The organism is Arthrobacter sp. NPDC057259 (assembly GCF_042668995.1).
GTDB lineage: Bacteria > Actinomycetota > Actinomycetes > Actinomycetales > Micrococcaceae > Arthrobacter.
On the sequence record NZ_JBHUYA010000002.1, the window covers coordinates 187,918 to 244,824 of the forward strand.

The window sequence follows — 56,907 nt, forward strand, 5'->3', positions numbered from 1 at the left end:
GGGTACGGCGCTGCAGAAGCAGGAAGGCATCCACCGCCCACGTTCAGCTCGAAGAGGGCTAGAAAGCGACATCGGGGGGATATAAGCAGCCCTCTCCATAGTCATCATCATCCGGTGAACCCGCAACCCGGTCTGACGTCAGGACATGGACGCCCGGGCCCGGCACGCAGCCGACGGGGCGCACCCAGACTCCAAGGCCCCTCGGGCGTGCGCCAAGCACCACACCGCGCCGCCGCACGCCCACAAGAAAGCCTCGGTTTGGGTGGCCTCATCGACCCAACCCGGAAGGAAAACCAGGATCACCCAAGCTACTGCGTGCGCGTAGGCCGGTACGTAGGATTTCTTGAACCGGCTATGCCAACCGACATGCCGTTGCTGCCACCAGGCTCGTACTTTCACTACCGGTGACACTGGTGGGTACGAACGAGGGATTCGCACCCAGTGTGGACGTCATGACCACCCATAGCCACGAACAATCAGACCAACCAGCCGGCGATGGACGCACAAAAGAGGGCCCGTTTCACACGAAACGGACCCTCTCAAAGATGAATGAAAGCTCTAGGTCGGATTACCCGGTGTCAGAACATCCATGATGCGGTTCAGGTCTTCCACGCTGGCGAACTCGATACTGACGCGTCCCTTGCGCGCACCGAGGGAGATCTTCACGTTGGTGTCCAGACGGTCCGAGAGCGACGATGCCAGGTAGTCCAAGCGCTCGTGCCGTGCACCGGGGCGGGGGATGTTGTTCTTGGCCGGGGCAGCGGGGCTCTGGTAGAGAGTGACGGCCTCCTCAGTGGCCCGGACAGACATGCCCTCGGCAACAATCTTCTGGGCCAGCCGTTCCATCGCGGCGGCGTCCGGAAGTGCCAGCAGGGCGCGGGCATGCCCGGCCGACAGCACACCGGCTCCAACACGGCGCTGCACCAACGGCGGGAGCTTCAGCAGACGCAGGGTGTTGGACACCTGCGGACGGGACCGGCCGATGCGGTCCGCCAACTGCTCGTGAGTGGTACCGAAGTCTTCCAGCAGCTGCTGGTATGCAGCGGCCTCTTCCAGCGGGTTGAGCTGGCTGCGGTGAAGGTTTTCAAGCAGTGCGTCCCGAAGGAGGTCATCATCGGTGGTGTCACGGACGATGGCGGGGATGGTTTCGAGGCCGGCGGCCTGTACTGCCCTCCACCGGCGTTCACCCATGACCAGCTCGTAGGGTTCTCCACCTTCTTCGGTTGAAGTTCGGACCACAATTGGCTGGAGGACGCCGATTTCACGAACGGAGTGAACGAGCTCCGCCATGTCGTCCTCATCAAAGACAGATCGCGGCTGTTTGCGGTTGGGGTGGATATCGCCGACCGGGATTTCAGCGAAGCGGACGCCAGGGACCGCAACCAGATCCACGCCGTTATCGGCAGACGGAAGATCGAGCTCAGTCTCTTCAAGCGCAGGAGCCTCGGCTACCACCTTGGAGGCCGCTGCACGATTCGGCGAGGATGTGCCCGGACCAGCCGGGGCGGCAGACTTACCCTTCGCCGCGGCGGCAGGCTTCCGGGTGGCTGCCTTAGTGGTCGTGTCCGACGCAGCCGAGCGGGACGTCGTCGTCTCCTCCGGCCCAGCAGATGTGGATGCAGCAGACTCGGGGGCAGCAGCATCAGGGGTTGCCTCTACCGGGGCTTCCTCGACAGCCGGCGCCTCGCCGGAGCGCTTGCTGGCCGGCGGGAAAAACAGATCCACGGGCCGGGACGGGGCCGCACCGTTTCCGGAGGCGTTAGCCGAGGCGGAACTTGGAATCAGTGCGCCAAGTCCGCGGCCCAGGCCGCGTCGCTTATCGCTCATGGATAAATCCCTCCATTGGAAGAGCGCGGCATGCTCCGGCTCTGGCTAGTGCAATTGTTGAGAAGATTCTAACGTTCGGCGATTTCAGCGGCGGCTTCCAAGTAGGACAGCGCGCCGCTGGACGACGGGTCATAGGTCATGACCGTCTGCTGGTAACTGGGTGCCTCCGAAATGCGCACGGAGCGGGGAACCACGGCACTCAGGACCTGCTCGGGGAAGTGCTCACGAACCTCGGCGGCCACCTGGGCGGCGAGGTTGGTACGGCCGTCATACATGGTCAGCAGAATGGTCGAGACCACCAGGTCGGCATTGAGGTGCTTCTGGATCATCTCAATGTTCTTCAGCAGCTGGCTCAGTCCTTCCAATGCGTAGTACTCGCACTGGATGGGAATGAGGACTTCACTGGCGGCGCAGAAAGCATTGACCGTCAGGAGACCAAGGCTCGGTGGGCAGTCAATGAAGATGTAGTCCAGCCGCTCCTCGCCGTTCTTGGCGCGTTCCTTGGCGTATACATCGATCGCCCGGCGGAGCCGCTGCTCCCGTGCCACCAGGCTGACGAGCTCGATCTCGGCTCCGGCCAGGTGGATGGTGGCCGGTGCACAGATCAGCTTGGCGATGTCCGGACACGGTGCAACAACGTCCTGCAACGGAACATCGTTGATAAGCACGTCGTAGATGCTGTCGACATCGGCATGGTGTTCGATGCCAAGGGCGGTGGAGGCGTTGCCCTGCGGGTCGATGTCGATGACCAGCACGTTGAGCCCGGCCGCGGCCAGCGCTGCGGCGATGTTCACCGTGGTGGTGGTCTTGCCGACGCCGCCCTTCTGGTTGGACACGGTGAAGATGCGGGTCTTCTCCGGCTTTGGCAGCTGCCGGCCCAGGAGGCGCTCCCGGCGTTTGTTTTCGTGGGCGAGTTCCCGTGCAATCGGGCTGGAGTCATCAATCGAATCCAGTACATTGCCGGTAGACATCGTCGAGGTTTCACGTGAAACCGACGACGAAGATGCACTGCTTGCAACCGAAGAAGGTTTGCTTATGGCGGAGGAATGAGAGGCAGCAGGCGCCATGAACGATCGTGCAGACCCCAGGGACACAAACGGCGGAATCCGTTGCGCGGAGGCTTCGCTACTGCTCACTTGACACTCTCACTCTCGCTCGGCGTTGACTGCCGGTAACTAGCCTAACCTCTTACCCCTCAACACAGCGGGCGCCGGGCGGACGCTACGCCTTCTTTAGGGGCTTATTCACTACGATGCGGACCACGGTGGTGGGCTCCTCAAGGAGATCCTCCCCGACAACCACGACGGACGTGTCCACGCCCCCCAGTTTGCGGATGGTCTTTGCGGCTTTTTCGATCTCTTCACCGGCGCTGCGGCCCTTGATGGCCACGACTTCACCCTTGCCCTGGAGCAGCGGGATAGTAAGCCCGGCCAAGTTGGTCAGGGCAGATACCGCGCGCGCGGTGACCACGTCGGCGTCGACCTGTCCCACGGCCAGCTCGGCGCGGGTGCGCATCACCGTGACGTTGTCCAGACCGAGGTCATCGACCACTTCCTGCAACCAGATCACGCGCCGCTCCAGCGGCTCGATGAGTGTCAGTTCAAGGTCCGGACGGGCGATGGCCAGGCATAGCCCCGGGAGCCCGGCTCCGCTGCCGACGTCGGCCACGTGTTTGCCGGGCGCAATCTCACGTTCGATCACGGCACAGTTCAGCACGTGCCGGCTCCACAGTCGGGGCACCTCACGTGGGCCGATCAGGCCGCGTTCGGTACCGGACGTGGCGAGGTGCTCCACATAGCGCCGGGCCAGGTCCAGCCGGTCACCAAAAATCGCTTCGGCGGCCATGAGTTCGGCCGCGGTAATCTCCACCATCATGCTGCTCTGCGGAGTCACTCTGCGGAGACAACGATGTGCCGCTGGGCACCCTCGCCCTCGGACTCGCTGACGAAGCCTAGGTCCGCGACGGCGTCATGCACGATTTTGCGCTCGTAAGCGCTCATCGGCTTCAGCGCCACCGGACCACCGCTCTCCTTGACGGAAGCGATGGCATCCTCGGCAATCTGCTGCAGGTCGCCGGCACGGTCCGTGCGGTACCCGTTGATGTCCAGGACCAGCCGGGAGCGGTTCTCCGTGGCGGCGAGGACGGCCAGACGGGTCAGTTCCTGCAGGGCCTCCAGCACCTCACCGTCGCGTCCCACGAGGTTCTCCAGGCCGGAGTTGTCCTCCTCGGCCACGATCGAGATGTAGGTCCGGCCGTTACGCACCTCGATGTCGATATCGCCGTCGATATCCGCGATGTCCAGGAGTTCCTCGAGGTAGTCGGCGGCGACGTCGCCTTCCTCCTCCAAGCGGCTGGCGGTGTTGCTCTTGCCCGCGGGCTGGCCGGCTTCGGTATCCGTGGCCTCCGGGGGTTCAGCGTCGTTGCTGGGCGCGGCCTCGTCGCGGACGTCTTCCTGGGACAGCGGCTCGGCGGCAATGGCGTGGTCGGTGCTCTCGGCAGGCATTACTTCCTCTTCCTGTTCTTGCGCTGGGGCTGGACGCGCTGGCTCTTGGCGACGGCGGCGCTGGCAGCGGCTTCCGCTTCTGCCTCGGCGTCGGCCTTCTTCGCACCCAGCAGGGGCAGGTTGGGCAGGCCCTTGGCGGCACGGCGCTCGGCCAGGGCCTTGGCGGCGGGGGAACCGGGGGTGGGCATGCGACGGATCACGAAGAACTGCTGGCCCATGGTCCACAGGTTGGTGGTGGTCCAGTAGATGAGGACACCGATGGGGAAGTTGATGCCGCCGACGCCGAAGACCAGCGGCAGGATGTAGAGCATCATCTTCTGCTGACGCATGAAGGGGCTGGCCATGGCGTCTTCAGACATGTTCTTGGCCATGATCTGCTTCTGCGTGATGAACTGCGAGGCGGTCATCGCCAGGATCATGACGATCGAGAGGATCCAGACTGCCACGTCGTTGCCGCCTGCTCCGCCGTGCAACAGCGAGGCGGACAGCGGAGCACCGAAGATGCTGGATTCGTCGAACTGCCGGACCTGGTCGATGTTCATCGCACCGATGCCCGTGCCTCCGGCCTTGGCGGAGCTGATGCCGGAGAGCACCTGAAAGAGGGCGAAGAAGAACGGCATCTGGATCAGCATGGGGAGGCACGCGGAGAACGGGTTGGTTCCGTGCTTCTTGTACATCGCCATCTGTTCCTGCGCCATGGCCTGGCGGGAAAGCTGGTCGGTCTTGCCCTTGTACTTGTCCTGGAGCTTCTTCAGGTCCGGCTGCAGGAGCTGCATGCCGCGCTGGGCCTTGATCTGCTTGACGAAGACGGGGATCAGCGCGGCGCGGATGACCAGCACCAGGCCGATAATGGACAGGGTCCAGGTCCAGCCGTTGGCTGCAGGCAGGCCAATGAAGCTCAGTCCGTCGTGGAAGCCGATCATGATGGCCGATACCAGCCACTTGAACGGGGCCAGAATTGCTCCAAAGATGTCCATACGTTATTCCTCTTCGTCAGGCCGCGGGGCGGCCTTCTCCATCAGACTGTGCCGCCAGGTACTTGTCCGGGTTGTTCAGCACGACAATTCGGGGGGTGTGGCCGGCGGGCCACTCCCGGTGACCGGCGGGGACATGGTCCACACCGCCGGAATTCCATGGGTGGCAACGCAACAGCCGGCGTGCCGCCAGCCAGGTGCCCTTGACCGCCCCATGGACCGTCACCGCTTCCAGCGCATAGGCGGAGCAGCTCGGAAAGAATCGGCAGACCTGGCCGTACAGCGGAGACACAACCTTGCGGTAGGCCATCAACAGCAGAATGATCAGGTTGCGGGGCAGGTGCCACAGCGCGCGGCCCAACCAGGCGGCGGCCGCGGACACACGCGGTGCAGGACCGGGGACGACGGCGGCATCTCGATTACGCACGCGGTGTCCCTTCCTGTGGTGTCTCACTCGAAACCTTGGCAACGTCCTGCGGCGCGCGGCCGGCCAGCCGCTTGAGGGTTGCTTCCAAGGCGGCATCGTAGTCATTACGCAGGGTCTCCCAGCCGGCGGACGCCGACGCGGGCAGGGCCCTGACGACGATCGCAAATCCGACGGGATAAGTGCGCAGCGACAACGCACCGGCTTCTCTCAGTCTCCTCTTAACGAGGTTCCTGACAACAGCGTTCCCGACACTCTTGGAAACGATGAAGCCGATGCGGCTATGTTCGCCGTCAGGTAAAGCGGCCGTATATAACACTAAGTTCCGGCGTCCATTGCGGACGCCGGAACGTACAGTTGTTGAAAAATCGGTAGAGGTCCTCAGACGGTTCCGGGTGGCTAGCACCGCTCAACTCGCAAAAGGGTGATGACCGATAAGTCAGTATTTACGCCGACAGTTCGGTGCGGCCCTTGCCACGACGGGCTGCCAGGATGGCGCGGCCGGCACGGGTACGCATACGAAGGCGGAAGCCGTGCTTCTTGGCTCGACGGCGGTTATTCGGCTGAAAAGTCCGCTTGCTCACGTTAGTTACTCCAGTGGATCAAAGGTGCGCCCACCCGATCAAAAAAGGGGAAGAACTGGCCGACGCTAAGTTTTGTATGTGCCGCTACCCCGCTCCCGGTGACGCAGGCGTCTGGGAGAGCTTCAATGAAGCGAAAAGCGGACACAAAGGACTTCACAACGTTAGGGGAAAAACGGCTGCAGAGTCAAACCGGAGGGGTCGCCGGCGATCATCCCCAGCTGTGGCTAACCTGCCCCCGGGCCTGTGGATGAAGCACATCACAGGCCCCCGGAGAGAACCACAACGGTGTAATTATCCACAGGTCAGTTCCCAGCTATCTTCTGGGCTTTTCATCCCCTAGAGTGTCCCAGTAGCCCATTATCCACTGTCTGTGTACAACCCTGTGGATTACGCCGGGACCACACATCGAGTCCCGGGCGGTGCGGCTGCGGAAACGCCAGCAAGCAAGGTTTGAGGAATTCATTGATGACGGTAGACGAAGCCGACCACGCCAACACCGTCGGGAGCTCCTGGCGCCGGGTGGTCAGCCTCCTGGAAAACGACCACCGGGTTACCCCCAGGCAGCGCGGTTTTGTCATTCTCGCCCAGGCGCAGGGCCTCATCGGCTCCACACTGCTGGTGGCCGTTCCCAATGAACTCACCCGAGAGGTGCTCCAGACCCAGGTCAAGGAAGCCCTCGACGACGCACTGCGGGACGTCTTCTCCGACGAGATCCGCTGCGCGATTGACGTCGACACCGAACTGGTGCCCCTGCACGTCGAACCCGAAGCGGCACCGGAGCTGACCCGCACGGCCGATCCCGCCGTCGAGCTCAAGCCGCAGCCCATGCTGCCGAGCACCTCGCACGAATTCGGCCGGCTGAACCCGAAGTACGTCTTCGACACATTCGTGATCGGTTCCTCCAACCGGTTCGCGCACGCGGCCGCCGTCGCCGTTGCCGAAGCCCCGGCCAAGGCCTACAACCCGCTGTTCATCTACGGTGACTCGGGACTGGGCAAGACCCACCTGCTCCACGCGATCGGCCACTACGCCCGCCGCCTCTACAGCGGGATCCGCGTGCGCTACGTCAACTCCGAAGAGTTCACCAACGACTTCATCAACTCGATCCGCGACGACGAGGGCACCAGCTTCAAGACCACCTACCGGAACGTCGACGTCCTGCTGATCGACGACATCCAGTTCCTGGCCGGCAAGGACCGCACGCTCGAAGAGTTCTTCCACACGTTCAACGCCCTGCACAACAACAACAAGCAGGTGGTCATCACCTCGGACCAGCCGCCGAAACTGCTGGCCGGCTTCGAAGACCGGATGAAGTCCCGCTTCGAGTGGGGCCTGCTGACCGACATCCAGCCGCCGGAACTGGAAACCCGCATCGCGATCCTCCGCAAGAAGGCGCTCAGCGAAGGCCTCTCCGCCCCGGACGATGCCCTCGAGTACATCGCCTCCAAGATCTCCAGCAACATCCGCGAACTCGAAGGCGCCCTGATCCGGGTGACCGCCTTCGCCAGCCTGAACCGGCAGCCGGTCGATGTGGCCCTCGCGGAGATGGTCCTCAAGGACCTGATCACCGACGACGGCGCCCAGGAGATCACCTCGGCGCAGATCCTGACCCAGACCGCGGACTACTTCAAGCTCACCATGGAGGAGCTCTGCAGCAAGTCCCGGACCCGGACCCTGGTCACCGCGCGCCAGATCGCCATGTATCTCTGCCGGGAGCTGACCGACATGTCGCTGCCCAAGATCGGCCAGGAGCTCGGCGGCCGGGACCACACCACGGTGATCCACGCGGACCGCAAGATCCGCGAACTGATGGCCGAACGCCGGGTGATCTACAACCAGGTCACCGAACTGACCAACCGGATCAAGCAGCAGCAGCGGAATTCCTAGCCCCGCATCCGCGTACTCATACCTTATTAACAGGGGGCTGTGGACAAGCCTGTGGATAGTTAAGGGGACAACGGCGGTTAATGGGCTTAAAACCCTTAAGCCGCCTGTGGATCGACGAAACGGCCGAAAATCTTGTCCCCATCCACACCCTGTTTAAAACCGGACGGACCCACAGCTCATGAACAGGGCTTAACCGCGGATCGGCGGGCCGGGACCGGGTTATCCACAGTTTCCACAGCAGTTATTAACACTACTAATCCCAAGAAAATGAAATTCCCTCAAACAACAATCTCCCTCCACCCCACCGCGATCCGGCCCAGGCCGAACTGAGGGCCCGGCAGAAACCACAGCGATGTAAGCCGGGGATGGGAGAACCCGGATCTTGGGGCTAAGCTGTCTGCTGTGCGTCCGTCCCCGGTCCCACCGTGTCCCTGCGCCGTCCCGGCGCATCCGGGACACGTCGTCCGGGGAACCGCATGACCACCACAGACCAGCTCCGGCGGCGCCTTCGGCACCCGCCGGCCGGTCCGTTCCAGCGATGTCAGCAGCAATGAAAGGCGGCACCCTTCCGTGAAGTTCAGAGTCGAGCGGGATGTCCTGGCCGAGGCAGTGACCTGGACCGCCCGGTCCTTGTCTCCGCGGCCGCCTGTTCCGGTACTGTCCGGCCTGCTGCTCAAGGCCGAGGCGGGCACCGTGAGCCTCTCAAGCTTCGATTACGAAACCTCCGCCCGGCTGGAAATCCCGGCCGACATCAGCACCGAGGGCACCATCCTGGTTTCCGGCCGCCTGCTCGCCGACATCTGCCGCAGCCTGCCGTCCGCACCGGTTGACATCGAAACCGACGGCAACAAGGTGACGCTCTCCTGCCGCCGAAGCAGCTTCCACCTGGCCACCATGCCGGAAACCGAATACCCGCCGCTGCCGGCACTGCCCCCGATCAGCGGCACCGTCCCCGGCGACGCCTTCGCCCAGGCGGTGTCCCAGGTCATCATCGCGGCCAGCAAGGACGACACCCTGCCGATCCTGACCGGTGTCCGGATGGAGATCGAGGATGACCTGATCACCCTCCTGGCAACCGACCGCTACCGCCTCGCCATGCGCGAGGTTCCGTGGAAGCCCGCCACCCCGGGCATCTCCACCAGCGCACTCGTCAAGGCCAAGACCCTCAACGAGGTGGCCAAGACCCTTGGTGGCAGCGGCGACATCCACCTGGCCCTGGCCGACGACGACAGCCGGCTGATTGGTTTCGAAAGCGGCGGCCGCACCACCACCTCGCTGCTGGTCGACGGCGACTACCCGAAGATCCGTTCGCTGTTCCCGGACTCCACCCCGATTCACGCCACCGTCCAGACCCAGGAGCTGGTCGAGGCCGTGCGGCGTGTCTCCCTCGTGGCCGAGCGCAACACCCCGGTCCGCCTCGCGTTCACCCAGGGCCAGCTGCACCTCGACGCAGGTACCGGCGAGGACGCCCAGGCGTCCGAGGAACTCGAATCCCAGCTCACCGGTGAGGACATCACCGTGGCCTTCAACCCGCACTACCTGATCGAAGGCCTCAGCGTCATCGAGACGAAGTTCGTGCGTTTCTCCTTCACCACGGCACCGAAGCCGGCGATGATCACGGCCCAGAAAGACGCCGACGGCGAGGACCAGGACGACTATCGCTACCTGGTCATGCCCGTCCGCCTGCCGAACTGAGCCTCCCAGCTTTACCCGTACCACCGCGCAGAAAAGAGATCCCCGTGCACATTGGATTGATCGGCCTTGGAAAAATGGGCTTCAACATGCGCGAAAGGCTGCGGAACGGCGGCATTGAGGTCACCGGTTTCGACCGCAACCCCGAGGTCACCGACGCAGCCACCATCGACGAACTGATCGCCGCGCTTCCGGCTCCCCGGCTGATCTGGGTCATGGTCCCCGCCGGAGACATCACCGACGCCGTCATCACCGAACTCGGCGACAAGCTCGAGGCCGGTGACCTGGTCATCGACGGCGGAAACTCCCGCTTCACCGAAGACCAGAAGCACGCGGCCGCGCTGGCCGCCAAGGGTGTCCACTTCGCCGACTGCGGCGTCTCCGGCGGTGTCTGGGGCCTGCAGAACGGCTACGGCCTGATGGCCGGCGGCGACGCCGCCGACATCGAGCGCGCCCTGCCGGTCTTCGATGCACTCCGTCCTGAAGGTGACCGGGCGGACAGCTTCGTCCACGTCGGCGGTGTCGGCGCCGGCCACTACGCGAAGATGGTCCACAACGGCATCGAGTACGGCCTGATGCAGGCTTACGCCGAGGGCTACGAACTCCTGGCCGCCAAGGACATCGTCACCGATCTGCCCGGCACTTTCCGCGCCTGGCAGAAGGGCACCGTAGTGCGCTCCTGGCTGCTCGACCTCATGGTCAAGGCCCTCGACGAGGACCCGGGGCTGGAGTCGATTTCCGATTACGTCGAGGATTCCGGTGAGGGCCGGTGGACCGTCGAAGAGGCCATCGCCAACGCCGTTCCCGCCCCCGCCATCACCGCCGCGCTGTTCGCCCGGTTCTCCTCCCGCGAGGACAGCTCCCCGGCGATGAAGATGGTCTCCGCGCTGCGGCACCAGTTCGGCGGACACGCCACCCGGCCCGCCAAGTAATTTCAGGGACCCTGACCCCGGCGTGTACCTAGAGAAGCTTTCGCTGACGGATTTCCGCAGCTACGCCCAGGTTGACCTGAGCCTCGAGCCCGGGGTCACGGTCCTTGTGGGGTCCAACGGCATCGGTAAGACCAACCTGATGGAAGCCATCGGGTACCTCGCCACGTTGAGCTCGCACCGGGTCAGTTCGGACGGCCCGCTGCTGCGCTTCGGCTCCGAACGGGCCATGATCCGGGCCCGCCTGGTCCGCGGCGAGCAGTCGACGGTGCTGGAGCTGGAGCTCAACGCCGGGCGGGCCAACCGTGCCCGGATCAACCGCAGCAACCCGGTCCGGGCCCGCGACATCCTGGGGATCTGCCAGACGGTGCTGTTCGCGCCCGAGGACCTGGCCCTGGTCAAGGGCGACCCGTCCAACCGGCGCCGCTTCCTCGACGAACTGCTGGTCAGCCTCATGCCGCGGCACGCCGCCACCCGCAGCGATTACGACCGGGTCCTGAAGCAGCGCAACGCGCTCCTCAAATCCGGCCGGGCGGGCAAGTTCACCGCCGGGCACGAGGCAACCCTGGATGTCTGGGACCAGCACATGGCCCGGGCCGGGGCCGAGCTGCTGCATGCGCGCCTGGAGCTGGTGGAACTGCTGCTGCCGCACCTGAAAAGTGCCTACGCCCAGCTCACGGACGGGTCCAAGGAAGCCGGCGCGGTGTACCGCTCCACGCTGGACGGAATCTTCGACGGCGACGGCGACGGCTACGATTCCGTGGCATCCGCTGTGGCCGCCGCACCGGCGGAACAGGACGAGGACCTGCGCCGCTTGACCGTGGAGGAACTCACCGAACGGTACATTCGCGCCTTTTCGGCGTCCCGCCGTCGTGAACTCGAACGGGGCATCTCCCTGGTGGGCCCGCACCGCGATGACCTGGACCTGACCCTCGGGCAGGCCCCCGCCAAGGGCTACGCCTCGCACGGCGAAACCTGGTCCATGTGCCTCTCGCTGCGGCTTGCCTCCTACTACGTCATGCTCGACGACGCCCGGACCGGCGGGTCGGCCCCCATCCTGATCCTCGACGACGTGTTTGCCGAACTCGACGTGCAGCGCCGGCGTAAACTGGCCGCTATAGTCTCCGGCGCGGAACAGGTCCTGGTGACCGCCGCCGTCGAAGGCGACATCCCGGCGGAACTCGCCGGCCGGCGGGTAAAGGTCATTCCGGGAGGCATCGATGAGCCGGACAAGCCACGAGTGACAGGCGATGAATAAGGACACCGACGGCGCGCTGCAGCCCGGCCGCGACCCCGACGACATCGACGCCGCCCAGGCGGCGCTCAATCGCATGCGTGACGCCGCGGCCGCGCGGGGCGAGATCCGGCGCAAGGCGCCGCCTAAGCCCGGAAGTACCCAGAAACCCGCCCGCGGCGCCGGCACCCGGGGCTTCAGCCAGTTCCATGGCAGCGGCCGGGACCCCCTGGGCCTGGGTAAGGTGGTGGGCCGGCTGGTCGCCGAACGCGGTTGGACCTCCCCGGTGGCAGTCGGCTCGGTCATGGCACAGTGGCCGGCGCTGGTCGGACCGGAAATTTCGGCACACTGCACCCCCGAGAGCTTCACCGACACCACCCTGCATGTCCGCTGCGACTCCACCGCCTGGGCCACCCAGCTGCGCCTGCTCAGCCTGAGCCTGCTGGAGAAATTCCGCGTGGAACTCGGCGACGGCGTCGTCACCAGCATCCAGGTCCTCGGCCCCGCTGCCCCCAGCTGGCGGAAGGGTGCCCGCACCGTCAACGGCCGCGGTCCCCGGGATACCTACGGCTAGGCCGCACGCCGCGCCATACCCCTACGCGGTCCACCGGCACCGCCGCCCGAAGGTATGAAGCAGTTGTTCCAAAACCATTGAAAAATCCACAAACGGCGTGTAGGGCGCTCAGACGCCCCTGTTCGGTATAGGAACCCATCCGGAACACCCCGAGAGCATTCCAGGCGGGGCCAGTGGCCTCTCAACGGCAATTACACCCGCGTTTACCCCGCCAGAATGCGGGATTCGGCCCTATAACACGGTAGAATCAGGGAAGATAACTGGGCGCCGATGCAACGTCGACTGAGTCCGTTTCCGACGCGGTTTCTCCTGCGTGGAATCGGTCCCGGCCAGCCATGCCGCCGGCGCCGTCAGTGACGTGCCCGTTGGCAGTGGCTGTTTCCTTGGAGACGGCCGCGGCCGGCCTTCAACGAACATAGAGGAGTCGAAAGCGCCTGTGGCTAACGACAATGCAGAAATCCCGGCAGCGGACACCGCGGACGGAACCGGCCAGGCGGCCGCGCCCGCCGAAACGGTCACTCCCCGCGAGTACGGGGCCAGCGACATCACCGTTCTTGAGGGCCTGGAGGCGGTCCGGAAGCGTCCGGGCATGTACATCGGCTCCACCGGACCCCGCGGCCTGCACCACCTGGTGTACGAAGTGGTGGACAACTCGGTCGATGAGGCGCTGGCCGGTTACTGCACCCACATCGAGATCGTGCTGCAGGCCGACGGCGGCGTCAAGGTGGTCGACAACGGCCGCGGCATCCCCGTGGACATGCACCCCACCGAACACAAGCCCACGGTCGAGGTCGTCATGACCATCCTGCACGCCGGCGGCAAGTTCGGCGGCGGTGGATACGCGGTCTCGGGTGGCCTGCACGGCGTCGGCATCTCCGTGGTCAACGCTCTCTCCAGCCGCGTCAACACCGAGGTCCGCCGGCAGGGCCACGTCTGGCGGATGTCCTTCGCCGACGGCGGCAAGCCCCAGGGTGAGCTGGTCAAGGGCGAAGAGACCTCCGAGACCGGCACCACGCAGACGTTCTACCCGGACGGCAGCATCTTCGAGACCACGGAATTCGACTTCGAAACCCTCCGGGCCCGGTTCCAGCAGATGGCCTTCCTGAACAAGGGCCTACGCATTACGCTGACCGATGAGCGCCGCGCCGCATCGGAGACCTCCAATGATGAGGACCTGAACCTCGACGCCGTCGAGACCGAGGGCGAGGTTCCGGCCGAATTCCACACCGTGGTCTACCAGTACGACGACGGCCTGCTGGACTACGTCAAGCACCTCAACTCCGGCAAGAAGGTCGACGTCGTCCACGAGGACGTCATCGCCTTCGAAACCGAGGACACCGAGCGGCACATCGCCCTGGAAATGGCGATGCAGTGGACTAACGCCTACTCCGAAAGCGTCCACACCTACGCCAACACCATCAACACCCACGAGGGTGGCACCCACGAAGAGGGTTTCCGCGCCGCGATGACCTCCCTGATCAACCGCTACGCGCGCGAAAAGGGAATTATCAAGGAAAAGGACGACAACCTCACCGGCGACGACATCCGTGAAGGCCTGACCGCCGTGATCTCGGTCAAGCTCTCCGAACCGCAGTTCGAGGGCCAGACCAAGACCAAGCTGGGCAACTCCGAGGTCAGGGGCTTCGTCCAGCGCGTGGTCACCGACGGGCTCGGCGACTGGCTGGAGCGCAACCCCGGCCCGGCCCGTGACGTCATCCGCAAAGCCATCTCCGCGGCCCAGGCCCGCATGGCTGCCCGCAAGGCCCGTGACAACGCCCGCCGCAAGAGCCCGCTGGAATCCTTCGGCATGCCCGGCAAACTCTCCGACTGCTCGTCGAAGGATCCGCAGAAGTGCGAGGTCTACATCGTGGAGGGTGACTCGGCAGGCGGCTCCGCCAAGCGCGGCCGGAACCCCGAGACGCAGGCCATCCTGCCGCTGCGCGGCAAGATCCTGAACGTGGAACGGGCCCGCCTGGACAAGGCCCTCGGCAACGCCGAAGTCCAGTCCATGATTACCGCCTTCGGCACCGGCATCGGCGAGGATTTCGACCTGGCCAAGCTGCGGTACCACAAGATCGTGCTGATGGCCGATGCCGATGTCGACGGCCAGCACATCACCACGCTGCTGATGACCTTGCTGTTCCGCTACATGCGCCCGCTGATCGAGAACGGCTATGTCTACCTCGCCCAGCCCCCGCTGTACCGGATCAAGTGGTCCAACGCCCCGCACGACTACGTTTACAGCGACCGGGAACGCGACGCCAAGCTGGTGTCCGGCCAGGCCGCCGGCCGCCGCATCCCCAAGGACAACGGCATCCAGCGCTACAAGGGCCTCGGCGAGATGGACTACACCGAACTCTGGGACACCACCATGGACCCCGAGCACCGGACGCTGCTGCAGGTCACCATGGATGACGCCCTCGCGGCCGACCAGATCTTCTCGGTCCTCATGGGCGAGGACGTTGAGTCCCGCCGAAACTTCATCCAGCAGAACGCCAAGGACGTTCGGTTCCTCGATATCTAGCGGCTTCGCCCCCTGCATATCCCGGACCCGATATATACCTGAAACGGAAAATATAGACTATGAGTGACGAAACACCGGAAGTCCCCGCCGAATCCGGCGCGGAGCCCGTGCTCGAAGGCAACGTTCTTGATACCGATGTGCTCACCGACCGCGTGGAGCAGGTGGACCTGCAGACCGAAATGCAGCGCTCCTACCTCGACTACGCCATGGCCGTCATCGTCGGCCGCGCCCTGCCGGATGTCCGCGACGGCCTGAAGCCGGTCCACCGGCGCGTGCTCTACGCGATGTTCGACGGCGGCTACCGCCCGGACCGCTCCTTCAACAAGTGCGCCCGCGTGGTCGGCGAGGTCATGGGCCAGTACCACCCCCACGGCGACACCGCGATCTACGACGCCCTGGTCCGCCTGATCCAGGACTGGACCATGCGCTACCCGCTGGCGCTGGGACAGGGCAACTTCGGCTCGCCCGGCAACGACGGCGCCGCCGCCCCGCGGTACACCGAAACCAAGATGGCCCCGCTGGCCATGGAGATGGTCCGGGACATCGACGAGGAAACCGTCGACTTCCAGGACAACTACGACGGCAAGAACCAGGAACCGACCATCCTGCCGGCCCGCTTCCCGAACCTTCTGGTCAACGGGTCCTCCGGCATCGCCGTCGGCATGGCCACCAACATCCCGCCGCATAACCTCCGCGAGGTCGCCGACGGCGTGCAGTGGTACCTGGCCAACCCGACCGCCAGCCGCGAGGAACTGCTCGAGGAGCTGATCCAACGAATCAAGGGCCCGGACTTCCCGACCGGCTCCACCATCCTGGGCCACAAGGGCATCGAGGACGCCTACCGGACCGGCCGCGGCTCCATCACCATGCGCGCCGTCGTCAACGTCGAGGAACTCCAGGGCCGCACCTGCCTGGTGGTCACCGAGCTGCCGTACCAGGCCAACCCGGACAACCTGGCGATCAAGATCGCCGAGCTGGTCAAGGACGGCAAGATCTCCGGCATCGCCGACCTGCGCGACGAGACCTCCGGCCGCACCGGCCAGCGCCTCGTGATTGTGCTCAAGCGCGACGCCGTCGCCAAGGTGGTGCTGAACAACCTCTACAAGCACACCCAGCTGCAGGACAACTTCGCGGCGAACATGCTGGCAATCGTGGACGGCGTGCCCCGCACGCTCAGCCTCGACGCCTTCATCCGCCACTGGGTTACGCACCAGATGGACGTCATCGCCCGCCGCACCCGGTACCGCCTGCGCAAGGCGGAGGAGGAAGCGCACATCCTGCGCGCCCTGCTCAAGGCCCTGGACGCTTTGGACGAGGTCATCGCCCTGATCCGCGCCTCCACCACCACCGAGGCCGCCCGCGACGGCCTGATGGAACTGCTGGAGATCGACGAACTGCAGGCCCGGGCCATCCTGGACATGCAGCTGCGCCGCCTCGCCGCCCTGGAACGCCAGAAGATCCAGGACCGGCACGCCGAACTTGAGGCCCTGATCTCCGAGTACAACGAGATCCTCGCCTCCGAGGCCCGCCAGCGGGAAATCATCAGCACCGAACTGGCCGAGATCGTGGCCAAGCACGGCGACGACCGCAAGACCAAGGTCCTGATGGGCTTCGACGGCGACATGTCGATCGAGGACCTCATTCCCGAAGAGGAAATGGTCGTCACCATCACCCGCGGCGGCTACGTCAAGCGCACCCGCAGCGACAACTACCGCTCCCAGCAGCGCGGCGGCAAGGGCATCAAGGGAGCCCAGCTGCGCGGCGACGACGTCGTCGAGCACTTCTTCGTCACCACCACCCACCACTGGCTGCTGTTCTTCACCAACCTGGGCCGCGTGTACCGGGCCAAGGCGTACGAACTGGTGGAGGCCGCCCGCGACGCCAAGGGCCAGCACGTGGCCAACCTGCTGGCGTTCCAGCCGGACGAGCACATCGCCCAGGTCCTGGACCTGCGCGACTACCAGCACGCCCCGTACCTGGTGCTCGCCACCAAGCGCGGCCTGGTGAAGAAGACCCGGCTCGAGGACTACGACACGAACCGGTCCGCCGGCGTCATCGCCATCAACCTGCGCGACGGCGACGAGCTCGTCTCGGCCCAGCTGGTCTCCGAGACCGATGACTTGATGCTGGTCTCCCGCAAGGGCCAGTCCATCCGGTTCACCGCCACCGACGAGGCGCTGCGCCCGATGGGCCGGGCAACCTCCGGCGTGACGGGCATGAAGTTCCGGGAGGACGACGAGCTGCTCGCGGCCGACGTCGTCCAGGACGGCTCGTTCGTCTTCATCGTCACCGAGGGCGGCTTCGCCAAGCGCACGGCCGTGGAGGAATACCGCCTCCAGGGCCGCGGCGGCCTCGGCATCAAGGTCGGCAAGTACCAGGAGGAGCGCGGACACCTGGTCGGCGCCCTGATCGTCCAGGAAGAGGACGAGGTCCTGGTGGTGATGGAAGGCGGCAAGGTGGTCCGCTCGTCCGTGGCCGGCGTGCCCGCCAAGGGCCGCGACACCATGGGCGTCATCTTCGCCAAGCCGGACAAGAACGACCGCATCATCGCCGTGGCCCGCAACAGCGAACGTGGCCTCGAATCCGAGGAAACAGCAGCCGAGGGCAACGCCGGAGATGAGGCTACGCTGCCGGATGACGTAACGTTGGCTGGAGAAAACGGAGTCCGCGAGGGGTCCGGAGACACAACATCAGTACCGGCCCCGGAGTCAGATGAGCCATCAGGGGATGCCGAGCTGGACGAAGACAACCCCGGAGGTAACCCGTGAGCAATTCCGACTCCTATCCCAAGTCGAGCAGTGGCCCCGGCAACGCACGGCAGCCGTCGGCGGCCCCCCGGGTAAATGCGCCGTCGCGTCCGCAGCAGCGCCCCGGCGTCGCGGGCTCCGGCCAGCGTCCCGCGGCCCCCGGCCAGCGGCCTTCCGTCCCCGGGCAGCGCCCCTCGGTCCCGGGCCAGCGTCCGGCCGGCCAGGCCAGCCGCCCGGAAACGGCCGGCGCGCGTCCCGGTCAGCCCGGACTGGTCAAGCCGGCCCCCAAGGCCAAGGTGCGCCGCGCCCGCCTGCTGGTGAGCAAGGTTGACCCGTGGTCCGTGCTGAAGATGTCCTTCCTGCTCTCGGTGGCCCTCGGCATCGTCACGGTGGTCGCCGCAATCGTGCTGTGGACCGTCCTGGACCTCACCGGCATCTTCGATCAGGTGGACGGCCTCCTCGGCACCCTGGCCGGGTCCGAGAGCGGCGGCTTCGAACTGAAGAAGGTAGCTTCGCTGGGCCAGGTGGCCTCCTTCGCTGTCATCATCGCCGTGATCAACGTGGTCCTGCTGACCGCCCTGTCGATGCTCTCCGCGGTGCTGTACAACATTGCTGCCACCCTGGTGGGCGGCATCGGTGTGACCCTCACGGACGACTAGAAATACCCGTTTTGCCCGTGATTTAGCGGGTAAATGCCTCGATTTGAGATCGGGCCGGGATGTGCTGTAAAGTCATATCTCGGCCCGATGAGGCATCGGGGCGTATAGCTCAGGCGGTTAGAGCGCTTCGCTGATAACGAAGAGGTCCCAGGTTCAAGTCCTGGTACGCCCACGGAACCTGTACTGGTTCTTGTAAAGGAACGCGCAAGCGGACCGGAACGGGGTGCATGTGAAGAAGTTGCTGGTAGTTGCAGCTACGCTCGCAGGCGTCCTGGTCTACAGGAAAGTGCAGGAAGCCGAAGCCCGGAAAGCAATCTGGAGCGAATCGACCGACACGGTCGACTAGCCGGATTGGCGGGTTGCTCCGATGGGGGCATGGCGCAATTGGTAGCGCACCTGCTTTGCAAGCAGGGGGTTCGGGGTTCGAGTCCCCGTGCCTCCACCATTGAGAAGTCCCGGTCAGCGGAAACGCCGGCCGGGACTTTTGCTTTAAGCCTCCCTCTCCCGGATTCCGTCACGGCACTGGCCACCGCTGTGCGCGCATTAGGGTTGAGGCGTGACCTTCCTTCTCGCCGCCCTGGGCGTCCTTGGTGTGGCCTCCTCCGGCCCCCTGATCGCCGCCACCCTGGGCGCCACCACCGTCAGCGCCCTCGCCATCGCGTTCTGGCGGAACGCCATCGGTGCCGTGGTGATGGCCGGGCCCGTGCTGGTCCGCCAGCCCCGGCAGTTCGGCCGCGTCACCGGCGCCGAGTTCCGCTGGTCCCTGGCGGCCGCCGTCGCTCTCGCCCTGCACTTCGCCTGCTTCATCACCTCCCTGCAGCTCACCTCCGTGGCCGCCGCCACCGCGCTGGTCTGCCTGCAGTCGGGCTGGATTGCCGTCTTCCAGCTGTTCCGCGGCGTCCGGCACGGCTGGCAGGTCCTGGCCGGGCTGGGCCTGGCTTTCGCGGGCGTGGTGGCCATTACCGGGTTCGATATGGGGACCTCCCCGCAGGCCCTCACCGGGGACCTTCTGGCCGTCGCCGGCGGGATGCTGGCCGGCGTTTACACCCTCGCCGGCGGCAAGGCACGGCAGACAATGAGCACGGGTGTCTACACCAGCCTCTGCTACGGCATGTGTGCCGCTGTCGTCGCCGTCCTGGCGCTGGCCAGCGGACAGCCCCTGGGCGGCTTCGAGGCGGCCGGCTGGCTGGGCATCCTCGCCATCACCGTCTGCGCCCAGCTGGTGGGCCACACGGCCTTCAACCACCTGCTGGCCACCATGAGCCCGCTGCTGGTGTCCATGATCATCCTGCTCGAAATCCCGGGTGCCGCCCTGCTGGCAGCGGCGTTCCTGGGTGAGAAGCTGCCCGCCGGAACCTACGTTGGGCTGGCCATGATCCTGGTGGGACTCGCCGTTGTCGTCCTCGGCCAGCGCCGCTCACGCGCCGTGCGCCGCAGTGCCGCCCGTCTTGCTGAGCTCGGCACGGACTAGGCCGTACGGAATTAACTGCGAGTTACTGGCCCCCGCGGCGTACCGGCTGGGCCGTGTTCACGGTGTGCAGGGCACGCAGCAGCTTGGCCGGGAAGTACACCGAGAAGAAGACCACCATGGGGGCCTTGAGCGCCATCTTCTTGACGTTGTGGGCCTTGTAGGTCCGGTCGAAGCGGGTGACGTAGTACCGGTAGTCGCGCGGCGAGTCCTCGAGCCGTCGTGCGGACATCCCGGAGATCATCTGCGGCCAGTACTGTATCCGGAGCTCGTGGTCGGCAAGGTGCAGGGACAAGTCGATGTCCTCGTGCATCTCGTCCCGCTCATCCCGGCAGGTTTCGTGCTTGATGGTTTCCCAGGCCGAGCGGCGCAGGGCCATGTTGGAGCCGAACAGGAAGTGGTACTGGTGCTTGGCGAGCTTGAGCATCAGCTGCCGCATTTTGTCGTCGGCCTTGAGCCCGAAGCGGCGCATCGGCATGTCGTAGTAGACCACCGGACCGGTCGCGGCTGCGACTGAGGGGTCGGCGAAAGCCTTCTGGACCTGCTCCACCCAGTCCGGCTCCAGGACCGAGTCGGCGTCGATCCGTCCGAGCACATCGCCGGTTGCATGGTTCAGGCCGAAGTTCCGCGTGGGAATCAGGCCTTGGTCACTGTCCTGGCTCATGAGCAGGATCCGGCTCTCCGGGTATTCCAGCTGCATCTGGCGGACGATGTCGGCGGTCCGGTCCTTGGACATGTTGTCCACGACGATGATCTCGTGCGCCGGAACCGACTGGTAGACGGCAGCGATGAGGCACTGCCGGATCACGCTTTCCTCGTTGTACGCCGGGATGACGATGGAGACGGCAGGCGGCAGCGCTGCATCGTCGGGGGAACCCAGCTGGGACTCTTCGCGTGACATCCCCCCAAATTTAGCATCCGGGCGGGTTGGGACCCCGGGCTGGTCGGCACAGATCGGAATAACAAAGGGAGGGCCCCGCCCGTGGCGGTGACCCTCCCTGTGTGGCCGCGGCCGCCTACTGGACGGCGGCAGCAGTGCTTACTTGGTCTTGCCCTCGTCGTTCAGGCTGGCCGCAATGTTGTTCATCGCGGTCTTGGCGTCCGTGGCGACCTTCTTATTGGCATCGGACTTCTCGGCCTCCTTGGCCGCTTCGTCAGCCTTGCTGGTGGCGGCGTCGGCGGCTTCCTTGGCGGCGTCGCCGACCTTGGACGCTGCGACACCAAGCTTGTCGGCGGCGGCGGAGGTGGCGGAACTGACGGCGTCGGCGGCCTTGGAGGCAGCGTGCTTCGCCTCTTCCTTGATCTCGGTGACCGTGGTGGCCGGAACCGGTGCCGGCGTGGCGGGCTTCACCGGGCTGGGGGTCTTCCACGGGTCTTCGACCGGCTTGGACGCCTTCCAGGCGGCGACGCCGGCGGCAACGGCGGCGGTGATGATGCCGAAGATCAGGAATCCGCGGTGCTTGGGCTTCTGCTGCTTGGCGACCTCGCCGGTCACCGCTCGGCTGGCCTCGGAGGCGGCGGCCTTGATCTGCTTGCCGGCAGCCTGTGCCTGCTCCTGCACGTTCTGTACGACGCCGGAGTCAGCGAGGCGCTGGGCGACGGCGTCGACGTGGGCCGGGGCGCCCTCAAGGGTGCGGTGGACGGCGTCGGACGCGGCACCGATCTGGTCCGAGAGCTTCGGCAGGTACTCAACCACGACGCGGTCACGCGCGTTGGCGATCACCGGGGTGGCCTTGTCCAGCGCGTCGTGCAGCCGCGGGGTGGCGGCGTCGACGGCATCGTGGATCTTCGGCGCAAGCTGCGCCAGACCGTCCTGGATGCGGGGAGTGACGGTGGCGACGCCGTCGGCCAGGTTGTGGGCCGCAGACTTCAGGCCCTCCTGGATCTTCGGGGAAGCGGTATCCAGGCCCTGCTGCAAGCGCGGAACGGCCCAGTCAACGGCTGCCTCCACCCGGGGGGTGGCCCAGTCCTTGGCGTTTTCCACGGCGCTGGACACCGAGTGCTCCAGCTCACGGGCAATACGATCCGTTTTCTTCACAACTACCTCCCGATTAATGTGACGGTTCTGCAGTTAGCCTACGTGGCCGGAACTCCACCGGCTATTCTCAGCCCTTATTTCGCGGCGATTTCACCCAGCGCGGAACTCAGCCCGCGCCCCTGTACGCCGGAGGCCGCCGTGGAAGAATAGGCCCATGACTGCCATCGCAACTGCAAAAGCAACCATCCACACCAGCATGGGCGACATTGTCGTCAACCTCTTCGGCAACCACGCGCCGAAGACCGTGGACAACTTCGTTGGCCTCGCCACCGGTGAGAAGGCCTGGACCCACCCGGAGACGGGCGAGGACAAGACCGGCACGCCGCTGTACAACGGCACGATCTTCCACCGCATCATCAAGGACTTCATGATCCAGGCCGGCGATCCGCTGGGCCGCGGCATCGGCGGACCGGGCTACAAGTTCGACGACGAGATCCACCCGGAACTGAACTTCAACGAGCCCTACAAGCTTGCCATGGCCAACGCCGGCATCCAGATGGGCCGCGGCACCAACGGCTCCCAGTTCTTCATCACCACCATCCCCACCGGCTGGCTGCAGGGTAAGCACAGCATCTTTGGTGAGGTGGCCGACGAGGAGTCGAAGAAGGTTGTCGACGCCATCGAGGGTGTCCGCACCGGCATGGGCGACCGTCCGGTTGAAGACGTCGTCATCAACAGCATCGACGTCGAAAAGCTCTAGCCTCCGCCATGAGCTACGGAATCCCGTCGGCCGAGCCGTCCGCTGACGTCCCGGTATGCCCCCGCCACCCCGACCGGCCCGCCTACGTGCGGTGCCAGCGGTGTGGGCGTCCGGCATGCCCCGACTGCCAGCGGGCGGCCGCCGTCGGATTCCAATGCGTTGACTGTGTCAACGAAGCCCAGCGCTCCGCGCCGCAGGTCCGCTCCGCCTTCGGCGGGGTGGCCGCGGCAGGCCGGCCGCTGGCGACCCTGGGCATCATCGCCGCCTGTGCCGTTCTCTATGTCCTGCAGTGGATCGTGCCGAACGACTGGGTCTATCAGAACCTGGCCTTCGCCACCGTCTATGCCACCCCCGAATTCGGGGCGTTCGAACCCTGGCGGATGCTGACCTCCGCGTTCCTGCACTCCCAGGGCTTCATCCTCCACATCTTGCTGAACATGTACATGCTGTGGATCTTCGGCCAGGCGCTGGAGCCCCTGCTGGGGCGGATCCGCTTCCTGGCCCTCTACCTGATCTCCGCCGTCGGCGGTTCGGTCGGTTACTACCTCCTCACCCCGGCGTACGTCCCCGGCCAGCAACTGGCCGGCGTGGTCGGCGCATCCGGGGCCATCTTCGGCCTCTTCGGCGCCATGCTGGTGGTGCAGCGCCGCCGGGGCGGCGACACCCGGCAACTCTGGGTCCTGATCGCAATCAACGCCGTCATCGGATTCGTGGTGCCGCAGATCGCCTGGCAGGCCCATCTCGGCGGACTGGTCACCGGCGCCCTCTGCGCGGCGGCCATCGCCTACGTGCCCCGCGGCCGGCGCCAGGGCGTCCTGCAGTTCCTGGGCCTCCTGGTGGTGGTGGGCCTCCTGGTCGCCGCCACCGCCGTCCGCGCCGCCACCACAGCCGCCCTGCCGGTGTAGCTGCGGCCGGGCTGGGTCCAGCTTCGGCTCCTGTTGCGGCGCCAGGACGCCTCGCACCCTCTCTTGCGCGTCGGTTTCGGACAGGCGCACCTCACTCTCTTTCTCGCACCCATTTCAGACAAGCGCCCCCGAGGCCCGGCATGCGCTGGTCCGAAAACGTAGCGGTTTGCGCGGCGACTCCCTGTGAGTGACCGGTCTGACGGTGAAACTAAGCCTGCCTCTCCACCCTCTGAGCTGATTCTGTGCCTGGAGAGGGCGCCAATGGTCCCGCACCGATTATGGACTCAGGCGGAGTTCTCGCACTTTCGCGGCGGTTTCGGACGGAGGCACCCCGGGTCCGGGGTGCGCTGGTCCGGAAGCGTTGCGGATCCGCGGTCGGGTGCGGGTGGGCAACAGGAGGGACAGACGCGGCATAGGCCGGGCGGCCGCTTTTCCACAGGGCTTATCCACATTGTTAGTAACTTACAGGCCTGTAGTTCAAGAGCTCGGGTGCGCTTGAGCCGCCCGTACTGGCGGATTTAAGCCGGTTGATAACAGTTACACACCGGCTCCTCCACAGCTGTGGATAACTTTTGGGGAATCCGGTGTGGGTAAGTGGACAACTCGCGCGCGTCTGAGGCCGATCCAGGGCGGAATCCACCGAAGTCACCCTGACCTGGACTTATAGATCAGATTTATGGCGGTTATGCACAGACTTTTTCACAGTGTTAATAACTCGACAGCCTAGTTACTCTCCGGTCGGCCCCGCCTCTACGGCCCAATTGTCGCCGTAATCGAGGGCAACGTCACCGTTATCCCCACTTGTGGATAACTTGTGGGTACTTAGCGTGGATAAAGCGCCCGGGGTGCTGGGCGTGGCTGGTAGGCGGCTAGTGAGGCCAAGCCGATCAATCGAGTTCCCCTGTGGGGATCACGTGTATCTCCGAGATCCGGCTGCTCCGACGCATGCGCGGCTTTCCCATCGCCGTTGACAAACCTCGGGCCTTATCCACAGCCGTTTCCACAGTGTTAATAACTCACAGTCCTGTAAGTCGGTGGACGTAATTCACAGTCGGACCCCCTCAAGCCCGCCAGCAGGCCCGAATTTGCGGGATGGTCGAGGTTATCCACTCACTGGATCCACAGCCTGTGGATAACTTTGTGATTCTTGTGCACAGCTGGGGATGAAGAAAGGGAGCGATTTCAGTGCCGCGCGGCCGCGTGGAGGCACGGGAGAAACGCTTGAGGTGGCGGAGTCGGAGCGCCCAGGCCACCCAGTGACCCTCTATCGGGGCCACACTCCGGAGCTGCCCCGGCGGTGGCTGTCCATGAGATGGGTGTCGACCATGCCGATCGCCTCCATCAGGGCGAACATCGTCGTCGGGCCCACAAAGGCGAAGCCGCGCTTGCGGAGGGCCTTCGAGAGAGCCACCGACTCGGGCGATGTGGTGGGGATCTGGTGCAATGCGGTCGGCTCCGGTGTCGACTCCGGCTGGAAGCCCCACACGAAGTTCACCAGTCCGCCGTCGTTCCGCAGCTCCAGCGTGGCGCGGGCATTGGTAATCGCGGCCTGGATCTTGAGCCGGTTGCGGACAATCCCGGCATCCTGCATCAGCCGCTCGACGTCGCTGTCTGTGAACTCTGCAACGGTGTCCGGGTGGAATTCGGCAAAGGCGGCCCGGAAGGCCGGGCGCTTCCGCAGGATGGTTGCCCAGGACAGGCCGGCCTGGAAAGCCTCGAGGCTGATCCTCTCGTAGAGGCCCTGTTCATCGCGGACCGGGAGGCCCCACTCGGTGTCGTAATAGTCCCGGAGCAGGGGATCGGAGGAGGCCCACACGGGACGGGCCAGGCCGTCGTCGCCGATGACCGTTCCGCCGGTTGCGGTGGCGCCGGTGGTGGTGAGGGGTTCGGTACTCATGGGATTCTCCTGTCCGGGATGACTCCGAGCCTAGCGGGAGCCACTGACGTTAAAACCGGGCAAGAATGGCGCCAGAACAACGCTGGCCTTAAACCAACAGACCGGCACACAAGGTGCCGGTCCGGAAGGTCGAAAAGGGGCTAGGAGCGCCAGCGGGTGGTCATCAGGAACCCGACGATGGCGATGCCGAAGCCGGCGATGATGTTGCCTGCGCCCCAGTCCTTGACCGGCAGGGTGCCCTCGCTGATGTAAAACGTGATGATCCACAGCAGGCCGATGATCATCAGGCCGAACATCACCGGCTTGAACCACACCGGGTTCGGCTTGTAGGCCTCCGCGGCGCGAGTCTGCTCGGGTGCGGCAAACCTCTTTCGGGGCTTCGACTCGGGCACGGGTCCTCCTTGGCGGGCGGCTGATGATGCGCGAACGGCGGCTTGATATCCTGCAAAAAGAAAAGCCGGCGGACAGCGCAATCGTGGACGGGTTTGAATCCCCACAATTCTAGCTGTTATTCAGAACACAACCGCGCGGACGCCGCGGAGGCCCAGGGAGGAATCACGGTGCTGCTGCAGAAAGCGGAGTCCGGACACCCTTCAGACGCACCGGGCGCGTCGGCCACGCCCGCAACGCCGCAGGACCAAGGGCGCCGCTCCCCGGGCCGATGGGTGCTGCTGATTGGCGGAGAACTGCTGGTCACCGCCGGCGTGGTGCTCCTCCTGTTCGTCGCGTGGGAGCTCTGGTGGACCAACGTCGACGCCGATTCCCGCCAGCAGGCCGCCGTCGCCGAGTTCGCCCGTTCCCTCGAAGGGCCCGCGGCCCCGCCAGCCTCCGCTGCCGCGCCGGATCCCGGACCGCCGCTGGTCGCCGGGGAGCCTGCACCCGGCAGCACGATCGGCGTCGTCTATATCCCGCGTTTTGGTGAGACCTACACCCGGCCTATGGTGCAGGGAACGACGACGGCGGTGCTGGATTCCCTGGGCCTCGGCCACTACGAGGGGACGGCTATGCCGGGCGGCGTGGGCAACGTGGCCCTCGCCGGCCACCGGCAGACCCACGGGGCCGTGCTGGACGCCATCGACAGCCTGGTCCCCGGTGACCGGATCTACATCCAGACCCGCGACGGCTACTACACCTACGTGTTCCGCAACAGCCGGATTGTCCTGCCCACGGCCGTGGACGTGCTGCTTCCGGTGCCCTCCCAGCCCGGAGTGGCCCCGCGGGACCGGTACCTCACCCTCACCAGCTGCAATCCCCGGTTCGGCTCTCAGGAGCGTTTCGTCGCCTATTCGACCATGGAGGGCTGGCAGCCGGCGTCCGCCGGACCACCCGCAGAGATCGCCGCCCAGGTGGCGCGGACCAGAGGGGGCAGCTGAGACATGTACGCCTGGATTTTCCGCCACCTCCCCGGCCCCCTCTGGCTGCGCATCGTCACGGCGTTGGTGCTGCTGGCCGGGGTACTGATATTGATGGTTCAGTACCTTTTCCCGTGGATGGCGCAATTCGGCCCATTCACAGATTCAACGATTGGCACGGCACGGCACCCATGAGCGCAACCAAGATCCTGGTCGTGGATAACTACGACAGCTTCGTCTACACCCTGGTGGGCTACCTTCAGGAGCTCGGCGCGGAGACCACGGTGGTCCGCAACGACGACGTCACGCTCGCCGAGGCGATTGAGATGGCGGAGGCGCGCGACGGCGTGCTGATCTCGCCCGGTCCCGGCGCCCCCGCGGAAGCCGGCGTCTGTATCGACCTGATCAAGTGGTGCGGTGAGCACAACAAGCCCATGCTCGGCGTCTGCCTGGGCCACCAGGCCTTGGCCGAGGCCTACGGCGGGACCGTCACCCACGCCCCCGAGCTGATGCACGGCAAGACGTCTCTGGTGGAACACCACGGCGGCAGCGTCTTCGCCGGGCTCCCCTCGCCGTTCACCGCCACCCGCTACCACTCCCTGGCCGCGGTCCGCGAGAGTATCCCGGCAGAGCTGGAGATCACCGCGGAGACCGGCACCGGCGTCGTCATGGGCCTGCAGCACCGCTCCGCACCGCTCTGCGGTGTCCAATTCCACCCCGAATCGGTCCTGACCGAAGGCGGCTACCTGATGCTGGGCAACTGGCTTGAGTCCCTCGGCATGGCCGGCGCCGCCGAGCGCGCCGCCGTGCTGAGCCCCCTGATCAAGCACTGACCAGCACGGTCCGGAACTACCCCACGGTCAGAGGCCGCCGAGAAGTCCGCCGGAACTGTTGTTGCCGGAGTCCTTGCCCGTTTTGGTGGGCGTCGGGGTGGGCGTGGGCGTCGGTGTCGGCGCGGGTGCCTTCGCCACGGTCACGGTGATGGTCTTGCCTTGCTCCACGGTGGAGTCCGCGGCGTCGCTCTGGCCCGTGACCTTGCCCGGTTCGACCTGGGAGTTCTCCACCTCGGTGACATTGGCGTTCAGGCCCGCGTTCTTCAGTGCGGCCTCCGCCTCGGCCCGCGGCAGGCCGACGAGCTGGGGAACCATCACCTTGCCGGTGGAGACGATGATCTCGACCGTGCTTCCCACCGCCACGCTCTGGCCGGGCGCGGGGTTGGTGGTGATGACGATCCCGGCAGGAACGGTGGCGCTGTTATTCAGCGTGGTCTTTGGCGCGCCCGTCAGTCCGGTCCGCCGCAGCACGTCGCGGGCGTCCGCCTCGGTCCGGCCGGGCAGGTCCGCGGGAATCTTGATGACACTGGGTCCCTCGGAGATATTCAGCGTGATGTCCGAGTTCCGCTCCAGACTGCTGCCTGCCGACGGCACGGTTCCCACCGCGGTTCCCTTGGGAATGGTCTCGTGCTGAACGCGGCTGATCTGCGGCTTGAAACCAACGTTGTAGAGCTTCTGCAACGCCTCGGATTCACTAAGGGATGCCACAGACGGCACATCGACCTTCGCCACCGGCGCCGGCTGCTGGTTGACCATGTTGTACAACCACAGTCCGCCACCGGCCAGGACCAGCAGGGTGAAGATGATCAGCGTCGCAATCCACATCCGGCGGCGGGACTTCTGCTGGCTGCTGGGCTCGCGTTCGGCCGGCAGGTCCAGCGGCATGCCGCCGCTGTCGGGAACCTCGAGGGCACCGACCGCAGCCCCGCCGTCGTCGTGCCCGTCCAGGGACAGGCGCCCGGTGGGGGCATCGTCAAGGAATTTCGCGCCCGTCAGGGCAAACGCCGCCGTGGGCACGTCGGCCGGGGACTCGACCGTGTTCGTCGGGTCGGTGGGCGCCTCGCTGCTGGGCAGGGCCGCGACGCCGACGCCGTTGCGCGCCGCGCGCAGCGCCAGACGGAACGCGGACGCGTCCTGGAAGCGGTCCGCCCGGTTCTTCTGCAGCGCCTTCGCCAGCACGCTGTCCAACGCCGGGGAGACCTCCGGGTTGAGGCTGCTGGCCGGCTCCGCGATCTCCCGCACGTGCTGGTACGCGACGGACACCGGGCTGTCGCCGACGAACGGCGGCCGTCCCGTCAGCATCTCGTACAGCAGGCAGCCCGCCGAATACAGGTCACTCCGGGCGTCCACCGTCTCGCCGCGGGCCTGCTCGGGAGACAGGTACTGGGCGGTCCCCACCACGGCCTGCGTCTGGGTCATGGTGGCCGAAGAATCAGCCATGGCCCGGGCGATGCCGAAGTCCATCACCTTGACGCTGTTGGTGTCCGGGCAGTACATGACGTTGGCCGGCTTGATGTCCCGGTGCACAATGCCCGCCTGGTGGCTGTACTCCAGCGCGGACAGCACGCCGAGCGCGAAGTCGACGGCCTGGTCGATGGTGACTTCCTTGGCCCGGATCAGGTCACGGATGGTCCTGCCGTCCACGTACTCCATCACGATGTACGGGACCCTGACCTGATCGTCGTGGCCGCCGGGGACCGAGTGGTCCCCGGTATCGAACACGGCCACGATCGAGGGGTGGTTCAGGGCCGCGACGGCCTGCGCCTCGCGTTTGAACCGGGCCTGGAACTGCGGATCGCGGGCCAGGTCCGGCCGCAGCAGCTTGATTGCGACGGTCCGGCCCAGCCGGGTGTCGAGGCCGCGGTACACGTCCGCCATGCCCCCGCGGCCGATCAGCTCACCCAGCTCATAGCGCCCGCTGAGGACGCGCCGGGTGTTCGCCGTGCCGCTGTCCTCCCGGTGCGAAGGAGTTCGGGGTGAGGTGGTCACAACGGCCTACTTGGTGGGGGTGGGGCTCGGGGACGGGGTCTGCGCCGCCGGGGCGGCGGCCAGGTGGTAGGTCACGACCGACCCAGCCTGGACCTGGGTTCCGGACGCCGGCTCGGAGCTGACAAACGTCCCCTCCTGCTGGTTCTTGGTGCCCGGCAGCGGGTCGCCCTTCTGCCAGCGCAGACCGGCGGCCTCGATGGCCTGCTGCACCGACGTTTCGCTGGCGCCCTGCTTGAACTGAGGCACCGCGACCATCTGGGGACCGGATGAGTACGTCACCGTGATCACGTCACCGCGCTGCACCGGCCCGGAGGGGTTGATGTCCGTGACGGTGCCGGGCGTGGACGGATCCGCCACCTGGTTGCCCTTGACCTGCAGCCCCATTCCGATCAGCTGGCTGCGCACGTCGTTGTACTGCCGTCCCAAATATGACTCCGGCACCAGGTTGATCGCCGGCGGCGTGGACACGGTCGGCGTCGCCGAGCTGACGGTCGGCGTCGGCGTGGGTGTGGACGACGTCGGTGCCGCCGTCGTGGACGCCGGCTTGGACGTCGTGGCGGTGGAGGACGGGAACAGGCTGCCGGCCTGCGAGACCACGATCCCGACCAGGGCGAAGAGCACCAGCAGGATCAGGGCGATCAGCGGCCAGGTCCATGGGCTGCGGCCACGGCGCTTGGGCTCCTCCTCCGGCTCATAGCCGTCATAGTCCTCCTCGTCCTCCTCCGGCAGCCAGTTGCGTTCGGCGGCCAGGGCGTCGGCCCGGTTCAGGGCATTGCGCGCGCCGTAGCCGCTGGCGGCCGCGGCACCCGCGGCCAGCCCGGCGGCGGCGCCGGCACCGGCTGCTCCGACCACGGGCAAGGCCGAGGTGCGGTTGTCCCCGCCGATCACGCCGGTAGCGGCGGTCTGGACGCTCGTGGGAGCGGTGACGGGACCGTTGGTGTCCTCGAAGAGCAGCATGCCGGGGACCGCTGCGTGCGCGGCGGCGATGTCACCGTTGCGGATTGCGTCCGCGGCTTCGGCCAGCTTGATAGCGTCGGCCGGGCGGTTCTTCGGATCCTTGGCGAGCATGGACATCAGCAGCGCCCGGACCGGGCGCGGCAGGGTGTCCGGCAGCGGCGGCGGGGCGTCGTTGACCTGGGCCAGGGCGATGGCGATCTGCGATTCGCCGGAGAACGGCCGGTGGCCGGTCAGGCACTCGTAGCCGATGACACCCAGGGAGTAGATATCCGAGGCGCCGGTGGCCGTCTGCCCGGTGGCCTGCTCCGGGGCGAGGTACTGCGCGGTGCCCATCACCTGGCCCGTCTGGGTCAGGGGAACCTGGTCCGCCAGGCGGGCGATGCCGAAGTCCGTGACCTTGACCCGGCCGTCCGGCGTGATCAGCAGGTTTCCGGGCTTGATGTCGCGGTGCACCAGGCCCTGGGCGTGCGCCACCGACAACGCCCGGGCGGTCTGCGAAATCATCGACAGGGTCCGCTCCGGGGAGAGCACCTGCTCGTGCTCGATGATGCTGCTCAGCGGCTGGCCGGGCACCAGTTCCATCACCAGGTAGGCCGAGCCCTCCTCCTCGCCGTAGTCGAAGACGTTGGCAATGCCGACGTGGTTGAGCAGGGCGGTGTGCCGTGCCTCGGCCCGGAAGCGCTGCAGGAAACCGGGGTCGCCGGTGTATTCCTCCTTGAGGACCTTGATCGCGACGATCCGGCCGAGGATTAGATCCTTGGCCTTCCAGACCTCGCCCATACCGCCGATCGCAATCCGGGTGGTCAGCTGGAACCTGCCGCCGAGGGTGATACCCGATGAAGGCCTCACTTGTTCAACACCGCCTCAAAAATCTTCTTCGCATTAGGACTGGTTAGCTGTGCTCCGGTGGTGATGTCCACGCCTTGCATGACGATGGTGACAGCCACTTGCGGGTCATTGGCCGGGGCGAACCCGGTAAACCACGAGTTGTTCTTCCCGTCGCCGAGTTCCGCGGTGCCGGTCTTGCCGGCCACCTGGACGCCCGGAACGGCCGCGCCCTTGGCGATGCCGTCGCTGACCACGCTGGCCATCCACTCGCTGATCTGCCGGGCGATCTCCGGCGTCGTGGAGGTCCGCAGTGACTCCGGCTTCGGTTCGTTGATGATCCGCAGATCGGGGGCCCGGAGGGTCTTGATCAGGTTCGGTTTCATCTCGACGCCGCCGTTGGCGATCGCCGAGGTCATCAGGTTGATCTGCAACGGGGTGGCCCGCACGTCGCGCTGGCCGATCGCGGACTGGGCCAGGCCGGCGTCGTCCAGCGGTTCGGTCGGGAAGAAGCTCTTCGCCGAGTCCAGCTTCAGCTGGTCGCCGAAGTCCTGGCCGAAGCCGAACTTGGCCGCCTGATCCGAGACGGCCTTCTGGCCCAGGTCGAGTGCGATCTTGGCGAAGGGGGTGTTGCAGGACTGCTGCAGGGCGAACGCGAAGGACGCCGTATCCCTGGTGTAGCAGTTGCCGCCGGCGTAGTTTGGCAACTTGTACTGGATACCGGGGAACGGCAGCTCTGCCGGGTTGGGCAGTTCGCTGTCCTTGTTGTATTTCCCGGAGCCCAGGGCGGCGGCGGTGTCGATGATCTTGAACACCGAGCCCGGTGCCAGCAGGGCGCCGGTGGGGCCGCTGACCGACTGGTTCAGGTTGATGCCCGGGATCTTGTTCAGCGCGGTGATGTTCGCGGCCTCGGCGTCGCTGTCCTGCGTCGCCACGAGGTTCGGGTTGTAGGACGGCTTGGACACCATCGCCAGGATGGCGCCGGTCTTCGGGTTGGTCACCACGATCGAGCCGCGCTGGCCGTCCGGAATCAGGTCGTAGGCGAGCTTCTGGATCTTCGGATCCAGGGTCAGCTCCACCGAGGCGCCCTTGGGCTGGTTGCCCAGGAAGAGCTGGCCGACGCGGTCCAGGAACAGCTGGTCCGAGCTGCCGGCGAGCTGCTCGTTCATGGCCAGCTCCATGCCGGTCAGGCCATAGTTCCGGGAGAAGTAGCCGGTGACGCCCGCGTAGAGCTCCGGCTGCGTGTAGGTGCGCTGGAACTGGCAGCTTTCACTGCCCGGCACGGACTGGGCGATCGGGGTGCCGCCGACGATGATGGCGCCCCGGTCGTTGCAGTAGTTCTGGATCAGGGTGCGGGTGTTCCAGGCGTTGGCCTTCAGTTCGTCGGCGCCAACCACCTGCACGTAGCTCAGGGCCCCGAAGATCAGCGCGAACATGGCGATCGCGGCGATCCAGGAGTTTCGGATGGCCTGGTTCACAGGGAGGTCACCGCCTCGGTCGGAGCGTCTGGACTGGAAGGTTTGCCGGGCCGGGCCGCGGGGGCGGCCGCGGGCTTCGGCGGGACGGCCGGGGCGTCGGCGCGGGTCTCGGGAGCCTGGCCCGGCGGCAGCGGCGTGGTGTCGACCGGGCCGCGGGCGGTGTGCGAGATCATCAGCAGCAGCCCCACGATGATCCAGTTCGCCAGCAGCGACGAACCGCCGGCGGCCAGGAACGGGGTGGTGAGGCCCGTGAGCGGGATCAACCGGGTGACGCCGCCGATGACGACGAAGCACTGGAGCGCGACGGCGAAGGACAGGCCCGTGGCCAGCAGCTTCCCGAACGCGTCCCGGGTGCCCAGGGCGGCGCGGAAGCCGCGGGTGAAGAGCAGCAGGTACATGAGCACGATTGCGAACAGTCCGATCAGGCCCAGTTCCTCACCGAAGGAGGCGACGATCATGTCGCTGTTGGCGAAGGGGACCAGGTTGGGCCGGCCCTGGCCCAGGCCGGTGCCGACGAGGCCGCCGTTGGCCATGCCGAAGAGACCCTCGACAATCTGGCGGCTGCCGCCGAACTCGCGGCCGTAGACCTCCTCCGTGAACGCGTTCCACCAGCCGTCGATCCGGAGCGCCACGTGGGAGAAGACCTTGGCGGCGGCGAACCCGCCGGCCACCATCAGGACGACGCCGATGATGACCCAGCTGATCCGGCTGGTGGCGACGTAGATCATCACGAGGAACAGACCGAAGAACAGGATGGAGGTGCCCAGGTCGCGCTGGAAGATCAGCACGCCGATGCTGACCAGCCAGGCCGTGATCATCGGGCCCATGTCCTTGATGCGGGGGAACTGCACGGGGCCGACCTTGCGGCCGGCGAGCAGGATGAGGTCCCGGTTCGAGGATAGATACCCGGCGAAGAATATGGCGAGGGTGATCTTGGCGACCTCGCCGGGCTGGAAGGTCATCGAGCCCAGCTTGATCCAGACGCTGGCGCCGAGTACCTCGCCGGCGGAGATGCCGGGGACGAGCGGGAGGACCAGCAGCACCGCACTCGCGGCGAGCGAGATGTAGGTGAATCGGCGCAGCAGGCGGTGGTCCTTGAGGAAGAACACGACGGCGATGGCGACGGCCATGGCCACCAGCGTCCACCGGAGCTGGTTGTTGCCGGTGTCCTCGCCGACGCGGTCGAGGCGGTGGATCATGGCCAGGCCCAGGCCGTTGAGGGCGATGACCAGCGGAAGTATTACCGGATCGGCATACTTAGCCCGGAACCGCAGCACCAGGTGGAAGGCCAGAGCGGCGGCGGTCAGCAGCCCGGACTGGAACCAGAAGTCTGTGTCGAAGGCCTTCTGCCGGTCCACACCCACGAGGGCGTTGGCGCCGATGCCGACCAGGAGCGCGAGGATCAGCAGGACCAGTTCAACGTTGCGGCGGGGCTTGGGCGTGGGATCGATGGGCGTCATTTTGATCCCTCGCAGTTCGGTGTGGGGGTGGGCCGGGCGGAGCCGGATGGCGCCGGGGCGGCCGCGGAGCCGGAAGGTGAAGCGGTCGTCTGCGCACTGGGGCCGGCCGTGCCGGTGGGGCTGGCCGAACCGGACGGGCTGGGGCCGGGGGAGGGCGTCAGACACTCATCGGCCGGGGAGGTCAGGCCGGTGCGTTCCAGGTTCTTCACGATCCGCTGCGCGTCGTACAGGTCCCGGGCCGGGACGGTCTGGCGGACCCGCTGCTGGGAGAACTCGGGCAGGTCGGACATCTTGATGTCGGTGACCGTCTCCAGGGTGGAGAGCGGAATCGGCCCCAGCTGCTGGGAGACGCCGTTGAAGATCGCCACGTGCTGGTTGTGCTCGCCGATGTAGTAGCGGGTTTGGGTCCAGGCGTAGCCCAGCCACAGTCCGAGCCCCAGCACAATCGCGATGGCGGCGGCGATCGAGATGGTCAGCCAGCGGCGGCGCTTGACCGGCGGCTTGATCTCGTCGGTTTCCTCGCGGGCCGGATCGGCCTTGTGGGTGAGGACGGTTGCGGCGCGGCGGGCCACGGTGCGGCCGGCGATCGACGGAATGGATCCGCTCTCGGCGGCGGAGGCGGCGGCACCGACGAGTTCGTGCGGGCGGCTGGACAGTTCCTCGCGCAGCACCTCGGCGGAGAGATGCTCGCCGAGGTTGGGATCGGTGGCCGGCGACGGTTCGTCCGCGGGCTTTCCGGCGTCGCCGTCCTTGACCCCGTCGCCGGTGGTGTCCTTGGAACCGGGCATGCTGGCCGCGTAGGTGCTGCCGGCCGCATCGGTTTCCGCGGCGGCCGACGCACCGGCGGCTGCGCCGGCAGCAGGCTTGCCGGAGGGCTTGCCGGCGTCGGTCGTCTCGGCGGGCGGCTGCACGGTGGCAGACACGGCTCGGGGCAGCACCACCTCAACTGCGGCGGTGTTGACGTCGTCACCGGTCTGCTCGGCGATGTCGAGCACCACCACGGTCACGTTGTCCGGGGAACCCGCCTCAAGGGTGAGGTCCACCAGCGTTTCGGCGCATTCGCGCAGGCTCTTCGTTTCGCGGATGGTCCGCTCCACGACGTGGCCGGCCACGTAGTTCAGGCCGTCCGAGCAGAGCAGCCAGCGTTCCCCGGGCTGGACGTCGAGGATGTCCAGGTCGAGTTCGGGGCTGGCGTCCACGTCGCCCAGGACGCGCATCAGGACGTTCTTGTGCGGGTGGGTTTCGGCTTCCTCCGGGCGGAGGCGGCCCTCGTCGATGAGCCGCTGCACGAAGGTGTGGTCCACGCTGACCTGCTCAAAGACCCCGTCGCGCAGCCGGTAGGCACGGGAGTCGCCGATGTGGGCGAAGTGCAGCTTGCCGCCGGCCAGCAGGAGGGCGGTCACGGTGGTGCCCATGCCGGCGAGCTTCGGGTTCATGTGGACCAGCTCGGAGAGCAGGGAGTTGGCCGTCTGGATCTCGTCGGCCAGGACGGTGTCCGCCTCGCCGGCCGCGGTGTCGTAATCGTCGCGGTCCAGGTGGATCATGTCCAGCACGGTCGCGGCGGAGGCGACGTCACCGCCGGCGTGGCCGCCCATGCCGTCCGCGACGACGGCGAGGTGCCGGCCGACGTAGGCGGAGTCGTCGTTCTTGGAGCGGACGCGGCCGACGTCGGAGCGCGCGGCGTAGCGCATGATGAGCGGCCGCTCCTGGGCAGATGCCTGGTTCGCGGGGGTTTGGGTAGCAGCCACGGCTACGGCCTCAATTCAATGACCGTCTTGCCGATTCGCACGGGGACACCCAGCTCCACCGGGAGGGCCCGGGTCAGCTGCTGCTCTGCGAGATAAGTGCCGTTGGTGGAACCGAGGTCCTCGATGAACCAGCGGCTGCCCTGCGGGAACAGGCGGGCGTGCCGGCCGGAGGCATAGTCGTCCTCGAGGACCAAGGTGGCTTCCTGCGCGCGGCCCAGCAGGATGGGGCTGGCCGCCAGCGGCAGGGTGGTTCCCTTGAGGGGACCCTCAGTCACCACGAGCTGGCGGGCCTGCTGCTTCACGGGCGCCGGTGCCGGCTCGGCCAGAGACGGGTTGCGGCGTACCTGCCGGGCCGTGGGGGCACCGGCGGCGGCCTTCCGGCCGATCATCAGGTCGCGCCGCATGGCCGAGACAATGCTGAAGATGAGGACCCAGAGCAGGATGAGGAAGCCAAACCGCAGGGCCGTGATGGTCAGTTCGCTCACGGGCGGCCGCCCTGGCTGGGGGGCAGAAGGCGGAAGATGATCTTGGTCCGTCCCATGGTGATGGTGGCGCCGTCGGAGAGTTCCGCGGAGCCGACTACTTTGTGTCCGTCGACGTAGCTGCCGTTGGTGGAACCCAGGTCGATGGCATGGGCCGTGCCGTGGCCGGACCGGATTTCCAGGTGCCGGCGCGAGACGCCCGTGTCATCGATCAGGATGTCCGCCTCCGAGGAGCGGCCGAGGACGACCGAGGGCGCATTCAGCGAATACCGCTGACCGTTGATGTCGAGCACCGGCTGCAGGTTCGCCGCGGGCTGGCGTGACGGCGTGACCGGCATCGGCGCGGGCGCGGCGGCCTGGGCCCCGCTGGACTTTTCGGTCCGGGAGGTGATGTCGAAGTCGCCTGCCTTGCGGTCGCCGTCGTGGCGGAAGCTGATCCGCACGGGACCCTGCAGGGTGTAGCCCTGGCTGCGGACGTGGTTGATGACGACGTCGCACAGTTCTTCGGCGAGCGGGGTTCCCCATTCCTGGGCCCGTTCGAAATCGTCGCCGCTGAGCAGCACATCGAAGACGTTGGGGGCCAGGGTGCGGCCGGCGGCGATGGTGATGGCCTTATCGTCCACCTCGCGGCGGAGGTGGCTGGCGATCTCGACCGGCTCTACCCGCGCCCGGGAACCGGTGGAGAAGACGCCGCGGACGGCCTTTTCAATGCCGCGCTCGACCTTGTCCAGCAAGCCCATGGTCCCTCTCCTTTCCTGACAGCTGCGGGGCAGCGTTTTGTTCCGGAACTCGGTTTCCAACTAACGCGGGAGTCCGCCGGGATCGGGCACTCCTACATCAGATACTACTGTCCATGGCTGGGAATGGCCTTAATGCGGCCCGCCGTCGGGGCTGTTATTCCCCGGGTCGCCACCGGCGCTGACGTGGGCGGATGCCCGTCAGGGCGGCAGTGTGACGGCGGCCCGACGGGGCGGACAGCCGCCCGGCGGCGGGCCTGGAAAGCGGGTGCGCGGCGGCCGAAGAGGGCCCCTTGGGACGCCTCCAGAAGGGGCTGAAACGGCCGATTAGTGTTTTCCCGCAGGTGTCCGTTATGCTTGATCTCGCTGCTTTCACGAGGCGGAGGTTCCGGAAACGGATAACCGCCGAGCGGAAGAAGATGCGCGCGAGTGGCGGAACGGCAGACGCGCTGGCTTCAGGTGCCAGTGTCCGAAAGGGCGTGGGGGTTCAAATCCCCCCTCGCGCACGCATTCAAAGAACCCCGGTCTTCGGACCGGGGTTCTTTTGTTTTTCCGGCGCGGTCCCCTTCGGCGGGCCGCTCCCGCAGCGAGACTTTGCCCGCGGACACCCGACGGCCGTATTCCCAGCGGACGTTCACATCCCGGCCAACCCGTGCCTCCCGGAAGTTCAGCTGCCGCCGTGAGCATGGTCCGCGTGACTTCACCATGCAAGGCCCACGAGGCCATCACCCCCGCTCTTTCTCCCAGCCGCCGAGGCTTCCTCGCCGCCGCCATGGCCGGCGCGGCCCTGACGCTGGCCCCCATGAACTTCGCGGCCGCCGCCGACGGCAGTGCCACCACCAAGACCCTCACCGGCCACCTCGATCCCGGTGCCGCCGACTTCGTCTACCTGCCGGTCGAGGTCCCCGCCGGGGTCAACAAGATCAGCGTCAGCTACAGCTATAGCAAGCCCTCCGTCGCCGCCGGCCTGCTGAACAACGCCTGCGACATCGGCGTCTTCGACGAGAAGGGCACCGCACTGTCCGGCAAGGGATTCCGTGGCTGGTCCGGCGGATTCCGGACCGAATTCTTCATCAGCGCCGCCGAAGCCACCCCCGGCTACCTGCCCGGCCCCGTGGGAAAGGGCACCTGGAACATCGCCCTCGGCCCCTACCAGGTGGCCGAACAGGGCATGGACTACACCGTCACGGTCACCCTGGACTTCGGCCCGGACGCCGCACCCTACCGTCCGCAATATCCGCCGCAGCAGGTGGCCGGCAAGGGTCCGGGCTGGTACCGCGGCGACGCGCACCTGCACACCGTCTACTCCGACGGCAAGCGCACCCCCGAGGAAGTGGCCGCGGGTGCCCGTGCCGGCCGCCTGGACTTCATGATCAGCACCGACCACAACACCCCGGCCTCACACGGCGTCTGGGGCCCGCTGGCCGGAAACGACCTGCTCATCCTCACCGGCGAGGAGGTCACTACCCGCAACGGCCACTACCTGGCGCTGGGGCTGGAACCGGGGGACTGGATCGACTGGCGTTACCGCGCCCGGGATAAGGGCTTCGAACAGGAGGCGCAGCACATCCACGCCTCCGGCGGCCTGGTGGTCCCCGCCCACCCCTACTGCCCCTACGTGGCCTGCCGCTGGAAGTTCGGCTACGACGACGCCGACGCCGTCGAGGTCTGGACCGGCCCGTGGACCGCCGATGACGAGTACGCCATCAACACCTGGGACTCGATGCTGGCCCAGTCGGCCCGGACCGGCGGCCGCTGGCTGCCCGCCATGGGCAACAGCGACGCCCACAGTGCGCCGCAGGTCATCGGTTTCCCGCACAATGTGGTCTACGCGAAGGCGCTGTCCCGGGACGGCGTGCTGGAAGGCATCCGCAACGGGCGCAGCTGGATCGCCGAGTCCGCGGACATCACCGTTGACTTCAGCGTCGCCGTCGGCGGCCGCACCGCCGGCGTGGGCGAGCGGATCGCGGCGGCCCCGGACGCGCGGGTCACCGTCACGGCCAAGGTCTCCGGCGTCGCCAACGGTGTGGTCCGGTTCATCACGGACGAGGGCCAGACCCAACAGTTCACCCTCCCAAGCTCCGGGATGGGCACCTGCACCTGGCTGACGACGCCGCAGCTCGCGGCCTACATCCGGGTGGAGGTCCGGCACCCGCTGCCCGACGGTGCGCCCAGCAACGGGACGGCGATGGGCACCACGCTCCAGCTCGGTCCCATGGCGGCGCTGACCAACCCGGTTTTCCTCGACGCCAAGTAGCCCGCCCGGAAGGCTGCGCCTAGGACCTCAGGGCGCCGAAGCCCGCGATCAGCGCCTCAAGGCCCAGGCTGAAGGCGGTGTCCGCCTGGTTGGCGTAGCCTTCCGTGCCGAGGCTGGCGACGGCGGCCGTGAAGTTCGGCGTCGACGCGGCGAGGCTGCCGGCGTCGAAAATGTCCGCCGGCGCCGTGACGTCGTAAGCCGAACCGAAGATAAAGGACTCCAGCGCCACGATGGCCGCGACAATCCGGTCCTGCGGGAAGCCCGCGCGGCGGAAACCGGCGCTGACCGCCTCGTACATGGCCAGGGTCTTCGGCGCGTCCGCCACCGGCAGCACGGCAATGACCGGAATCAGCGGCGTGTGGCGGGAGAACACATCCCGGTAGCTCCAGGCCCACTCCCGTACGGCCTGCTCCCACGGCAGGGTCTCGAACGCCGAGACGTCGACGAACGAGGTCAGGTGGTCCTGCACCAGCACCAGCACCTCGCGCTTGGAGGCGACGTGGTTGTACAGGGCCGACGGCGCCACGTTCAGCGTCTTCGCGAGGGCGGCCATGGTGAACCCGTCGTAGCCGCTCTTGCGCACCAGATGCAGGGCCGCCGCGGTGATGCCGTCCTGGTCCAGGACCGCGGCGGCGGGGCGGCCGACGCGGCGGCGCGAGACCGCCGGGCGGTGCGGTTCCGTGGTGGCGTTGCTGGCTGCCGGCATGCCCTGCCCTTCTCTTCCTGCGGATCCGGGAGGCTCCCGGCGGGTGTCCTCTGGATTATTCCACCGACGGCAACCTTGCGCCGGGGTCTTCCCTCCGCGCCCCTCCGGCGTTATAGTCGTCACTAAATGAATGGCATTCATTTAGTGGTCCGCATCACTCAGCGGACCCCGGAGAGGACATCATGCTGGAATTTGACCGCGACGTCGCCATCGTAGGAGCCGGCCCCGCGGGCCTGACCGCGGCCCGCGAACTGCGGAAGGCCGGGCTGGGCGTGGCCGTGCTGGAGGCCCGCGACCGCGTGGGCGGCCGGACCTGGACCAACACCATCGACGGCGCCATGCTGGAAATCGGCGGCCAGTGGGTCTCCCCGGACCAGACCGCCCTCCTGGAACTGCTGGACGAACTCGGGCTCGAAACCTACGACCGCTACCGCGACGGCCGGGCCGTCTACCTCGGAGCGGACGGCAAGCGCACCCTCTACACCGGCGACACCTTCCCGGTCAGCGAGACGACGGCGGCCGAGATGGCCAAGCTGACCGAACTGCTGGACACCCTCGCCGCCGAGATCGGCCCCACCGAGCCGTGGGCCCACCCCAAGGCCCGCGAGCTGGACACCATCTCCTTCCACCACTGGCTCCGCCAGAACTCCACCGACGAGGAAGCCTGCAACAACATCGGCCTCTTCATCGCCGGCGGCATGCTCACCAAGCCGGCACACGCGTTCTCCGCCCTGCAGGCCGTGCTGATGGCAGCGTCGGCCGGCTCCTTCACCCACCTCACCGACGAGGACTTCATCCTGGACAAGCGCGTGGTGGGCGGCATGCAGCAGGTCTCCGTGCTCCAGGCGGCGGAACTGGGCGACGACGTCGTCCTCTCCAGCCCTGTGCGCAGCATCACCTGGGCGGACGACACCGCCACCGTGGTTTCCGACCGTGCCACCGTCACCGCGCGCTACGTCATCATGGCCGTCCCGCCGAACCTGTACTCCCGCGTCTCCTACAACCCCCCGCTGCCGCGCCGCCAGCACCAGATGCACCAGCACCAGTCCCTGGGCCTGGTCATCAAGGTCCACGCCGTCTACAGCTCGCCGTTCTGGCGCGAGGAGGGCCTCTCCGGCACCTGCTTCGGCGCCGACGCCCTGGTCCAGGAGGTCTACGACAACACCAACCACGAGGACCAGCGCGGGACCCTGGTGGGCTTCGTCTCGGACGAGAAGGCGGACGCCATGTTCGAACTGAGCGCCGAGGACCGCCGCCGCGCCATCCTCGAATCGATCGCCGGGTTCCTGGGCCCGAAGGCGCTGGAACCGGAGGTCTACTACGAATCCGACTGGGGCTCGGAGGAGTGGACCCGCGGAGCCTACGCCGCCAGCTACGACCTGGGCGGCCTGCACCGCTACGGCAAGGACCAGCACGCCCCCGTCGGCCCCATCTACTGGGCCTCCTCCGACCTCGCGGCCGAGGGATACCAGCACGTCGACGGCGCCATCCGGATGGGCCGCCACGTGGCCGCCCGCATCGTCGCCGCCGCCGACCGGCTCCCGGCCGGCCGCTGACCCGGCCCACCCCGTGACCCAGCTTGTGACCCGGCTTGTGACCCAGTCCAGCACCCAACCAGAGAGGTCGGTCAGTATGCGATATGTAGTGGGATATTCCGCGAACGCCAGAGGCCGCGACGCCGTCAACCTGGCCGTCTCCCTGGCCCGCGGCCGCGGGGCCGCCCTGGACCTTGTCGTCGCCATCCCGGAGGCCGCGCCTTTCAACGCCGCGCACGCCCCCGCCGCCGGCTACGACAACTACCTGCACCAGCAGGCACAGGAATGGCTCGACGAGGGGCTGCGGCTGATCCCCGCGGACGTGCCCGCCTCGGCGCACATCCGCAGCGGAGAATCCGACGCCCAGACCCTGATCGACGCCTGCGACGAGTTCGGCGCCGACATGCTGGTCATCGGCGCCACCAGCAACGGGCTGTTCAAACGGTTCACCGTGGGCTCCGTGGCCGGCGCCCTGCTGCACGCCGCCACCGTGCCGGTGGCCCTCGCGCCGCACGGCTACCACCGGCGCGAGGCGCTGACCCGGGTCAGCTGCGGGCTGGGCGACCGGCCCGGCGCCGAGGAACTGCTGGACTACGCGGTGTCGATGGCCACCAACCGGCACGTCCCGCTGCGCGTCGTCTCGCTGCTCACCCTCGACGAGGGCGACTCGGCCGAGGCCGCGGAATCCGCCCGCGCCTACGCCGCCCGCCACCTTGCCGCCGCCCTCCCGGCCGCCGGCACTGCGGGGGAGTCCGGCAGCGCCGGCGCCGACGGCGGGCCCGCCGCGGCCGCCCACCCCTCCGACGTCGTCGTGGCCCAGGGCCGCAGCGTCGAGGAGGCCGTGGACCGGCTCGACTGGGAGGACGGCGAAATCCTGCTGATCGGCTCCAGCCGGCTGGCCCGGCACCGCTCCATCTTCCTGGGCAGCACCGCCAACCGGATCCTGCGCGCCCTGCCGGTTCCCATGATCGTGGTCCCCAGCGACTACGAGCTCAAGAGCCCGTCCCATTCACCGTCGAATGACCCATCCCGAGAGGCACAAGCATGAGCATCAAACACGCGACGTCCGGCGCCGCCGGCACCGTGCAGCAGCACGGTCTGAGCGAAAAGGGCCTGAAGGCCGGCTCGGTGGGCCTGATTGGGGCCGTGGTCATCGGCGTTTCCTGCATCGCCCCGGCCTACACCCTCACCGCCGCGCTCGGCCCCACCGTCTCCGAGGTGGGCGTCCACCTGCCGGCGATCTTCCTGGTCGGCTTCATCCCCATGCTGCTGGTGGCCCTGGGCTACCGCGAGCTGAACAACGCCATGCCCGACGCCGGCACTTCCTTCACCTGGGCCTCGCGGGCGTTCGGACCGTGGATCGGCTGGATGGGCGGCTGGGGCCTGATCGCGGCCACCATCATCGTGCTCTCCAACCTGGCCGCCGTCGCCGTCGACTTCTTCTACCTGATGCTCGCCCAGATCTTCAACAACCCCGAACTGGGCGACCTGACCAAGGTGCTGCCGCTGAACATCGCCACCACCCTGGTCTTCATCGCCCTTGCCTGCTGGATCTCCTACCGCGGCATGGAAACCACCAAGACCGTGCAGTACGTCCTGGTGGGCTTCCAACTGCTGGTGCTGGGCTGGTTCGCCATTGCGGCGTTCAGCCACGTGGCCAACGGCACCGCCTTCGACGCCACCGCGATCGCCCCGGACTGGTTCAATCCGTTCGCCGTCGAATCCTTCTCCGCCTTCGCCGCCGGCGTCTCACTCTCGATCTTCATCTACTGGGGCTGGGACGTCACCCTGACGATGAACGAGGAAACCCGCAACCCGGAGAAGACGCCGGGCCGCGCCGCCACCGTCACCGTCCTGGTGATCGTGATCATCTACATGACGGTCGCACTGGCCACCCTGGCGTTCGCCGGCGTCGGCGAGGAAGGCCTGGGTGCCGGCAACCCCGAGAACCAGGGCAGCATCTTCGCGGTCCTCGCCGGACCGGTCATGGGCCCCTTCGCAATCCTGATGTCCCTGGCCATCCTCAGCAGCTCCGCGGCCTCCCTGCAGTCCACCTTCGTCTCGCCGGCCCGCACGCTGCTCTCGATGGGCCACTACCGGGCGCTGCCGGCAAAGTTCGGCACCATCAGCCCCAGCTACAAGTCCCCGAGCTTCGCAACGATCGCCTCCGCGGCCGCGGCCGCAGGGTTCTACGTCATCACCCGCACCCTGTCCGAGAACGCCCTCTGGGACACCATCACCGCGCTGGGCATGATGATCTGCTTCTACTACGGCATCACCGCCCTGGCCTGCGTCTGGTTCTTCCGCGCCCAGGCGTTCCGCGGCGCGCACTCGTTCTTCTTCAAGTTCCTGGCACCCTTGCTGGGCGGCGTGATCCTGCTGGTCATGTTCGTCAAGACCGCCTACGACTCGATGGACCCCGAGTACGGCTCCGGCTCCTCGATCGGCGGCCTGGGCCTGGTGTTCATCCTGGGAATGGGCGTGATCCTGCTGGGCGTGGTCCTGATGCTGGTGATGGCCAGGCTGCGGCCGGAGTTCTTCCGCGGCCAGGTACTCTCCCGCGGACGGCAGCTTGAAAACTAAGTACCCTTATCAATAGGCTGACGGCAGGAGGACTTCCCTCCGGATTTCTCAAGACGAGGTGAGCACATGTCGGACGCGCAGGACATCAGCAAGGTGACGGACATCATCAACCATTCCCGGATCGGAATGTTCACCACCATCAACGAAAAGAACGCCCTGGTCAGCCGTCCGCTGGCGGTCCAGGATGTGGAGAACGACGGCGACATGTGGTTCTTCACGTCGCAGGACACCTCCCAGGTGGCCCACGTGAAGGCCAACCCCGCCGTGAACGTCTCCTTCGGCAAGGGCACCGAGTGGGTTTCCGTGGCCGGGACCGCGGAACTGGTCACCGACCGCCAGGAAATCCGCGACCGCTGGAACCAGGCCGTCGAGGCCTGGTTCCCGGACGGCCCGGAAACCCCCGGTGTGGTCCTGCTCCGGGTCGACTCGGACTCCGCCGAGTACTGGACCAGCCCGGGCGGTACCGCGGCCACCGTGCTGCAGTGGGTCAAGTCCAAGGTCACCAACAGCCGGATGAGCGTGGGCGAGAGCGGCACTGTCGAGCTTTAGCTCTTACGGCCCCGAACCACGACGGCGGGCGGTCCGGTCTGATGACCGGGCCGCCCGCCGTCGTTTGCGTCTTTTGCCTCTTAGTCGATGACGTTCAGGGCGGTCTGCCAGTTGAAGGACTCGTAGGCCGGATTCATCTGCAGCCCGATCATCAGCAGTTGGATCCCCTCCAGCTCGCGGGCGTGCCGGAGCGCGCCGACCTGCAGCGGCCGAAGGCCTGCCTTGGCGGCAAAGGATGCCACCTCGTTGCGGGCCTGCTCCGAGTCGGAGGCGATGAACACGTCCAGTTGCCGGCCGCCTACCGACCCCTCCGCCAGGGGCCCGGCAAAGGTTGTGTTGAAGGCCTTCACCACCCGGGCGCCGGGCAGCAGCCGGGCCACCTCCTCCGCCGCCGAGGTGCCGGGCTCCACCAGCAGCGAGTCCCCGGTCTCCATGTTCACCGGGTTGCTGATCTCCACCACGGTCTTGCCGCTGAGGGTGTCCCCGTAGTGCGCCGCCACCTCCTTGGCCGGCTCGAAGTACAGGGCAAGGACCACGATGTCGCCCTCGGGGACGTCGCCCAGGCCGCCGGAGCTGGTGTCCCCGCCCAGTTCCGCCGCCAGCCGGGCCGCGTTATCCGGGCTGCGGTCCAGGATCTGGATGGATTCCCCGGCCGCGGCCGCCCTCAGCCCGATGGCCCGGGCCATATTGCCGCTGCCGATGATGGTGATGTCTGTCATTGCGCACTCCCTTGTGAGAGCCGTGGCTGACCGAGTGCGCCAGCGGAACGCTCGGCCTCGGCCAGGGCGGTTTCCAGCCGCGCCACGGCATCGCTGTAACTGGGTCCGTCAGCCCGGGTAGGCCCGCCGGGACCTGCGCTCCCGCCGCGACCCGCAACGGGACGCAGCAGTTCCGCCCGCCGCATGGCCTTGAACAGGGCCGAAGTCTCGGGGTGCCGGGCGTCGCTGAGCTGCGGGTAGTCAATGCAGAGGGCCGGATCCAGCTCGTAGCGCTGCCAGCGGGCCAGCACCTCTCCGTGCCGGGCCGCGGCCTCCGCGTCCTCAGCCGTCGCCCGCCTGCCGTCCTGCCTCATCCGCTGCCGGCGCAGGAACGCCGGGGTCCAGCGGAAGCTGGCCGCCGCCGAAGCTATGGCGACGGCGGCGAGCATCAGACCCGCCGCGGGCGAGACGAGGGCGCCCAGCAGGACCGCCGGCGCCACCACGGCCACACCGGCGAAGACGTCCCAGAAGACGGAGTCGGGGAGGGTCGCGGGGTCGGCGAAGTGCTTGCGGGCCAGATAGGCGGACCCGGCGGCGCCCACGGCCACCACCAGGGTCAGGGCCAGCAACTGCCACAGCCCCGTCACGGCAAAGATTGCAGGAAACGGCATCGCGCACCTCCCGCGGAACCCCCGGGCGGGTGCGTTCCGCTCCTTCCATTGCAGGTCATCCGGGCCGGGCCGTCAATGGCGCAAAGTCCCCTGTGGGGCCGCTTGCACCTGTTCCCAGGGCGTCGGCCGCCGCGTAGCCTAGGGCCCATGCGACTGAAAATGTGCAGTATTCATGTCAAGGACCCGGCTGCGGCCCACGAGTTCTACACCGGTACCCTCGGCTTCGAGACCATGATGGCCATGCCGGAGCACAATCTCTATATCATCAAGGACCCCGAGGGTGCGGCCACGGTGGGCCTGCTGCTGGAACCCAGCGACAACCCGATCGGCGCCTCCTACATGAACGCCGTGCACGACGCCGGGCTGCCCGCGATCGTGTTCGGGGTGCCGGATGTGCGGGCGGAATACGAGCGGCTCACGGCCAAGGGCGTCATGTTCCTGACCGAGCCCTCCGACGGTCCCGGCGGCACCACGGCCATCCTCGACGACGGCTGCGGGAACTACGTCCAGCTGCACCAGGACTAGGCCCGGCGCCCGCCGGTCGTGTGGGTTGGGCCCGCCGTTTCGACGGTTCCCTGCCGGATCGACGTCCGGAGACGTCGAATGTGCGGCCAACCGTCTAAATGGACGACGGTTGCCGGGCGCGGCCAGCTTACGGCCGCCCGGGTCCTACTCGGTGCGGGCCTTCTTGGCGGCCTTCTTCGCCGCCTCGTCCTTGACCCGCTGGGCCTCGGCGCGGACGGCGGCGTGGGTGGCACGCTCGGACACCAGCCAGGCCGGGGGAGCCTGCAGCAGCGCGGTGATTTCCGCCGTCGTCAGCGCTTCCTCGACGCCGCCGCGGGCCAGGCCGCTGATCGAGACGTTGAGCTTCTGCGCGACCACGGGACGCGGGTGCGGGCCGTTGCGGCGCAGTTCGGCCAGCCACTCCGGCGGATTGGCCTGGAGCTCGGCGAATTCCTCACGGGTAATGACCGAATCCTGGAACTCCTGGGGCGTGGCGGGCAGGTAGATGCCAAGTTTCTTGGCAACGGTGGCCGGCTTCATGGACTGGGAGTTTGCAGAGGTCATGGTTAAAGGGTATCGGTCGGCGCGCCCGCGGGGCACCAATGCACCCACTCCCGGGAGCGACGCCGGGATAGACCCCGGTGCCGCCCCCGCGCGCCGGAGGCCCGGGCGGTACTGTGAAGCTGTGCCCGCAGCAGAAGAAACCACCCAGCCCCATGACGAGTCCGCGCCCCAGCCCCGGGAGCTGCGCTTCGCCTACGTGGCCGGGGTGACGCCCGGCAAATGGATCCGCCGCTGGGAGGAGCGGATGCCGGACGTGCCGCTGGGCTCCTTTATGACCGACGACGCCGCCCAGCTCGCCGTCCTGCGCGACGGCTCCGCGGACCTGAGCTTCGTCCGCCTGCCGGTGGACCGAGAGGGCCTTAGTGTCATCCCGCTCTACGAGGAACAGCCCGTGGTGGTGGCGCCCAAGGGCCACGAAATCTCCCTCTTCGAGGAGGTGGCACTGGAGGACCTGTCCGCCGAGACGTTCCTGGACGTGGCCGACCTCGGCGGTGCCGAACCCGCCCTGCAGGTGGTAGCCTCCGGCGCCGGGCTGGTGATCCTGCCGATGTCCGTGGCGCGGCACTTCAACGTCAAGGACACCGTCGCCCGGCGTCTCACCGGAGCTCCCGTCACGCAGATCGCCCTGGCCTGGCCCAGCGAGTCCACGGACGAGGTGATCGAGGAGTTCATCGGGATTGTCCGAGGACGCACCGCCGCCAGTTCCCGGCAGCCCTCTGCCCAGCAGGAGAAGCCCAAGCGGGCGCCCAAGCCGGACCGCCGCGGACCGGCCGTGAAGCAGCCCAAGGTTGCCCAGCGCTACGCCCCGAACCCGGACAAGGGCCGGGGCAAGGGCTCCCGCAAAAAGGGAAAGCGCTAACCCGCATAGAAAATTGTTGAACAATCCTCATTCATGGTGCATCCTAGGTAGGAAGCAACCTTGAGACGAGGATCACACATGGCCACCACCGGGCTGAACACCATTGACCTGAACAGCGACGTCGGCGAATCTTACGGGCGCTGGAGCCTCGGCGACGACGCCGCCATGTTCCGCTCCGTCTCCAGCGCCAACGTCGCCTGCGGCTTCCACGCCGGCGACCCCAGCGTGATCCGCCAGACCTGCCGGGACGCCGTCGCCGCCGGGGTCACCATCGGCGCGCACGTCGGCTACCGCGACCTGGCCGGCTTCGGCCGCCGCTTCGTGGACATCGACCCGGGCGAACTCGCGGACGACGTCGTCTACCAGATCGGGGCGCTGCAGGCCCTCGCAGCCGCGGAAGGCGGCAAGGTCACCTACGTCAAGCCCCACGGCGGCCTCTACAACGCGATCGTCTCGCACACCGCCCAGGCCAAAGCCGTCGTCGACGCCGTGAAATCGGTAGACCCGGGCCTGCCCATCCTGGGGCTGCCCGGCTCCGAGGTCCTGCGCCTGGCCGAGGCCGCCGGTCTCCGGGCCGTCACCGAGGCCTTCGCCGACCGCGCCTACAACCCCGACGGAACCCTGGTGTCGCGCACCCGCCGGGACGCCGTCCTGCACGACCCCGCCGAGGTCACCGAACACGTCCTCCGGATGGCCACGGACTCCGCCGTCCGCGCGATCGACGGCTCCATCCTGAAGATCCGCGCCGAAAGCATCTGCGTCCACGGCGATTCACCCGGCGCCGTGGCCATGTCCGCTGCCGTCCGTGCCGCCCTCAACGACGCCGGCATCGGCACCGCCCCGTTTGTCTAGGCCCGTGATGACCCAGACAACGGGGGAGGCGCTGCAGGCCGGAACGGGCAGGGTGGCCGGCGTCCGCCCGGCCGGGACCCGCGCGGTCCTCGCCGAACTCGCCGGCACCGGAGACGTCCTGGCCCTCCAGGCGCTGCTCCAGGAACACCCGCTGCCCGGCCAGGTGGACGTGCTGGCCGCCGCGCGGACGGTCCTGGTCACCGCCGACTCCCCGGCCTCCGCCCGCCGCATCGCCGCCACCCTCCCGGAACTCGACCTCGCCGCCCCGGTCCAGCGCGACGGCGGCCTGGTGGTCATCGACACCGTGTACGACGGGGAAGACCTCGCCGAGGTGGCCCGGCTGACCGGGCTGGGCCCCGACGGCGTCGTCGCCGCCCACACCGGCCAACTCTGGACCGTGGCCTTCGCCGGGTTCGCCCCCGGCTTCGGCTACCTGCTGGGTGAAGACACCGCCCTGGAAGTGCCGCGCCGCAGCTCGCCCCGCACCGCCGTGCCAGCCGGTGCCGTCGCCCTGGCCGGCACCTACTCCGCCGTCTACCCGCGCCGTTCACCCGGCGGCTGGCAGCTGATCGGACACACCACCGCCCGGATGTGGGACCTCGGCCGGGACCAGCCCGCCCTCGCCGCCCCCGGCCAGCGGATCCAGTTCCGCGCGGTCCGGGAAAGCCTGGACATCACCCCCGAATCCGCACCGGCCGCAGACGCGCCGGCGCAGGAAGCCTCCTCCGGACTTCGCATCATTTCGCCCGGACTGCAGAGCCTGATCCAGGACCTGGGCCGCACCGGCCACGCCGGCCTGGGCGTATCCGCGGCCGGGGCCCTGGACCGGGCCTCGCTCCGCCGGGCCAACCGCCTGGTGGGGAACGCGGCATCCGCCGCCGTGATCGAGACGGTGGCCGGGGGATTGCAGGTCCGCGCCGTGCGCGACCAGGTCCTCGCCGTCACCGGTGCCCCCGCCGGGCTGACCATCACGGCCGATGACGACGGCGCAGCCCCCGACCGGACCGTGCCCATGGCCACCCCGTTCGCGCTACTCGACGGCGAGACCCTGACCCTCGGCGCCCCCTCCACCGGGTTCCGCAGCTACCTGGCCCTGCGCGGCGGCGTCGACGTCCCGCCGGTGCTGGGCAGCCGCTCCACCGACACGCTCGCCGGCCTCGGGCCCGCCCCCCTGGCCGCCGGGCAGACCCTGGCCGCCGGCGGCAACGCCGAGTCCGGCGTGGTCGGCCACCCCGAGATCCAGCCCGACTTCCCCGACGACGGCGTGACCGTGCTCGACGTCGTCCCCGGACCCCGCGCGGACTGGTTCGACCGGGCCGCCCTGGACTCCCTTACGGCCCAGGAGTGGACCGTGAAGCCGCAGTCCAACCGCGTGGGCATGCGGCTGGACGGCACGCCGCTGCGCCGCACCCGGGACGGGGAACTGGCCAGCGAGGGGACCGTCTCCGGTGCGCTTCAGGTCCCGCCCGAGGGCCTGCCCGTACTCTTCCTGGCCGACCACCCCGTCACCGGCGGGTATCCGGTGATCGCCGTCGTCGTCGACGAGCACCTTGACCGGGCGGGGCAGGTCCCGATCGGCGGAACCATCCGCTTCCGCTGGGCCGACAGGGACAGCGCCAGCGACAACCCAACAGTCTCCGACACAGAAGTGAGTTCCTGATGCGCAAGGTCCTGATCGCCAACCGAGGAGAGATTGCAGTCCGGATCGCCCGGGCCTGCGACGACGCGGGGCTCACCTCCGTGGCCGTGTACGCCGATGTCGACGCCGACGCCCTCCACGTCTCCGCAGCCGATGAGGCCTACGCGCTCGGCGGCAACTCCCCGGCCGAGACCTACCTCAGCATCTCCAAGCTGCTCGCCGCGGCCGCCGCGTCCGGCGCCGACGCCGTGCACCCCGGCTACGGCTTCCTCTCCGAAAATGCAGACTTCGCCCGGGCCGTCCTGGACGCCGGGCTAACCTGGATCGGGCCGTCGCCGGAGGCCATCCTGCTGCTGGGCAACAAGATCACCGCCCGCGAGACGGCGGTCCGGGCCGGAGCCCCGTTGGTGGCAGGCAGCGACGGCCCGGTCGGCTCAGCGGCGGAGGCCCGCGCCTTCGCCGAGGAGCACGGCCTGCCCATGGCCATCAAGGCGGCCTTTGGCGGCGGCGGCCGCGGCCTGAAGGTGGTCCGCTCCCTCGACGAGGTCGAGGAGGCCTTCGATTCCGCCGTCCGTGAGGCCGTCGCCGCCTTCGGTCGCGGCGAGTGCTTCGTAGAGCGGTACCTGGACCGGCCCCGCCACGTCGAGGCCCAGATCCTCGCCGACACGCACGGAAACGTGGCCGTCGTCGGCACCCGCGACTGCTCACTGCAGCGACGCCACCAGAAGCTGGTCGAGGAGGCCCCGGCACCGTTCCTGACCGACGAACAGACCCGGCAGATCTACGACGCCGCCAAGGCCGTCTGCCGGGAGGCCGGCTACGCGGGGGCCGGCACCGTGGAGTTCCTCGTTGCGGCCGACGGGACCGTGGCCTTCCTTGAGGTCAACACCCGCCTGCAGGTGGAGCACCCGGTCACCGAGGAAACCACCGGCGTGGACTTGGTGCAGGAGCAGTTCCGGATCGCCTCCGGCGAGCCGCTGGGCCTCGACGGCGACCCGGCACCCCGCGGCCACGCCTTCGAATTCCGGCTCAACGCCGAGGATGTGGGCCGTGGGTTCCTGCCCTCGCCCGGTACCGTCACCGGTTTCAACGGCCCTACCGGCCCGGGCATCCGGCTCGATTCCGGGGTGCGCGCCGGCTCGATCGTGGCACCGCAGTTCGACTCGCTGCTGGCCAAGCTGATCGTCTCCGGCGCGGACCGGCAGCAAGCCATCCGCCGTGCCCGCCGCGCCCTCGACGAACTGGAGATCACCGGCGTCGCCACCGTGCTGCCCTTCCACCGAGCCGTCCTCGACGCCGGGGACTTCACCGCCCCCGACGCCCTGAACGTCCACACCCGCTGGATCGAGACGGACTTCGCGGACCGTATCCCGGCCGACCCCAACTACAGCCCGGCCGCACCCGAGGGGGCCCGCCGCACCATCACCGTGGAGGTGGACGGCAAGCGCCTCGCCGTCGGTCTCCCCGAGGAGCTGCTGGACGGGTGGATGCGCGGCGGTAACGACGCCGCCGCTGCGCCCGGCGTGAGTGCCCGCGACGACGTCGCCGACTCCGCCGGCCGTGCGGATGCCGACCCGGCCGAACTCCGCGCCGACATGGCCGGCACCGTGGTGAAGTGGCTGGTGGAGCCCGGGACCGAGGTCGCCGCCGGCGACGCCGTCGTGGTCCTCGAGGCGATGAAGATGGAAACCCAGGTCTCCGCGCACCGGGACGGGACGCTCACCGATGTCCGGGCGGACGCCGGCGGCACCATCAGTGCCGGAGCAGTCCTGGCCCTGATCGGGTAGCGGCCGGCGGGCAGTCCGGCCCTACCGGTCCCTCCGGTCCAGTCCGATGCTGGGGGAATCAGCCCCACATCGAGAACGGAGGCGGACCGCGTCTGTCTACAGCCTGGGGATCTGGCTGGTGCATCCCGGCCGCGAGAACGACTTCGTCCAGGCCTGGCGGGACCTGGCCAGGAAGACGCAGGAGGACTATCCCGGCGCCCAGGCCGTGCTGATGCACGACGAGGACGTCCGCCAGCGCTTCATCAGCACCGGCGCCTGGGAATCCCTGGAGCAGATCGAGCAGTGGCGCGCCTCGGAAACCTTCACCCACGGGCTGGCCACGATCCGCCCCATGCTGGAGCACTTCGAGGCACGGACCCTGGATGAGGCGGCGCGGATCGGCTGAGCCACTGCCGCACCGTCACCTCTAGTCGGCCGCCAGGGACTCCAGGACGGCGTCGAACAGCAGATCGTTCCGGCCCCACACGGGGTCGAAGACCTCCACGTACCAGGACTCGGATAGGACCAGGGCCAGTGATTCGTTAGTCTCTAACGACCAGTCGGTGAGCTGTTCCGCCTCGACGGGGCCCTCGCTCGAGCCCAGCACGGTCACAATCTCAGCGTCCAACAGGGTGACGGGAATCGAAGCCCGGCTCGTTTCGCCCGGCGCGTGCCCCACGGTGACCAGCTCGGTGCGGGCGGAGAGGTCCAGGAGCGCACCGGCCGACTCGGGCAGGCAGAACCCCGTGACGTAGGCCCGCTGGGCCAGGCCGCGCTCCCGGAGTCCGGGCTGCGATTCCTTCGTGAAAAGGCCGCTCCGGTTCAGGGCCGCGAGCTTCGGGGCGATCGCCTCGGTCTCGGCGTCGATGCCCGGGCTGAAAGTTCCGGGCTGGTACTGGCTGGCCCCTTCCAGCCAGCGTGGGGTGAGTTCGCCTGCGGCCGGTATGGTCGTCGCCTGCCGCCAGACCTGCCTGTCCGCCAGGAGCCTGCCGAATCCGTCACGCTCGGTGGTGTACTGCTCGTCCATGGCAGCGGCCTCCTCTCTGGTGACTGATGTCCGCAGCAAAGCACGAAACTACAGGTGCCGGCTAGCGGGCGAGGGTTTCCGTTGCCCGCGAAGGTACCGCGCGGCTCCCGCTGTGCGCTGTCTTCCATTGAGGCTAGGCGGCGTCGGCGCCGACCACGCACCCGCCCGTCTCATCGCGTCACGAGGGTCAATCTTCCGTAACCACCCTCCGCCTCGTCTAGGCGTCGCGCAGCGGACGGCGCGCCAGCCAGGCGGCCACGATGGCCCCCGAGACGTTGTGCCAGAGCGAGAACACGGCCGAGGGCAGGGCTGCCAGGGCGCTAAAGTGCGCGGTGGCCAGCGTCGCGGCCAGGCCGGAGTTCTGCATGCCCACCTCGAACGCCAAGGCGCGGCGGGCCTTGGCGTCCAGGCGGCCCAGCTTGCCGGCGAGGTAGCCGAGGCCCAGGCCAAAGCCGTTGTGCAGCACCACGGCGAGGAAGACGATGCCGCCGGCGGCGACGATCTTGCTTGCGCTGCCGGCCACCACGATCGCCACGATCAGGGAGATCACCACGGCCGAGGCCCACGGCAGGGCCGGGAGGACCTTGGCCACCGCGCGCTTGAGGAACAAGCGCGCCAGCAGGCCTGCGACCACGGGCAGCAGCACGGTCTTGACGATGTCCAGCACCATTCCGGCGGCGTCGATCTGCAGGTAGGAACCGGCCAGGAACAGCACCAGCAGGGGAGTGACCACCGGGGCGATCAGCGTCGAGACGGACGCGACGGCAACCGAGAGGGCGACGTCGCCCTTGGCCAGGAAGGCCATCACGTTCGAGGCGGTGCCCGACGGCGCGCAGCCCACCAGGATGACGCCGACGGCGAGTTCCGGCTCGAGGTGCAGCGCCTGGGCGATCAGCCAGCCGGCACCCGGCATGATGACGTAGTGCGCCACGATGCCCAGCACCACGGCCCAAGGCCGCTTCGCCACGGAGGCAAAATCCGGCGGAGTGAGGGTCAGCCCCATGCAGAACATGATGATGCCCAGCAGATACGGGACGCTCGGTGCGAGCGGCTTGAAGGCGCCCGGTGCCAGGAAGCCCACGACGCCGGCCACCACCACCAGGAGCGGGAAAACCGTGACGGCGATGCGGGCGATCCGGGCCTCGGCGGCGAGGGCGGGATTGGCCGGGGTGTCCGCGTCGGCGCGGGACTCTGAAGATTTAGTTGCCTCAAGCATCCAAGAATGGTGCCATTCGGCGCGCCCGCGGGGCCACTTTGTGACCGGGGGTGCGGGGAGTGTGTCAGGCGGGGCTAGGCGGTCCTGCGGCCCAGCATGGCGATGAACTCGTCCGCCTGGGCGAGGTTGCGGGCCATCTTGGCGCGCTGGATTTCGGCGCGCTCCAGGAATGCGGCCAGGGGGGTGGTGGCGGCAGGGGAGTCCCCACCCAGGAGGGCCAGGATCTCGGCCATTTCCTCCAGGGAAAACCCGAGCGGCTTCATCTGCTTGATCACCATCAGCCGTTCGGCGTCGGCCTCCGAATAGACGCGGAAGCCGCCATCGGTGCGGGCGGACGCGGGCAGCAGGCCGACGTCGTCGTAGTGCCGGATGGTGCGCAGGGACAGGCCCGTGCGTCCCGCCAGTTCGCCGATGTGCATGGTGGTGCTGTTGGCCGTCATGAAGGTCTCCGTCCGTTCGACGTTCAACTCTACCATCACGTTAGGGTAGGGTTGGTGTGACGCGGTGTGATGGCCAAGCCGTCCCGCTCTTCTTCGGCGCAGTGTGGCGCCCGCAATCGACGCAGCAAAGCTTTCGCCAGACCCGGGCCGGTCCCGGGATCCGTGGCGCCCCGGCGCCCCCATCAGAAACGGAGCCAGCAGTGGCCGTGACAACCGCCTTGCCCGCACCCGCCCCCACCCCCGAAGAACGTCAGTCCGTCCGGGCCACCCTCGCCTCCCCGCGCCGGCTGAAGACCGAAGTCCTCGGCGGCCTCGTCGTCGCCCTCGCGCTGATCCCGGAGGCGATCGCTTTCTCGATCATCGTCGGCGTCGATCCGCGGATCGGCCTCTTCGCCTCCTTCACCATGGCGGTCACGATTTCCATCGTGGGCGGCCGTCCCGCCATGATCTCCGCCGCGACGGGGGCCGTGGCCCTGGTCATGGCTCCGCTGGTGGCGTCGCACGGCGTGGACTACCTCATTGCGGCTGTCATCCTCGCCGGCATTTTCCAGATCATCCTGGGGCTGTCCGGTGTGGCGAAGCTGATGCGGTTCATCCCGCGCTCGGTCATGGTGGGCTTCGTCAACGCCCTGGCCATCCTCATCTTCATGTCCCAGGTCCCCGAACTCCTCGGCGTCCCTTGGCTGGTGTACCCCCTGGCGGCCCTCGGCCTGGTGATCGTTTTTGGACTGCCGAAACTGACCACCGCCGTCCCCGCCCCGCTGGTGGCGATCGTCGTGCTGACGCTCATCACCGTGCTGGCCGCCGTCGCCGTCCCGACCGTGGGGGACAAGGGTGCACTGCCGGATTCGCTGCCGTCCCTGCTGATCCCGTCCGTCCCCTTCACTGTCGAGACGCTGCAGATCATCTTCCCGTTCGCCCTGGCCATGGCCTTCGTGGGGCTGCTGGAGTCCCTGATGACGGCCAAGCTGGTCGACGACATTACCGACACCCGCTCGCCCAAGTCCCGCGAGGCCTGGGGCCAGGGCGTGGCCAACATCGTGACCGGCTTCTTCGGCGGCATGGGAGGCTGCGCGATGATCGGCCAGACCATGATCAACGTCAAGGCCTCCGGCGCCCGCACCCGGATCTCCACCTTCCTGGCCGGCGTCTTCCTGCTGATCCTCGTGGTGGTGCTGGGCGGCATCGTGTCCCTGATTCCGATGGCGGCACTGGTGGCGGTGATGATCTTCGTGTCGGTGGCCACCTTCGACTGGCACAGCATCCGGCCCCGCACCCTGAAGATGATGCCCAAGAGCGAGACTGCGGTCATGGTGGCCACGGTCATCGGCACCGTCGCCACCCACAACCTGGCCGTCGGCGTCGGCGTCGGGGTGCTCGTGGCCATGGTGCTGTTCGCCCGCCGCGTGGCGCACTTCGTCACCGTGGAACGCACGGTTTCCACCGCGGGCGGCCATGACACCGCCACCTACACGGTGACCGGCGAGCTGTTCTTCACCTCCTCGAACGAGCTCTACACGCAGTTCGACTATGCGCTGGACCCGGAATTCGTGGTGATCGACCTGCACGCGTCCCACCTCTGGGACGCCTCCACGGTGGCGGCGCTGGATGCG

Annotated in this window: 52 protein-coding genes and 3 tRNA genes (1 of these 55 only partly in view); 29 read left to right on the top strand and 26 right to left on the bottom strand. The window is 67.6% G+C overall.

Annotated features, from left to right (window positions below; all coding sequences use genetic code 11):
• Window positions 1-558: 558 nt before the first annotated feature.
• From ACFUCU_RS04705 to rpmH, 8 genes are all read right to left on the bottom strand, one after another.
• On the bottom strand, window positions 559-1,827 hold the full coding sequence (locus ACFUCU_RS04705; protein ID WP_377971014.1) for a ParB/RepB/Spo0J family partition protein: 1,269 nt from the start codon (window positions 1,825-1,827) through the stop codon (window positions 559-561).
• 68 nt (window positions 1,828-1,895) lie between these two features.
• Window positions 1,896-2,963: a ParA family protein gene (locus tag ACFUCU_RS04710; RefSeq protein ID WP_377971015.1), complete on the bottom strand. Its 1,068-nt coding sequence runs from the start codon at window positions 2,961-2,963 to the stop codon at window positions 1,896-1,898.
• Between the two features lie 85 nt (window positions 2,964-3,048).
• Window positions 3,049-3,699, bottom strand: a complete 651-nt coding sequence (gene rsmG, locus ACFUCU_RS04715; RefSeq protein ID WP_377971337.1) for a 16S rRNA (guanine(527)-N(7))-methyltransferase RsmG — start codon at window positions 3,697-3,699, stop codon at window positions 3,049-3,051.
• A gap of 17 nt (window positions 3,700-3,716) precedes the next feature.
• Complete coding sequence (locus ACFUCU_RS04720) at window positions 3,717-4,331, bottom strand: protein jag (protein WP_377971017.1); 615 nt, start codon at window positions 4,329-4,331, stop codon at window positions 3,717-3,719.
• Complete coding sequence (gene yidC, locus ACFUCU_RS04725; protein WP_377971019.1) at window positions 4,331-5,308, bottom strand: membrane protein insertase YidC; 978 nt, start codon at window positions 5,306-5,308, stop codon at window positions 4,331-4,333. Before yidC ends, ACFUCU_RS04720 begins: the two co-directional genes overlap by 1 nt.
• Before the next feature lie 16 nt (window positions 5,309-5,324).
• Complete coding sequence (yidD, locus tag ACFUCU_RS04730; protein ID WP_377971021.1) at window positions 5,325-5,732, bottom strand: membrane protein insertion efficiency factor YidD; 408 nt, start codon at window positions 5,730-5,732, stop codon at window positions 5,325-5,327.
• The gene (rnpA, locus tag ACFUCU_RS04735) at window positions 5,725-6,135 is read right to left on the bottom strand and encodes a ribonuclease P protein component (protein WP_377971023.1); all 411 of its coding nucleotides are present in this window, start codon (window positions 6,133-6,135) and stop codon (window positions 5,725-5,727) included. Before rnpA ends, yidD begins: the two co-directional genes overlap by 8 nt.
• A gap of 40 nt (window positions 6,136-6,175) precedes the next feature.
• Entirely contained in the window at window positions 6,176-6,313 is a 138-nt protein-coding gene (rpmH, locus tag ACFUCU_RS04740; RefSeq protein ID WP_003800212.1) for a 50S ribosomal protein L34, read from the bottom strand.
• 465 nt (window positions 6,314-6,778) lie between these two features.
• On the opposite strand from rpmH, the gene dnaA reads away from it, so the two are divergent.
• From dnaA to ACFUCU_RS04800, 12 genes are all read left to right on the top strand, one after another.
• Window positions 6,779-8,200 (top strand): chromosomal replication initiator protein DnaA, encoded by a 1,422-nt coding sequence (dnaA, locus tag ACFUCU_RS04745; protein WP_290257109.1) that lies wholly within the window; start codon window positions 6,779-6,781, stop codon window positions 8,198-8,200.
• A gap of 570 nt (window positions 8,201-8,770) precedes the next feature.
• Window positions 8,771-9,895, top strand: a complete 1,125-nt coding sequence (gene dnaN, locus ACFUCU_RS04750) for a DNA polymerase III subunit beta (RefSeq protein ID WP_290257108.1) — start codon at window positions 8,771-8,773, stop codon at window positions 9,893-9,895.
• 44 nt (window positions 9,896-9,939) lie between these two features.
• On the top strand, window positions 9,940-10,824 hold the full coding sequence (gnd, locus tag ACFUCU_RS04755; protein ID WP_290257107.1) for a phosphogluconate dehydrogenase (NAD(+)-dependent, decarboxylating): 885 nt from the start codon (window positions 9,940-9,942) through the stop codon (window positions 10,822-10,824).
• A gap of 22 nt (window positions 10,825-10,846) precedes the next feature.
• Window positions 10,847-12,079, top strand: a complete 1,233-nt coding sequence (recF, locus tag ACFUCU_RS04760) for a DNA replication/repair protein RecF (protein WP_364138070.1) — start codon at window positions 10,847-10,849, stop codon at window positions 12,077-12,079.
• Window positions 12,072-12,629 carry a DciA family protein gene (locus ACFUCU_RS04765; RefSeq protein WP_364138067.1) on the top strand — a complete coding sequence of 186 codons (558 nt, stop codon included), beginning with the start codon at window positions 12,072-12,074 and terminating at the stop codon, window positions 12,627-12,629. The genes recF and ACFUCU_RS04765 overlap by 8 nt, the downstream gene beginning before the upstream one ends.
• 436 nt (window positions 12,630-13,065) lie before the next feature.
• Entirely contained in the window at window positions 13,066-15,153 is a 2,088-nt protein-coding gene (gene gyrB / locus ACFUCU_RS04770) for a DNA topoisomerase (ATP-hydrolyzing) subunit B (protein WP_290257104.1), read from the top strand.
• Between the two features lie 59 nt (window positions 15,154-15,212).
• Window positions 15,213-17,921 (top strand): DNA gyrase subunit A, encoded by a 2,709-nt coding sequence (gene gyrA / locus ACFUCU_RS04775; protein WP_377971027.1) that lies wholly within the window; start codon window positions 15,213-15,215, stop codon window positions 17,919-17,921.
• The gene (locus tag ACFUCU_RS04780; RefSeq protein ID WP_290257102.1) at window positions 17,918-18,559 is read left to right on the top strand and encodes a DUF3566 domain-containing protein; all 642 of its coding nucleotides are present in this window, start codon (window positions 17,918-17,920) and stop codon (window positions 18,557-18,559) included. Before gyrA ends, ACFUCU_RS04780 begins: the two co-directional genes overlap by 4 nt.
• A 98-nt stretch (window positions 18,560-18,657) precedes the next feature.
• Window positions 18,658-18,731, top strand: a tRNA-Ile gene (locus ACFUCU_RS04785).
• Window positions 18,732-18,788: 57 nt separating this feature from the next.
• Window positions 18,789-18,905, top strand: a complete 117-nt coding sequence (locus tag ACFUCU_RS04790; protein WP_290257101.1) for a DLW-39 family protein — start codon at window positions 18,789-18,791, stop codon at window positions 18,903-18,905.
• A gap of 23 nt (window positions 18,906-18,928) precedes the next feature.
• Window positions 18,929-19,004, top strand: a tRNA-Ala gene (locus ACFUCU_RS04795).
• A gap of 111 nt (window positions 19,005-19,115) precedes the next feature.
• A complete protein-coding gene (locus ACFUCU_RS04800; RefSeq protein ID WP_290257100.1) occupies window positions 19,116-20,030 on the top strand; it encodes a DMT family transporter in 915 nt (304 codons plus the stop codon).
• A gap of 22 nt (window positions 20,031-20,052) precedes the next feature.
• Here ACFUCU_RS04800 and ACFUCU_RS04805 read toward each other — a convergent pair whose 3' ends face one another.
• The gene (locus ACFUCU_RS04805) at window positions 20,053-20,928 is read right to left on the bottom strand and encodes a glycosyltransferase (RefSeq protein ID WP_377971029.1); all 876 of its coding nucleotides are present in this window, start codon (window positions 20,926-20,928) and stop codon (window positions 20,053-20,055) included.
• A gap of 138 nt (window positions 20,929-21,066) precedes the next feature.
• Window positions 21,067-22,065, bottom strand: a complete 999-nt coding sequence (locus tag ACFUCU_RS04810; RefSeq protein ID WP_377971031.1) for a hypothetical protein — start codon at window positions 22,063-22,065, stop codon at window positions 21,067-21,069.
• A 154-nt stretch (window positions 22,066-22,219) separates the two neighbouring features.
• On the opposite strand from ACFUCU_RS04810, the gene ACFUCU_RS04815 reads away from it, so the two are divergent.
• Together ACFUCU_RS04815 and ACFUCU_RS04820 are read left to right on the top strand one after the other, a co-directional pair.
• The gene (locus ACFUCU_RS04815; RefSeq protein WP_290257097.1) at window positions 22,220-22,765 is read left to right on the top strand and encodes a peptidylprolyl isomerase; all 546 of its coding nucleotides are present in this window, start codon (window positions 22,220-22,222) and stop codon (window positions 22,763-22,765) included.
• 8 nt (window positions 22,766-22,773) lie between these two features.
• On the top strand, window positions 22,774-23,670 hold the full coding sequence (locus ACFUCU_RS04820) for a rhomboid family intramembrane serine protease (protein WP_377971033.1): 897 nt from the start codon (window positions 22,774-22,776) through the stop codon (window positions 23,668-23,670).
• Window positions 23,671-24,934: 1,264 nt separating this feature from the next.
• On the opposite strand, the gene ACFUCU_RS04825 is transcribed toward ACFUCU_RS04820, so the two are convergent.
• Together ACFUCU_RS04825 and ACFUCU_RS04830 are read right to left on the bottom strand one after the other, a co-directional pair.
• Complete coding sequence (locus ACFUCU_RS04825; protein ID WP_377971035.1) at window positions 24,935-25,567, bottom strand: DNA-3-methyladenine glycosylase I; 633 nt, start codon at window positions 25,565-25,567, stop codon at window positions 24,935-24,937.
• A gap of 140 nt (window positions 25,568-25,707) precedes the next feature.
• The gene (locus ACFUCU_RS04830; protein WP_377971037.1) at window positions 25,708-25,959 is read right to left on the bottom strand and encodes a cell division protein CrgA; all 252 of its coding nucleotides are present in this window, start codon (window positions 25,957-25,959) and stop codon (window positions 25,708-25,710) included.
• 168 nt (window positions 25,960-26,127) lie between these two features.
• Between ACFUCU_RS04830 and ACFUCU_RS04835 the strand changes: the two genes are divergently transcribed.
• Window positions 26,128-26,940 carry a class E sortase gene (locus ACFUCU_RS04835; RefSeq protein ID WP_377971039.1) on the top strand — a complete coding sequence of 271 codons (813 nt, stop codon included), beginning with the start codon at window positions 26,128-26,130 and terminating at the stop codon, window positions 26,938-26,940.
• Window positions 26,941-27,110: 170 nt separating this feature from the next.
• Entirely contained in the window at window positions 27,111-27,752 is a 642-nt protein-coding gene (locus tag ACFUCU_RS04840) for an aminodeoxychorismate/anthranilate synthase component II (protein WP_377971041.1), read from the top strand.
• A gap of 27 nt (window positions 27,753-27,779) precedes the next feature.
• On the opposite strand, the gene pknB is transcribed toward ACFUCU_RS04840, so the two are convergent.
• The 7 genes from pknB to ACFUCU_RS04875 are packed head-to-tail and all read right to left on the bottom strand — an operon-like array spanning window position 27,780 to window position 37,431.
• A complete protein-coding gene (pknB, locus tag ACFUCU_RS04845; protein ID WP_377971043.1) occupies window positions 27,780-29,741 on the bottom strand; it encodes a Stk1 family PASTA domain-containing Ser/Thr kinase in 1,962 nt (653 codons plus the stop codon).
• Between the two features lie 6 nt (window positions 29,742-29,747).
• Entirely contained in the window at window positions 29,748-31,547 is a 1,800-nt protein-coding gene (locus tag ACFUCU_RS04850) for a protein kinase (protein WP_364138039.1), read from the bottom strand.
• Complete coding sequence (locus ACFUCU_RS04855) at window positions 31,544-33,001, bottom strand: peptidoglycan D,D-transpeptidase FtsI family protein (RefSeq protein ID WP_377971045.1); 1,458 nt, start codon at window positions 32,999-33,001, stop codon at window positions 31,544-31,546. The genes ACFUCU_RS04850 and ACFUCU_RS04855 overlap by 4 nt, the downstream gene beginning before the upstream one ends.
• Window positions 32,998-34,461, bottom strand: coding sequence for an FtsW/RodA/SpoVE family cell cycle protein (locus ACFUCU_RS04860; RefSeq protein WP_377971047.1), 1,464 nt, complete (start codon window positions 34,459-34,461; stop codon window positions 32,998-33,000). Before ACFUCU_RS04860 ends, ACFUCU_RS04855 begins: the two co-directional genes overlap by 4 nt.
• Complete coding sequence (locus ACFUCU_RS04865; protein WP_377971048.1) at window positions 34,458-36,209, bottom strand: PP2C family protein-serine/threonine phosphatase; 1,752 nt, start codon at window positions 36,207-36,209, stop codon at window positions 34,458-34,460. The genes ACFUCU_RS04860 and ACFUCU_RS04865 overlap by 4 nt, the downstream gene beginning before the upstream one ends.
• A 2-nt stretch (window positions 36,210-36,211) precedes the next feature.
• Window positions 36,212-36,694, bottom strand: a complete 483-nt coding sequence (locus tag ACFUCU_RS04870; RefSeq protein ID WP_290257087.1) for an FHA domain-containing protein — start codon at window positions 36,692-36,694, stop codon at window positions 36,212-36,214.
• Entirely contained in the window at window positions 36,691-37,431 is a 741-nt protein-coding gene (locus ACFUCU_RS04875; RefSeq protein WP_377971049.1) for an FhaA domain-containing protein, read from the bottom strand. The genes ACFUCU_RS04870 and ACFUCU_RS04875 overlap by 4 nt, the downstream gene beginning before the upstream one ends.
• 420 nt (window positions 37,432-37,851) lie before the next feature.
• Between ACFUCU_RS04875 and ACFUCU_RS04880 the strand changes: the two genes are divergently transcribed.
• Together ACFUCU_RS04880 and ACFUCU_RS04885 are read left to right on the top strand one after the other, a co-directional pair.
• Window positions 37,852-37,934 (top strand) — tRNA-Leu (locus tag ACFUCU_RS04880).
• 188 nt (window positions 37,935-38,122) lie between these two features.
• On the top strand, window positions 38,123-39,685 hold the full coding sequence (locus ACFUCU_RS04885; protein ID WP_377971050.1) for a CehA/McbA family metallohydrolase: 1,563 nt from the start codon (window positions 38,123-38,125) through the stop codon (window positions 39,683-39,685).
• Between the two features lie 19 nt (window positions 39,686-39,704).
• On the opposite strand, the gene ACFUCU_RS04890 is transcribed toward ACFUCU_RS04885, so the two are convergent.
• Window positions 39,705-40,391, bottom strand: a complete 687-nt coding sequence (locus ACFUCU_RS04890; RefSeq protein WP_377971052.1) for a TetR/AcrR family transcriptional regulator — start codon at window positions 40,389-40,391, stop codon at window positions 39,705-39,707.
• Between the two features lie 182 nt (window positions 40,392-40,573).
• Here ACFUCU_RS04890 and ACFUCU_RS04895 point away from each other — a divergent pair, with 182 nt between their 5' ends.
• The 4 genes from ACFUCU_RS04895 (at window position 40,574) to ACFUCU_RS04910 (ending at window position 45,058) form a co-directional block, all read left to right on the top strand.
• Window positions 40,574-41,947, top strand: coding sequence for a flavin monoamine oxidase family protein (locus ACFUCU_RS04895; protein ID WP_377971054.1), 1,374 nt, complete (start codon window positions 40,574-40,576; stop codon window positions 41,945-41,947).
• 76 nt (window positions 41,948-42,023) lie between these two features.
• Window positions 42,024-42,974, top strand: coding sequence for a universal stress protein (locus ACFUCU_RS04900; RefSeq protein WP_377971055.1), 951 nt, complete (start codon window positions 42,024-42,026; stop codon window positions 42,972-42,974).
• Complete coding sequence (locus ACFUCU_RS04905) at window positions 42,971-44,509, top strand: APC family permease (RefSeq protein ID WP_290257081.1); 1,539 nt, start codon at window positions 42,971-42,973, stop codon at window positions 44,507-44,509. Before ACFUCU_RS04900 ends, ACFUCU_RS04905 begins: the two co-directional genes overlap by 4 nt.
• A gap of 66 nt (window positions 44,510-44,575) precedes the next feature.
• Complete coding sequence (locus tag ACFUCU_RS04910) at window positions 44,576-45,058, top strand: pyridoxamine 5'-phosphate oxidase family protein (RefSeq protein ID WP_377971057.1); 483 nt, start codon at window positions 44,576-44,578, stop codon at window positions 45,056-45,058.
• 80 nt (window positions 45,059-45,138) lie between these two features.
• On the opposite strand, the gene ACFUCU_RS04915 is transcribed toward ACFUCU_RS04910, so the two are convergent.
• Together ACFUCU_RS04915 and ACFUCU_RS04920 are read right to left on the bottom strand one after the other, a co-directional pair.
• Window positions 45,139-45,777: an NADPH-dependent F420 reductase gene (locus ACFUCU_RS04915; protein WP_377971059.1), complete on the bottom strand. Its 639-nt coding sequence runs from the start codon at window positions 45,775-45,777 to the stop codon at window positions 45,139-45,141.
• A complete protein-coding gene (locus ACFUCU_RS04920; RefSeq protein ID WP_377971061.1) occupies window positions 45,774-46,427 on the bottom strand; it encodes a hypothetical protein in 654 nt (217 codons plus the stop codon). The genes ACFUCU_RS04915 and ACFUCU_RS04920 overlap by 4 nt, the downstream gene beginning before the upstream one ends.
• Before the next feature lie 147 nt (window positions 46,428-46,574).
• Between ACFUCU_RS04920 and ACFUCU_RS04925 the strand changes: the two genes are divergently transcribed.
• Window positions 46,575-46,952: a VOC family protein gene (locus tag ACFUCU_RS04925; RefSeq protein ID WP_377971062.1), complete on the top strand. Its 378-nt coding sequence runs from the start codon at window positions 46,575-46,577 to the stop codon at window positions 46,950-46,952.
• A gap of 144 nt (window positions 46,953-47,096) precedes the next feature.
• Here the strand turns inward: ACFUCU_RS04925 and ACFUCU_RS04930 are convergent, their stop codons facing one another.
• A complete protein-coding gene (locus ACFUCU_RS04930; protein WP_290257076.1) occupies window positions 47,097-47,495 on the bottom strand; it encodes a DUF5997 family protein in 399 nt (132 codons plus the stop codon).
• 121 nt (window positions 47,496-47,616) lie between these two features.
• On the opposite strand from ACFUCU_RS04930, the gene ACFUCU_RS04935 reads away from it, so the two are divergent.
• From ACFUCU_RS04935 to ACFUCU_RS04955, 5 genes are all read left to right on the top strand, one after another.
• A complete protein-coding gene (locus ACFUCU_RS04935) occupies window positions 47,617-48,354 on the top strand; it encodes a LysR family transcriptional regulator substrate-binding protein (protein WP_364138014.1) in 738 nt (245 codons plus the stop codon).
• Window positions 48,355-48,447: 93 nt separating this feature from the next.
• A complete protein-coding gene (locus tag ACFUCU_RS04940; RefSeq protein ID WP_377971338.1) occupies window positions 48,448-49,206 on the top strand; it encodes a LamB/YcsF family protein in 759 nt (252 codons plus the stop codon).
• Between the two features lie 7 nt (window positions 49,207-49,213).
• The gene (locus tag ACFUCU_RS04945) at window positions 49,214-50,866 is read left to right on the top strand and encodes a 5-oxoprolinase/urea amidolyase family protein (RefSeq protein ID WP_377971065.1); all 1,653 of its coding nucleotides are present in this window, start codon (window positions 49,214-49,216) and stop codon (window positions 50,864-50,866) included.
• Complete coding sequence (locus ACFUCU_RS04950; RefSeq protein WP_377971066.1) at window positions 50,866-52,632, top strand: acetyl/propionyl/methylcrotonyl-CoA carboxylase subunit alpha; 1,767 nt, start codon at window positions 50,866-50,868, stop codon at window positions 52,630-52,632. The genes ACFUCU_RS04945 and ACFUCU_RS04950 overlap by 1 nt, the downstream gene beginning before the upstream one ends.
• 118 nt (window positions 52,633-52,750) lie before the next feature.
• Window positions 52,751-53,017: an antibiotic biosynthesis monooxygenase family protein gene (locus tag ACFUCU_RS04955; RefSeq protein ID WP_377971068.1), complete on the top strand. Its 267-nt coding sequence runs from the start codon at window positions 52,751-52,753 to the stop codon at window positions 53,015-53,017.
• Between the two features lie 21 nt (window positions 53,018-53,038).
• Here the strand turns inward: ACFUCU_RS04955 and ACFUCU_RS04960 are convergent, their stop codons facing one another.
• The 3 genes from ACFUCU_RS04960 to ACFUCU_RS04970 form a co-directional block, all read right to left on the bottom strand.
• On the bottom strand, window positions 53,039-53,638 hold the full coding sequence (locus ACFUCU_RS04960) for a DUF6919 domain-containing protein (protein WP_377971070.1): 600 nt from the start codon (window positions 53,636-53,638) through the stop codon (window positions 53,039-53,041).
• A gap of 217 nt (window positions 53,639-53,855) precedes the next feature.
• A complete protein-coding gene (locus ACFUCU_RS04965) occupies window positions 53,856-54,854 on the bottom strand; it encodes a bile acid:sodium symporter family protein (RefSeq protein ID WP_377971071.1) in 999 nt (332 codons plus the stop codon).
• Between the two features lie 74 nt (window positions 54,855-54,928).
• Window positions 54,929-55,330: a MerR family transcriptional regulator gene (locus tag ACFUCU_RS04970; protein WP_377971073.1), complete on the bottom strand. Its 402-nt coding sequence runs from the start codon at window positions 55,328-55,330 to the stop codon at window positions 54,929-54,931.
• A gap of 164 nt (window positions 55,331-55,494) precedes the next feature.
• Between ACFUCU_RS04970 and ACFUCU_RS04975 the strand changes: the two genes are divergently transcribed.
• On the top strand, window positions 55,495-56,907 hold the 5' portion of the coding sequence (locus tag ACFUCU_RS04975) for a SulP family inorganic anion transporter (RefSeq protein WP_377971075.1). It continues 111 nt past the right edge of the window; the window shows 1,413 of its 1,524 coding nt (coding positions 1-1,413); it begins with the start codon at window positions 55,495-55,497; the stop codon falls past the right edge of the window.

Coding starts and splice junctions, on each gene's coding strand:
- ACFUCU_RS04950 (WP_377971066.1), top strand. CDS start 50,866: ATGCGCAAGGTCCTGATCGCCAACCGAGGAGAGATTGCAGTCCGGATC.
- dnaA (WP_290257109.1), top strand. CDS start 6,779: ATGACGGTAGACGAAGCCGACCACGCCAACACCGTCGGGAGCTCCTGG.
- ACFUCU_RS04875 (WP_377971049.1), bottom strand. CDS start 37,431: ATGGGCTTGCTGGACAAGGTCGAGCGCGGCATTGAAAAGGCCGTCCGC.
- ACFUCU_RS04970 (WP_377971073.1), bottom strand. CDS start 55,330: ATGGTAGAGTTGAACGTCGAACGGACGGAGACCTTCATGACGGCCAAC.
- ACFUCU_RS04915 (WP_377971059.1), bottom strand. CDS start 45,777: ATGACAGACATCACCATCATCGGCAGCGGCAATATGGCCCGGGCCATC.
- rsmG (WP_377971337.1), bottom strand. CDS start 3,699: ATGGTGGAGATTACCGCGGCCGAACTCATGGCCGCCGAAGCGATTTTT.
- ACFUCU_RS04925 (WP_377971062.1), top strand. CDS start 46,575: ATGCGACTGAAAATGTGCAGTATTCATGTCAAGGACCCGGCTGCGGCC.
- ACFUCU_RS04895 (WP_377971054.1), top strand. CDS start 40,574: ATGCTGGAATTTGACCGCGACGTCGCCATCGTAGGAGCCGGCCCCGCG.
- ACFUCU_RS04805 (WP_377971029.1), bottom strand. CDS start 20,928: ATGTCACGCGAAGAGTCCCAGCTGGGTTCCCCCGACGATGCAGCGCTG.
- ACFUCU_RS04890 (WP_377971052.1), bottom strand. CDS start 40,391: ATGCCGGCAGCCAGCAACGCCACCACGGAACCGCACCGCCCGGCGGTC.
- ACFUCU_RS04910 (WP_377971057.1), top strand. CDS start 44,576: ATGTCGGACGCGCAGGACATCAGCAAGGTGACGGACATCATCAACCAT.
- ACFUCU_RS04920 (WP_377971061.1), bottom strand. CDS start 46,427: ATGCCGTTTCCTGCAATCTTTGCCGTGACGGGGCTGTGGCAGTTGCTG.
- ACFUCU_RS04905 (WP_290257081.1), top strand. CDS start 42,971: ATGAGCATCAAACACGCGACGTCCGGCGCCGCCGGCACCGTGCAGCAG.
- ACFUCU_RS04825 (WP_377971035.1), bottom strand. CDS start 25,567: ATGAGTACCGAACCCCTCACCACCACCGGCGCCACCGCAACCGGCGGA.
- ACFUCU_RS04815 (WP_290257097.1), top strand. CDS start 22,220: ATGACTGCCATCGCAACTGCAAAAGCAACCATCCACACCAGCATGGGC.
- ACFUCU_RS04965 (WP_377971071.1), bottom strand. CDS start 54,854: ATGCTTGAGGCAACTAAATCTTCAGAGTCCCGCGCCGACGCGGACACC.
- ACFUCU_RS04960 (WP_377971070.1), bottom strand. CDS start 53,638: ATGGACGAGCAGTACACCACCGAGCGTGACGGATTCGGCAGGCTCCTG.
- ACFUCU_RS04820 (WP_377971033.1), top strand. CDS start 22,774: ATGAGCTACGGAATCCCGTCGGCCGAGCCGTCCGCTGACGTCCCGGTA.
- ACFUCU_RS04930 (WP_290257076.1), bottom strand. CDS start 47,495: ATGACCTCTGCAAACTCCCAGTCCATGAAGCCGGCCACCGTTGCCAAG.
- ACFUCU_RS04900 (WP_377971055.1), top strand. CDS start 42,024: ATGCGATATGTAGTGGGATATTCCGCGAACGCCAGAGGCCGCGACGCC.
- ACFUCU_RS04720 (WP_377971017.1), bottom strand. CDS start 4,331: ATGCCTGCCGAGAGCACCGACCACGCCATTGCCGCCGAGCCGCTGTCC.
- ACFUCU_RS04840 (WP_377971041.1), top strand. CDS start 27,111: ATGAGCGCAACCAAGATCCTGGTCGTGGATAACTACGACAGCTTCGTC.
- ACFUCU_RS04705 (WP_377971014.1), bottom strand. CDS start 1,827: ATGAGCGATAAGCGACGCGGCCTGGGCCGCGGACTTGGCGCACTGATT.
- ACFUCU_RS04860 (WP_377971047.1), bottom strand. CDS start 34,461: ATGACGCCCATCGATCCCACGCCCAAGCCCCGCCGCAACGTTGAACTG.
- yidC (WP_377971019.1), bottom strand. CDS start 5,308: ATGGACATCTTTGGAGCAATTCTGGCCCCGTTCAAGTGGCTGGTATCG.
- ACFUCU_RS04945 (WP_377971065.1), top strand. CDS start 49,214: ATGACCCAGACAACGGGGGAGGCGCTGCAGGCCGGAACGGGCAGGGTG.
- gyrA (WP_377971027.1), top strand. CDS start 15,213: ATGAGTGACGAAACACCGGAAGTCCCCGCCGAATCCGGCGCGGAGCCC.
- ACFUCU_RS04765 (WP_364138067.1), top strand. CDS start 12,072: ATGAATAAGGACACCGACGGCGCGCTGCAGCCCGGCCGCGACCCCGAC.